Genomic DNA, 55,723 nt, shown 5'->3' on the forward strand with positions numbered 1-55,723 from the left:
CCTGCCGGGCCTGCGTTTCCGCGCGGATGAAGCGCAGCAGCGTGTCGGCGGTGCCGTCCTCGATCCAGCGCGTCGCCAGCGCGGCGGTGAGCGGGGAGCTCATGACATTCGCCGTGCGCAGCGCCGCCGCGAAGGGGTAGCCGGCCCGCGCCTCCGGGACCACCACATAGGCGGTGCGCAGCCCGGCGCCGATGCATTTGGCAAGGCCCGCCACATGCCAGGTGAGGTCGGGTGCGATGGCGGCGAGCGGGGCGGGGCCATGAGCGGGGATGAAGCCATAGGCGTCATCCTCGACGATCGGCACGCCGAAGCGCCGGGCAACCTGCGCGATGGCGGTGCGCCGCGCCTCGGGAATGGTGAGGGTGGTCGGGTTCTGCAGGGTCGGGTTGAGGTAGAGCGCCTTCGGGGCCTGCTCGCGGCAGGCTTGTGCGAAGGCATCGGGGTCGATGCCGTCGGCATCCATCGGCAGGCCGACGAGGCGCAGCCCGAGCTGGGCGGAAATCGCCCGCGCGCCGGGATAGGTGACGGCTTCGCACAGCACCGTGTCGCCGGGCTTGGCCAGCAGACCGAGAATGCCGAGCAGCGCCGGATGCGCGCCGGGTGTGACGAAGATGCGCTCCTGCGAGGGCACCAGCGCGCGCCGGCCCAGCCAGGCCGAGGCGGCATCCTTGTCCGCCCGCGTGCCGCCGAACCCCTGATAACGCAGCAGCGCCACGAGATCGCGCCCGACCTCGGCAAGACCTTCCTGCATCCGCGCGATCAGCGCCGGATCGTCCGGTTCGGGCGGCAGGTTCATCGACAGGTCGACGCTGGACGGCCGGGAGGGCGAGGCGGGGCGGGCCTTGGGGCGGGGCAGGCCGGTGACGAAGGTGCCCTGGCCGACACGGGACTCCACGAGGCCGCGCTTCTGCGCCTCGACATAGCCGCGCGCCACCGTGGTGAAGTCGATGTCGAGCTTTGCCGCGAGCTTGCGCTGCGGCGGCAGCCGATCGCCAATGGCGAGGCGGCCGGCGCGGATGTCGTCGGCGATCAGGTCGGCAATGGCCAGATAACGCGGCTTGTCGGAGCGGGAAAGGTCGGGAATCCAGTCGGCCATCGGTCAATCCGTCAGGCGCCTGCGGGCGCCGAATCCATGCGTTTATGAATTGACTGTATAATGTTGCATTCGGGGTATGTCACCTCTGGTCCGCGATTTGCTGCGTAGGTAGTTGTGCGTAACGTGCCGCCCTGCCTGCGCAGGAACCGAGCAGAATCCAGCCTTTTGAATAAGCGTCCGCCTCGTTTTTCGACACCCTGCCTCCGTGTCACCCGGCCATATTGTATGTATTTTTGTATGTAAATTGATTCTTTTGCTGATTCTTTATTCAAACCATCAATTGGCACATTGATTGCAATTCTTCGGCTGTGAGCCGGCGAGCGCCGGTCCCCTGTTCACCTGAGGAGAGCGACATGGCCACCATTACCGTTCCGGCCCACCAGAAGGGCGATGTTCTGGTCGACTATGAGGACAAGAAGTTCGAGGACGTCAAAGCCGCCCCCGGCGAGAAGGCGCTCGTCACCTTCCACACCGTGGCGTTCGAGGGCTCGATCGGCCTCGTCAACCTGCTTCAGGCCTCGCGCCTGATCCAGAAGGGTTTCGAGACCTCGGTGCTGCTCTATGGGCCGGGCGTCACGCTCGGCGTGCAGCGCGGCTTCCCCAAGCTCGGCGACGAGGCATTCCCCGGCCATCTCAACTTCAATGGCCGCATCGAGAAGATCATGAATGACGGCGGCAAGGTCTATGCCTGCCGCTTCGCCCTGCAGGCGCTCTACGGCCATGGCGAGGGCGCGCTGATCCCCGGCGTCATCCCGATTAGCCCGCTCGACGTGCTCGACATCATCCTCGTCCACCGGCGCGACAACGCCTTCATGCTCCACACCTGGACGCTCTGACCCGTCATCCCGGCCGAGAGCCGGGATCGAATACCGATGACAGTGCGATCCCGGATAGGCGGCCCCGCCGCCGTCCGGGATGACGGCCAAGGCCAGAGGAGGCCGCAATGGCAGACATGACAGCCCCGGCAAAGCGCATCGTCCGCGCCGCCGCGGTGCAGATCGCGCCGGACCTCGACAGCCTGGAGGGCACGCTCACCCGCGTGCTCGCCGCGCTGGAGGAGGCGGCGGGCAAGGGAGCGCGGCTTGTCGTGTTCCCCGAGACCTTCCTGCCCTGGTATCCCTATTTCTCCTTCGTTCTGCCCCCGGTGCTGACCGGGGCGGAGCATCTGCGGCTCTATGAGCAGGCGGTGGTCGTGCCCGGCCCGGTGACTGAGGCGGTGGCGGCATCCGCCCGCCGCCTCGGCGTCGTGGTCGTGCTCGGGGTGAATGAGCGCGACCATGGCTCGCTCTACAACACCCAGCTCATTTTCGACGCCGATGGCGGCGTGAAACTCAAGCGCCGTAAGATCACGCCGACTTTCCATGAGCGGATGATCTGGGGGCAGGGCGATGGTGCCGGCCTCAAGGTGGTCGACACGGCGGTGGGCCGCGTCGGCGCGCTGGCCTGCTGGGAGCATTACAACCCGCTCGCCCGCTACGCGCTGATGGCCCAGCACGAGGAAATCCACGTCGCGCAGTTCCCCGGCTCGCTGGTCGGGCCGATCTTCGCCGATCAGATCGAGGTGACGATCCGCCACCACGCGCTGGAATCGGGCTGCTTCGTGGTCAATTCCACGGGTTGGCTCACCGAAGACCAGATCGCCCGCATCTCGCCGGATGAGCGGCTGCGCAAGGCGCTCACCGGTGGCTGCATGACGGCGATCATCTCGCCCGAGGGCAGCCATGTCGTGCCGCCGCTCACCTCCGGCGAGGGCATCCTCATCGCCGATCTCGACATGAGCCTCATCACCAAGCGCAAGCGGATGATGGATTCGGTCGGCCATTACGCCCGGCCCGAACTGCTCAGCCTCAATCTCGACGACCGGCCCGCCGTGCCGCTGCACCGGCAGGCCGCGCCCTTCCTCGCCAGCACCGGGAGTGCGTTCGATGAAGCCGATGGATCCCGCGACCGATCTTCAGCCGATGCCGACGGAGCATCTGATCAACGAGTTGCAGTCCTACGGGGTGCGGCTGGTTGATCCGCGCGCCGGCGCCGAGTCGCGCCGGGGCGGGGCGGGGCCGTCCGACCACAAGGCGATGACCATTGACGGGATGACCGTCATGGTCCCCGTCCACACCGCGCCGGCCTTCGAGAGTCCTTATCTGGTCGAACGGCCGGACGCCTATGGCCGCTCGCGCATCAGCCGCGACGGGCTGGTGCTGGGCGAGGTGTCGTTCCCGCTCCAGCCGAAATTCTACGGCCTCTCCACCGCCGACGGCATTCCCTATTCCAAGATCGCCGTGCTGCATGGGCGCGACGTGCTGGCGACCACGGTGCTGCAAAGCTGCATCCGCTATCAGAGCCGCACCAAGACCTGCCAGTTCTGCGCCATCGGCCAGTCGCTGGCAGCGGGCCGCACCATCGAGCGCAAGACCCCGGCCCAGCTCGCCGAAGTCGCCAAGGCGGCGGTGGAGCTCGATGGCGTCAAGCATATGGTGATGACCACCGGCACCCCGCCGGGCAAGGACCGCGGCGCGGCGATCCTTACCGAGAGCGTCGCGGCGGTGAAGGCGGCGGTGGACCTGCCGATCCAGGTGCAGTGCGAGCCGCCTGATGACGACGCCTGGTTCGGCCGGATGTTCGCCGCCGGGGCGGATGCGCTTGGCATGCATCTGGAAGCGGTGAGCGAGCCGGTGCGGCAGACGATCATGCCCGGCAAGGCGCAGGTGTCGGTGGAGCGCTATTTCGAGGCTTTCGCCGCCGCCGTGCCAGTGTTCGGGCACGGGCAGGTCTCGACCTACATCCTCGCCGGGCTCGGCGACACGCGCGAGGAGATCCTCGCTGTCTGCGACCGGCTGACGAAGATCGGCGTCTATCCCTTCGTCGTGCCCTTCGTGCCGATTTCCGGCACGCCGCTGGAAAGCCACCCGACCCCGTCGCCCGCCTTCATGAATTCCATCCTCGGCCCGCTCTCGGGCATGCTGCTGGCAACCGGGCTGAAATCCATCGACGCCAAGGCCGGCTGCGCCAAATGCGGCGCGTGCTCGGCGCTCTCCACCTATGAGCGCCGGGGCGCCCTCGGTGGTGCGATGGGGGGCTGCGCATGATGTATGGGCCCTTCGACGCCTTCCGCGCCGCCGACTTCCAGGTGAAGTTCGCCACCGCCACCTGGGAGAAGCGCGGCGCCGCGCGCCTGCGCCATGAGGTGTTCTGCGGCGAGCAGGGCCTGTTCGGCGGCGATGACCGCGACGCGATCGACGCCGTCGCCATTCCCATCGTCGCCGTCTCCATGCTCGGCCTTGTGGCTGATGACGTGGTCGGCACTGTGCGCATCCATGAAGCCGAGCCCGGTGTGTGGTGGGGCTCGCGCCTTGCCGTTGCGGAAGACTATCGCAAGGTCGGGCCGCTCGGCGCGGCGCTGATCCGGCTCGCCGTCTCGTCCGCCCATGCGCGCGGCTGCACCCGCTTCCTCGCTCATGTGCAGAGCCAGAACGGCCTGCTGTTCCGCCGCCTGCACTGGAACATCGTCGAGGAGAAGGAGCTGCATGGCCGCCCGCATCTGCTCATGCAGGCGGACCTCGCTCATTACCCGCCAATCCTCGATGCCGAGACCGGCTTCCATGCGCTGGCGCGGGCTGGCAGCGTGCGGAGGGCGGCATGAGCGCGTGCGCGGGCCTGCCGCTCGGCCCGGACGCCTTTGCCGGCATCGTCGCCAAGTTGCGGGCGTCGGCCGGCATGGCGGCCAAGGCCGACATTGCGCTCGCCGCCGCGCGGCTGGGGATTGGCGGCACGAGTGACATACGCGTGGGCGACGATTGCGCCGCCATTCCCGACGGCGAGGGCTGGCTGCTTCTCGCCATCGAAGGCTTCATGAATGAGTTCGTCGCCGGCGATCCGTGGTTCGCCGGCTGGTGCGGGGTGATGGTCAACCTCTCCGACATCGCCGCCATGGGTGGGCGCCCGCTTGCCGTGGTCGATGCGGTGTGGGCAGCGGGCGAGGACGAGGCCGCGCCGGTGCTGGCGGGCCTGCGCGCGGCTTCCGAGCGCTTCGGCGTGCCGGTGGTCGGTGGTCACACCAATCTCAAGACCGATCGCGGCCAGCTTTCCGTTGCGATTCTCGGCCGGGCCAAGCGCCTGCTGACCTCCTTCGATGCGCAGCCGGGCGAGACGCTGATCGCCGCCATCGATTTGCGCGGGCGCTACCGCGAACCCTTCGCCAATTGGGAAGCCGCCACCGACGCCCCGGCCGAGCGGCTGCGCGGCGACCTTGCTTTGCTGCCGATGATCGCCGAGGCGGGCCTCTCCCGCGCCGCCAAGGACATCAGCCAAGGCGGCGTCGTCGGCACCAGCGCCATGCTGGCGGAAGCCTCGGGCGTGGGGATCGAGATCGACCTTGCCCGCGTGCCGGCGCCCGACGGCGTCGATCCCGCGCACTGGCTGATGAGTTTCCCGAGCTACGGTTACCTGCTCACCGCCAGTGACGATAATTTGCCGGCAATCATCCGAGCCTTCCACGCCCGCGGCATTTCTGCCGCCGCGATCGGGCGGGTCACCGCGGATCGCCGGGTGACCGTGGTGAATGGCCCGGCGCGCGAGACCATCTGGGACTTCGCCGCTCGCCCGCTCATCGGTTGCGGTCCCCTCGCACCCCGCGCGGAGGATGCGGCATGAGTGCCTCCCGCCCGCTGCGCATCGCCATCCTCGCCCATTCCACCAATCCGCGCGGCGGCGTCGTCCATGCGCTGGAGCTGGGCGATGCGCTGACCCGGCTCGGCCATGAGGCGGTGGTCCATGCCCCCGATGCCAAGGGCGCCGGCTTCTTCCGCCCGACGCTGTGCGGCACGGTGAGCGTGCCCGCCTCGCCCGTCGGGACGGATGTGACGGAGATGGTGCGCATCCGCATGGCGGATTATGTGCGCCATTTCGAGGCACCCGCCCATCGGCGCTTCGACGTGTTCCACGCGCAGGACGGCATTTCCGGCAATGCGCTGGCGACGCTTCACGAGCGTGGCCTCATCCCCGGTTTTGCCCGCACCGTCCACCATGTCGATGATTTCCGCGATCCGGCGCTGGCCGAGCTTCAACGCCGCGCCATCGTCGCGGCGGACCGGCATTTCGTGGTGAGCCATCTCTGGCAGGGCAAGCTCGCCGTCCTGTTCGGCCTCGCGCCCGATCTCGTCGGCAATGGCATTGACACCGCTCGCTTCACCCCCGCGCCGGATGGCCGGGAGGCGGGGCTCGCCCGCACGCTCGGCCTCGGCGCCGGCCCGATCATCCTCAGCGTCGGCGGCGTGGAGGAGCGCAAGAACACGCTCGCCATGCTGGAGGGCTTCATCCAGCTGCGCGCGCTGCACCCACGCGCGCAGTTCGTCATCGCCGGCGGGGCGAGCGTGCTCGATCACCACGCCTATCAGGCGGCGTTCGCCGCGCGCCTTGCCGCCTCCGGCCTGCCCGGCGACGCGGTGATCCGCACCGGCGCGCTGGCGCAGGCTGACATGCCCACTCTCTACCGCCTCGCCGATGTGCTGGCCTTCGCCTCGCTCAATGAAGGCTTCGGCCTCGTCGCCCTGGAGGCCATGGCCTGCGGCATCCCCACCGTCGTCTCGCGCCTCGCGCCCTTCACCGAGCATATCGGCGAGGAGGAGACGGTGTGGTGCGACCCGCTCAATCCCGCCTCCATCGCCAATGCGCTCGCCGCCGCGCTGGTGCCGGAACTCGCCGCCCGCCTTGCCACGCAGGGCCCGCGCGCGGCGGCGCGGCATGACTGGCTCACCGTCGCCCGCGCTCACCTTCCCGCCTACCGCGCTCTTGCCGCGGTGACGCCTGCGGAGATGCACCATGCCTGAGATGACCTTCACCATCCGTTGGCCCGATGGCACGCGCGAGCCGTGCTACTCGCCCTCGCTCATCATCAAGGACTATCTGACGCCGGGCGAGACCTATGCGCTCGACGATTTCCTAACCCGCTCCCGCACCGCGCTGATGATCGCCAGCGAGCGGGTGGAGGCGAAATACGGCTTCCCCTGTTCACGCGCCCTCGGGCAGCTCGCCCGGCTGGAAAGCGCCGGCCGCTCTTTTTCCACGCAATCGGAGGCCCGCGTCGCCGTCGAATCCTTCGACGCGTGAGCGCCGCCTCGCGGAGACACCCGCATGAATGAGAACCGCATCGAGCATCATCCGGTCGTCATCGTCGGCGGCGGCCAGGCGGGGCTGTCGGCCTCCTACCATCTGCGCCAGCGCGGCATCGTTCATCTGGTGCTGGAGAAGAACCGGGCGATGCACGCCTGGGAGAGCCAGCGCTGGGACAATTTCTGCCTGGTGACGCCGAACTGGCAATGCGACCTGCCTGGCCACCCCTATGACGGGCCGGAGCCGGACGGCTTCATGAAGAAGGACGAGATCCGCGCCTATCTCGCCGGCTTCCGCGCCAAGGTCGACCCGCCGATCCGCGAGGGGGTGAGCGTGCGCCGCGTCGCGCCGCGCGCGGAGGGCGGCTTCCTCATCTCAACCAGCGCCGGCGATTTCAGCGCCGACCATGTCATCGCCGCCTCGGGCGGCTATCACGAGCCGATCATTCCGCGCATGGCCGAGCGCCTGCCCGCCTCCATCGCCCAGATCCACTCGGCGGAGTACCGCAACGCCGACCAACTGCCGCCCGGCGCGGTGCTGGTGGTTGGCTCCGGCCAGTCGGGCGCGCAGATCGCCGAGGATCTCCACCTTGCCGGCCGCAAGGTGCATCTGGCGGTGGGGGACGCCCCGCGCTGCGCCCGCGTCTACCGCGGCCGCGACGTCGTCACCTGGCTCGCCGACATGGGCTATTACGACATGCCGGTGGAGAAGCACCCGCTGCGCGAGGGCGTGCGCGACAACACCAACCATTATGTCACCGGCCGCGATGGCGGGCGCGACATCGACCTGCGCAAATTCGCGCTGGAGGGCATGGAGCTGTACGGCGTCCTCCGCGATTTCGACGGCGGTTCGCTGCTGTTCGAGGAAAACCTCCGGCAGGCGCTGGATGATGCCGACCGCACCTATAACGGCATCAACGCCGCCATCGACAAGCACATCACTGATAACGCCATCACCGCCCCGCCGCCCAGTGTCTATACGCCGGTGTGGGACCCGCCGGCCGAGCGCGGCACGCTCGATCTCGCCGGCTCGGGGATCACTGCCATTGTCTGGTGCATCGGCTTCCGCCCGGATTTCCGCTGGCTGGACGCGCCCGTCTTCAACGGCGCCGGCCACCCGCAGCACCGGCGCGGGGTGACGGCGCGCGAGGGGCTGTACTTCCTTGGCCTGCCCTGGCTGCACACCTGGGGTTCCGGCCGCTTCGGCAGTGTCGGGCGCGACGCGGCGTTCCTGGTCGATCACATCGCCGCGCGGCTCGCCCGCGCCGGGCAGGACAGCGCGGCATGAACCGACCACTGGGGCCGCTGGAGCTCGACGAGGCCATCCCTGCCGCTGCGCCGGGACGCCTCGCGCGTCAGGTGACGGGCGAGGTCTCGCTCATCCTCGGCATGCCGCAGCTCTCGCTCGCGGGCCTTTCGGAGAGCTGGCTGCTCAAGGAGCTCGGCCATCGCCACTGGATGCTGCTGGCGGAGATGGCCGGGCGCGCCGTGCCGGACTTCCGTGACGGCGATGGGGCGCCGGTCTATGCCGCCTTCTGCGCATTGTCGGTCACCCAGGCCGCCTTCGATTCGCTGGGGGAGAATGACCGTCTGGTCATCCGCTCCAGCCTGCGGCGTATCTCCCGGACCCAATGCGCCAGCCGACACCGCCTGCTGCGGCAGGGCGTCTGTCTCGGCGAGGTCGAGCTGGTCTCGGTCTTCGTCCGGCGTAGCAGCGGCGGGAGCAACCATGCCGTCGCCCGCGTGGCGCTGGACGGCTTCCCGCCCGTGATCGACGCGCCGAGCGAGCTCGCCACCCGTGCGGCGGATCTGCGAGCGGCCCGGCTCGATACGCATTTCGGCTTCGATCTCGCGAGCCCGGAAGGGGAAGGCCGATTCGAGATCGACCCCTGCCCGGCGCAGGATTTCAACGGCGCGGGCTTTCTCTACTTCTCCAGCTTCGTCGGTTTTCTCGACCGGGCGGAGTGGCATTTCGACGGCCGTCGCGCGCCACGTGCCGTCACGCGCCGGCGCGAGGTGTTCTTTCACGGCAATGTCGATCCCGGCGAGCGGATCGTCGTGCGCTGGCTCGCGGCGCGGCGTGGGGAGGGCGTTCTGCTGCATCGCTGCCGGCTGGAACGGGCGAGCGACGGGGCGCGCCTGGCCGACGCCTTCACCGAGCGGGCGGTGTGAGCGGCCCGCGGGGAGTTTTCCACCGGCCGTCATCGGTCTGTGAGAAAAGCTGAAAAACCCCGTTGCAATCCGCCCGAGGCTGGGGCATAGAGACGGCCCGTTCGGGGGCGCCGGCAAGACCGGGGCTTCAGAACACGGAGCGAGCGGGTGTAGCTCAGGGGTAGAGCACAACCTTGCCAAGGTTGGGGTCGTGGGTTCGAATCCCATCGCCCGCTCCAAATTTTCCCAAAGAAAATCAAATGCTTAGCAAGCGCCCTTCGGGGCGCTTTTTGCTTACTGGGGCCAGTTTGGTCGGCCTGGTAAGCGCTCGGTCAGCTTGTCAGGCAAAGCCTTGGCGAGCTCCAGCGTAGCTGACGGCCCGTTCGAGGCAGCGCTGAGAAACCAGGCGGCCGGGCGCGATGGCTGGGCCGTCGATGATCACCTGCGGCAAGGGGCCTGGTCGACCGCCTTATGGCCGGCGAGAATGTCCGCCAAGGATCTGAACCCCCGAAGACGCGTGCTACAGATTGCGGTCAATCAGATGCTGCAGGTTTGTGGACAGGGCCATCGGCTACGCCGTGACCCGTCAGGAAGAGTCTCAATCCTCGGAGGACGAAGAGCATCTTATCAAGAAGCTCTTGTCGGCGGACGCCACCTCTCCGCGCGGGCGCACTCTGTTCGCTCCGATGCAGGACATCCACGGGAATGGTGGGGCAGCAGGCGGCGCCCCGCCGTCGGGAAGCTGATGTTCTTCAGCCAATGGACACCTACCGCATGTCGAACAGCTCCTGGTGAAAACGCTTCTGCACTGGGAAGCCTTCTCGTGCGAAATCTCGCCTCAGGGCTGCCCCGAAGTCGGCAGGGCCGCAGAACCAGAGGCTCGCCTCGCGCCAGTCTGCCACGGCGTCGCGAATGCGCGCGCCGGTCAACCGGCCGTCACGCGCGCTGACCAGCAGGTGCAGGCGCACATTGGCGGAACTCGCGTCTTCACTGAGCCTGGCGAGTGCCAACTCGTCCACGTCGCCGGTGGCGTGGAACAGGTTGATGCTCTGGCCCGGCGGCCAGTCAGGCGTCCCGTCGCGCATGGCCATGTGCTTCATGCGCGCGATGAACGGGGTGATGCCGATGCCGCCGCCGATCCATATCTGGTGGCGGCAATCGTCGTCGAAGGTGAAGCAGCCATAGGGGCCCTCGACTCGCACCTCCTGACCCATTTTGAGCCTTTCCTTGAGACGGTTGGTGTGGTCACCCAGTTCCTTGGTTATGAAGGTGATCCGCGGGTGGTCTGGATGCCAGTCCGATGCAATGGTGTAGGGATGCGCTCCTTCGGAGGCGTCCGACATGGCGAAGGCGAACTGGCCCGCCCGATGCCCCGGCCATCCGGCGGACATATCAATGATGGTTTCGAGCGCCTTCACGCCCGGATAATAGGTAAGCTCCGCAATCCGCCCACTGACCTGCCGTGCGGCGCCGACCTGACGCAGCAGCACCACGCCCGCGGCGAATGTCCCGCCGGCCATCAGCAGGGTCATTGCGGCGCCGAGTGGCGTGAGCCAATCGGCGAAGTTCAGGAGTATCACCGTGTGGAAGACGAGCAACAGATAAGCGATCGCAACCAGCCGGTGGGTTTTGTAGAACCAGCGATAGGGCACGACGCGAATCAGTGCCAACGCGATCAGCACCACGGCCGCGTAGAAGGCCCATTCGCCGACGCTCTCGGCGGTGCCGCGCAGGCTGGCGAAAAAAGCCTCGGTCGGGTCCGAGATAGGCGCACGTGGGGCGCGGGCGGGTCTCTCCAGAAGCCCCCAGTTCCCGGCCCATTTCGGTCCCTTCGCCCATAGCCAGTGAATCACGGCGACCACGAGGACGGTGACACCGAGCCATTTGTGGAGGCGGTACATCTTGTCGAGCCCGCCCATCCAGCGCTCGGGCCAGCGGGGGCGCAGCGCCAGCATCATCGCCACGCTCATGGCCGCAATGGCGAGGACGCCCGTGTATTGAACGGCCGCCGACCGCAGCGCGAAGAAGCCATTCGGCTGAAATACTCCAGGCTCCGCTGCGATCCACAGAACGGACATGAGAGCGATGATGCCGAAAAGGGTGAGCTTGATATGCCGCACGGGTCCGGCTCCCATTCGCGCCGCAGCGGATCGCCATCGACCCTGCCCCGGCAACTCCTTCGATTGAACGCTTGAAAACGAAGGATGGCGCATTGAGCCGGCGCCATAATTGGTCTTACGTTCGGACTATCCACCTCTGAGCTTGTCAGCTGCCCAGAGCAGCGCGCCGGCCAGTTCCTCCGCCGTGAGCGCGTCGGCGCCGGTGGCAATCACCAGATCGCCGAGCTGCTGTACCTTGCGGGTCTTGAGCTGTCGTGCCCTGTCCTCAAGCGCCTTCAGTTCCGCATCGACGTCACGTGGCTTGCGCATGGTCCTCTCCATCAGCAGTCGATGGAGCGATGATAGTTGAGCGGGTTACGGATGGCTGTAATGTTGCCGGGACAGACTGGGATGGCCTCGTCACTGCCGAGAGTTTTTCGAGGGAGGGCGCGCTAATACGTCGTTCCGATGTGCGCTTCGCCATGCTGATGTTCGGATCGCGAATGGCGATCTATCATCTTCACGTCAAGGTCATCGGCCGCAAAGCCGGCTCGAGTGCGGTGACGTCCGCTGCTGCGCGCCGAACTCCCGCCGCGCTGATCCGAGAGACACACAGCGTCTGTGCGGTCGGCACGGGCGGCGGCCGCGGCTTGCCGTTGATGGTCAGGGTGCTGCCGCACCGCGAGATGGACCCTGCCCCCGCCCGCAGGGGGCGGGGGCTTCTGCGCGTCAGCCGGCGTGGGTCGGCGCGGCGTCCGCCACCAGCGGCGCGGCGGTTGGTGTGGAGGGCGGCGTATCCCGGCGGATGCGGAACCACGTCACATAGAGCGCCGGCAGGAACAGCAGGGTGAGAACCGTGCCGACCACGATGCCGCCCATCATGGCGTAGGCCATCGGCCCCCAGAACACCTCGCGCGAGATCGGGATCAGCGCCAGCGTTGCGGCGGCGGCGGTGAGCAGGATGGGCCGCATCCGGTGCTCCGTCGCCTCGATCACCGCCTCCCAGGGCGCCACGCCGGTACTGCGCATCTCCTCGATCTGCACGACGAGGATGACCGAGTTCCGGATCAGGATGCCGATCAGGGCGAGCACGCCGAGCAGGGCGACGAAGCCGAGCGGGGCATTGCTGGCGAGCAGGGCGATGACCACGCCGATCAGCGCCAGCGGCGCCACCGAGAACACCAGGAACAGGCGGTGGAAGCTCTGGAGCTGGATCATCAGCAGAGTCGCCATGATGAAGAGCATGATCGGCGCCACGGCGGCGATCGGGCCCTGCGACTTGGCGCTTTCCTCCACCGCGCCGCCCACCTGCACGTGGTAGCCGACCGGCAGGCTCTTGCGGAACGCCTCGACCTGGGGGGCGAGGGCGTCGACGATGGTGGCGGGCTGCGTCGCGCCGGTGATACCCGCCTTGATGGTGATGGTCGGGATGCGGTCGCGCCGCCAGATGGTGGGCTGTTCGAGCTCGTAATGGAAGGTGGCGAGCGAGGACAGCGGCACCGCTTCCCCGCTGGTGCTGGGGAGTTGGAGGTTGAGCAGCGTGTCGATGGATCCGCGTTCCGTCGCCTGGGCGCGGCCGATCACGTCGATCAGATAGATGTCGTCGCGCACCTGCGTGGCGGAGGAGCCCTCCACGATGCTGTTGAGCGCGGTGGCGATGTCCTGCGAGGACACGCCGAGCTGGCGTGCCTTGTCCTGGAGCACCTCCACCTTCACCACCCGCGCGGGCTCGTTCCAGTTCATCGACATGTTCCGCAGCCGCGGATCGCTGCCCATGACGGCGCTGAACTTCTGCGCGAGGTCGCGCACTGTCTGGAGGTCCGGGCCTGAGATCCGGTACTGCACCGGCTTGCCGACGGGCGGGCCGATGTCGAGCAGCTTCACATAGGCGTCGGTGCCCGGAAACGTCTTCTGCAGATAGGCCTGCAGCTCGCCCTTGAGCTTGTCGCGGGCTTCGAGGCTCTTGGTCAGGATGACCATTTCGCCGAAGGCGATGTCGTCGGGCTGGACGTCGAAAGACAGGATGAAGCGCGGCGCGCCCCGGCCGACATAGGTCGACCAGTGCTCGATGGCAGGATTGCCCGCGAGCATCTCCTTCTCGAACTGCGCCATCTGCCGGTCGGTCTCCTGGATCGAGCTGTTCTGCGGCAGGTTCCAGTCGACGATCAGCTCGGGGCGGTCCGAGCTCGGGAAGAACTGCTGCTGCACCAGCGACATGCCGGCGACCGAGGCGACGAAGGCGAGGACGGTGAGGATGATCGTCACCCAGCGCCATCTCAGGCAGAGCCGCAGCAGGTTTGCGAAGCCCCGGGTGAACCAGCCCTTGTGCTCGGCATGCTTCTTCATCGTGGCCGGCAGGATGGTCACGCCGAGCAGCGGGGTGAACAGCACGGCCACGACCCAGGAGACGATGAGCGAGACGGCGATGACGACGAACAGCGTGAAGGTGAATTCACCGGCGGCGCTGCTGTTGAGGCCGACGGGAATGAAACTCGCCACTGTCACCAGCGTGCCGGTGAGCATGGGGAAGGCGGTGGAGGTATAGACATGGGTGGCGGCCTTGCGCAGGCTGTCGCCCACCTCCAGCCGCGCCACCATCATCTCCACCGCGATCATCGCGTCGTCGACCAGAAGGCCGAGGGCGATGATGAGCGCGCCGAGCGAGATGCGCTGGAGCGAGATGCCCGAATAGGCCATCACGAGGAAGGTGATGGCCAGCACCAGCGGGATGGAGATGGCGACAACAAGACCGGCCCGGAAGCCCAGGCTGATGAAGGAGATCGCCAGCACGATGACGATGGCCTCGAACAGTGCCCGCGTGAAGCCGGAAACCGCTTCGTCGACGACGGCCGGCTGGTCGGAGACGCGCTCGACGGTGACGCCGATCGGCAGGTCGCTGACGACGCGCGCCATGGTCTCATCGAGCGCGGTGCCGAAGGCCAGCAGGTTGCTGCCGGTTTTCATGCCGACGGCGAGGCCGATGGCCGGCTGGCCGTTGAAGCGGAACAGCGTGCTCGGCGGGTCGGCATAGCCGCGCGTGATGGTGGCGACGTCGGTGAGCGGGAAGAACCGGTCATTCACCCGCAGATTGATCGCCCGCAGGCTTTCCTCCGAGGTGAAGCGGCCGCCGACGCGGATGGCGATGCGCTCGGGCCCGGCCTGGATCACGCCGGACTGGGTGACGTTGTTCTGCTCCTGCAACGTCGTCAGGATCGCCGACTGGTCGATGCCGAGCGCGGCGGTCTTGCGGGTGGAGAATTCGAGATAGATCGCCTCGTCCTGCGCGCCGACAATGTCGACCTTGCCGACATTCGGCACGGTCAGCACCTTGGTGCGGGCGTCCTCGACGAGATCGCGCAGCTCGCGCTGGCTCAGCCCGTCGCTGGTGAAGGCGAAGATGTTGCCATAGACGTCGCCGAAGCTGTCGTTGAAGAACGGCCCGACCACGCCGGAGGGAAAATTGCCCTCGACATCGGCCACCATGTTGCGCACGCGCATCCAGATCGCCGGCACATCCTTGGCCTTGGTAGTCGGCAGCAGATCGACGAAGATGATCGTCTGGCCGGCCGTCGTCAGGCTTCGGGTGTGCTCGAGCGATTCGAGTTCCTGCAGCTTCTTCTCGATGCGGTCGGTCACCTGCTCGGTGACCTCCTGCGCGGAGGCACCCGGCCAGCTCGCCTGGATGATCATCGTCTTGATGGTGAAGTCGGGATCTTCCTCCCGGCCGAGGCTGAGATAGGCGAAGGTTCCCGCCAGGGCGAAGACGATCATGAAGTACCAGACGAGCGAACGGTGTTCGAGCGCCCAGTCCGAAAGGTTGAAGGTCTTCACCGGGTCGTCTCCTGGCTGAGCCTGATCTTCTGTCCGTCGGCGAGCTGGTGCACGCCGGCCAGGACCACTTCGTCACCGTCGGTAAGGCCGGTCAGCACCCGGAAATGTCCGGTCGCCGCGTCGGGCTGGAGCTGCACGGGGCGCCGCGCGACGCTCTGGCTGGTTCTGTCGACCACCCAGACATAGGTCGCGCCGTCCTGCGTCAGCACGGCGCGCGCGGGCACGCTGATGCCGGCGCTTGCTGCCTCGTCGGGCCAGGCGGTGACGACGGAGCCGAAGCGGAAGGCGTCCGGCGGTGTGTCGAGGGCGATCTTCACCCGGTAGCTGCGGGTATTGGAGTCCGCCTGCGGGGCGATTTCGCGCAGCACGCCATGCGCCTTGACCGAGGGGTCGAGCTGCAGGGCAATGGTCCAGGGCTGGCCAAGCTTGAGCGCGCCGTGCCGGGCCTCCGACACGTCGATCACCACGTCGCGGTCGGCGAGGCGGGCGACACGCACCACGGCCTGGCCGGCGGTGACCACCTGGCCGACTTCCGCCGAGGTGGCGGTGACGATGCCGTCGAACTCGGCCAGCAGCTTGGCGTAGCCGAGCTGCTCGCGGGCCTTGTCGAGGCTCGCCTGCGTCTGGGCCTGATTGGCCTGCGCCGTCTTCAGCTCCTGCTCGGCGAGATCGAAATCGGCGGCACTGCCGGCATTGGTGGCGGCGAGCGTCTTCTTGCGCTGCTCATTGACGGTCGCGTTCTCGAGCGTGGCCTGCGCGTTGCGCAGGTCGGCCTCGGCGCTGGTCACCGCCATCTTCAGCGCGAGCGGGTCGAGCTCGCCGATCAGCTGGCCCTTGGTGACGAGATCGCCGGTGTCCACGTCGCGCGCGATGATGCGGCCCAGCGTGCGGAACGCCAGATCGGTCTCGACGCGCGGCTGCACCGTGCCGGCAGAGCCGGCGCCGGTGAAGGCCTCGGTCTTCACCACCATGGATTTCACCGGGCGGACCGCGGTTTCCTGCGCGGGGGGCGGGGAATCGCACCCGGCGAGCACGGCGAGGGCGCCGATCAGCGTGGCTCCCTGCATCCAGCGGGTGAGGGTCATGGCACGTTCTCCCAGGTAACCGGCTGGCCGTCGCGCAGGAACTGGCCACCTTGCGTGACCACGAGTTCGGCCGGCTTCACGCCGTCTGCGATCACCACCTCGCCGGTGCGGTAAAGGGCGACCTTGACCCGCCGCAGCGCCACCAGCTTGGTCTGGGGATCGATGATCCACACCGCCGGCTGGCCGCGCTCGGAGGTCAGGGCGCTCCATGGCACGACGACGCCGCTGCGCGGCGCGGCGCGGAACTCGCCCTTCACCGGCGTGCCGAGCGACCATTGCGCGCTGTCGGGCAGCGTCACCTTCACCCGGATCGTCCCGGTGCTGGTGTCGAGCGCCGGCGAGACCTCGCGCACGCGGGTGCGGACCCGCTCGGTGGAGTCGATCGGCGCGACATCGACATCCGGGATCGGCGGGCCGTCGAGGAACATGGCCTCGAACACGTTGAACTCGGCGTCGCGCGGCCCGTCATGGGCGAGCGTCAGCGCGGCCTGCGCGGCGGAGACGACCTGCCCGACCTCGATGTTGCGGGCGGTGATGATGCCGTCGGCATCCGCCTTCAGTTCGGTATAGGCGAGCTCGTCCTCGGAGGTGGCAAGGTTGGCCTTGGCGGTCTCCTCCGAGCCCTGCGCCGTTACCAGATCCTCCTTCGCCTGATCGAAGGTGGCCTGCGAGATCGCCTTCGACTGGAGCAGGGTCTGGTAGCGGTCGAAGGCCAGTTTCTTCTGGACGCGGGTGGCCTGCGCCGATTGCAGCTTGGCGCGGGAGATTTCCACCTCCGCCCGCTGCTCGGTGTTGTCGATGCGGGCGAGCACGTCGCCCTTGCGCACATGGTTGCCGACATCCGTCAGCAATTCGGTGACGCGGCCGCTGGTGCGGAAGGACAGGTCCGACTGGATCCGCGCCGCGATCGACCCGGTGATGTCGATCGAGGGCTGGTAGTCGGTGACGGCGGCCGCCACCGCGCGCACGTCCCGTGGGGCCTCAACCACGGCGCCGGACACGGGATCGCCGGCGCGCGCCGCCCCGACGGGGGGCAGGAGCGCGGCGCAGATCAGGACGAGCGGAAACGGTCGCATGGACGCTCCATAGGTAATTACGCGTTGCCTTATTTCATTGACTTTCACGTCAGTCAATGAAAAGATTCCGGGTATGGCAGGCAGGAGGCGTGGGATGGCGATCCAGAAGCGGCCGAAGCTCTCGCGGGCGGAGCAGAAGGCGCGGCGTCCGGGGGAAATTCTCGAGGCGGCGTTCGACGAGTTCGCGGAGAAGGGCTTCGCGGCCACCCGCGTCGAGGACGTGGCCGCGCGCATCGGCGTGACCAAGGGCACGGTCTATGTCTACTTCCCGACCAAGGAGATCCTGTTCGAGGAGGCCTTCCGCCATGTCGCGGCGGTGTTCGCCGATCTGCGCCGGGAGATCGAGCGGCTCGATGGTGGCTATGCCGACCGCCTGCAGAACGTGCTCCGTCTCGGCTACCGCAAGCTGGCCGATGACCGGCGCGTGCGCGACCTGCTGCGGCTTTCCCTCGCCGAAGGCATCCGCTTCCCGGAGATGGTGCTGCGCCACCATGACGAATTCATCGCACCGCTGGTCACCGCCATCCGCACCGTGGTCGAGGACGGGGTGCGCGCCGGCGAGCTGGAAGGGGCGGCCGTGGCGACGATGCCGGACGTGATCGGCAGCTCCATCCTGCATCTGAGCCTGTGGCGCTCCCTGTTCATGGACCAGCGCCCGCTGGATGAGGCGGCCTTCATCGAGGCGCATCTGGAGCTGGTGCGGCGCGCCCTGCGCCCCGTCGCGGGCGCGGCCTGATCGTCGAGGGCGCGTCACCGCGATCATGTCCAGCGCCTGTCCGGCCGCGCCGGTCACGGCGCCTGCCACCGTTCCGATACTGGCGGGCCCGGCTTGCGCGAAGATGCCGTAGGCCATCAAACGCCTGCGCCCGCCGCGCGGGACGGCGCAGCGGGCGCAGGCGGTCATCTCATGAGGGAGGCCGCGCTCAGGTCGTGGCGGCGCCGGGGCGCGATCAGCGCATCAGGCCGGCAGCGCGCAGCGCGTCCTCGATGGTCTTCTGCACGCTGGACCGCTCGGGCTGGGGGCGCCCGCGCGGGGCGGCCGGGGCTCGGACGGCCGGCGGCGCGGCCTGCCGTGTCGCTGGAGAATTGGCGCTCGCCGGAGAAATGGCCTTCGTCGTCCGGCGCGGGGGCGTGGTCCGCGCATCGGCGTCACGCGCCGGGCAGATCCCCCAGAAGTTCGCGATCTCGCGGGTCGAGGAGACGCCGACATCCAGCATATAGGGGCCGGCAACGCCGAGATCCTCGCCGACCGGCGTGCCATGACCCATGCTCGCCAGCGTGTTCACCTCGATCAGGATGTCGCCTTCGGCATTTCTCCAGCGGCGGCGCACGCGCGGGCCGAGGGTCTCGCTCTGCGTCGGCGCCGTGTCGAGGCCATGGACGCTGCGCCATTGCGCGGCGATGTCCTCGGCATTGGACGGCGCCACCGTGTGGTCGGCCGCGCCCTGCCAGATGGTGATGCGCGGCCACGGCCCATGATGGGCGGAGGCGGCGCGCAGCAGCGCCCACAGCTCCTCGTCGGAGGCGAGGCGCTGCCCGCGCATGCAGTCGAAGGCTTCGGGAACCGAGCTGGCCCGGCCATAGGCCAGCCCGGCGATGATCGCCCCGCCGGCGAACAGCTCGGGATAGGTGGCGAGCATGGCCGAGGCCATGGCGCCACCGGCCGACAGTCCGGTGATGAAGATGCGCGCGGGGTCGATGCCATGGGCTACGACCATCGCCTCGATCATCTGCCGGATCGACAGCGCCTCGCCGGCATCGCGCCGCGTATCGCCGGGGCGGAACCAGTTGAAGCACAGATTGGGGTTGTTGCCGGAGTGCTGCTCGGGAAAGAGCAATGCGAAGCCCGCCTCGTCGGCAAGCTGCGACCAGCCGGCATGGTGGTCATAACCCGCCGCATTCTGGGTACAGCCATGCAGCACGACCACCAGCGGGGCCTGATCGGCAAGCGCGGCAGGCACATGAAAGCGGCCCGCGAGACGGCCGGGATTGCTGCCGAAATCGGTGAGGGTCGCGAGATGACCGGCGGGAGCCTGCCCGCTGGACGGAAAGCCCTGGAGGGCGCGAAGCCCGCCAAAGGGGGAGAACGCATCGGAAAGGGTCCGCACGGAAAAATCCTTGTTACGGCCCCCTGACGATCGAGTGCCACGAAGCCAACGCGCGGGCAATCAAATTGTTGCACTGCACAATAAGAGGTGAACGGCGAGCGATAGTCTAATCCGATCGCCTGTCGTCGAGCTGCCGGCCTATGGGAGGGCCGGCAGCGTGGGGGCTCAGGTGCGGAGGCCGCGTGGGTTCAGCTCCTCATCGTCGCGCTGGCGCCCGCCAATGGCGGCGGCGGCGCAGGCGATGAAGGCGCCGATCATCAGCGACAGCGTGCCGAGCAGGGCGAAGGTCGCGCCGGCCTTGCGGGCGGTCTCGGCCGCCTGCTGCGCCTGGGCTTTCGCCTCATTGACGCGGGCGAGCACGGAATCGACCCGCGCCGTCGCGTCGGCCGGGGAAAGGCCGGTGCGGGCGGCGACGAGTTGCCCGAGATAGGCCTTGTCCTCGGGCGAGACCTGGCCGGCGACCGCGCCGGCGGCAAGAATGCGCGTCGCCTGCGCGGCGGCGGCGCCATTGCCCTGCGCGTCATTGGTGGCGAGCTGGGCGGCATCGCTCGGGCGGAACAGCGCGTCGACGAAATAGGAACTCATCTGCGAGCCGTCATCCGAGCCCGCATTGGCGCTTGCCCCGGCCGAGGCGCCGAGAGCCGCGCCGGAGGCGACGGTGGAGGCCGCCTGCATGCCGGTGCCGATCGCCCCGGTGAGCGCCGAGCCGAGCAGGGTAACCACCAGCAGCGTCGCCAGCGCCCAGCTCATGAAGCCATGCACGGTGTCGCGGAAGAAGCTCTCCTGCGTGGCGATGCCGGTCCATTTGGAGCGTAGCCGGCCGGCGAGATAGCCGCCGACACCGGAGGACAGCCATTGCACCACCACCAGCCAGATGGCGGTGGAGACCGCGAAGGTGGTGACGCTGGCGCTTTCATTGGCCCAGGGCGAGACCATGGTGAGGCCGAGCCCCGAGCCGAGCAGCATCAGCACGAAGGTGAGGGCGGCAGCGGCAAGGGCGCCGGCGACGATCGGCCCCCAGCTCACGGCCGAGGCGGAGGCCGAGACGGAAGATGCGGTGGGAGCGGATACGGCGACGCCCGTCGCCGGATAGGTCGATGCCATGGAAGATCTCCTGGGAAAAGCGCGCGCCCGGGGGCGGAGGGCGTGCCGACCACTGGGCAGGATGTCGCGTCTCACACGGGGCGTGAGGGGCTCGCCGTCAATCCGTCGTCGCAAGCAAAAGTTCCGATAAATCGGCGGAGGACGCGCCACCGAACGGCCGGTTTATTTTCGTTCGGCAAATATCTGGGCGAGAAATATTTCCGCTGTCCTGTTTTCGCCTTGCCGTAATGACCATCAGGGATTACATCAATAAAGTCGATGAACCGATTTGGCTGGCGCGGTATCCTTGGGTTCCGCATGTGCCGCAGGATTGTCGATGTGAATGCATCGCGCCGTTCGGCGTTCGATGCCGCCCTGCCTGAGTTCGACATGATCCTGGACTGGCCGCGCACGGTGCGGCCCGTTCCCCGATCCCTGCCGTTCGCGCGGAGCGGATTCTCGATCTCGGCCGGTGAGCGACGCCTTCGCCCTCTCCTGACGGTGGCCTTCGGCCGGTGTCAGGGCGCCGGCGTCGATCGCTCCGCCCTCTTCTTCAAGGACCACCTGACTATGAGCATTCAACCCACCCCGCAGCCCGGCACCCGCCCGACGCAGAGTGAGCCGACGACGCATATGTTCACCGTCGGCCAGGCCGTGCGGCTCAAGGGCGGCTACGGCATCCCCAGCTCGCGCATCGACGAGATCTACCGCGTCATCGGCACGCTGCCGCCGACCGGCAACTCGCTGCAGTACCGCCTGCGCCATGAGCGCCAGCATTATGAGCGTGTCGCGACCGAGAACAGCCTGGAAATGGTGCGCGTCGAGGAGCCGACCGAGGCGACCGCGCTGCGCGACCGGACGTTCGCGCGCTGAGCGTGCGCCGGCCATCGGCGCGTGAGGGCGTGATGCGGATCGTCATCGAGTTCTATCGCACCCGCGCGCAGGACGACGCCCATGCGCTGCTCGGCCGCGAGAGCGCGGAGGTGACCGATCTCGCCGCCGCGATCGCACTGGCTGGCGACCTGGCGCGCACCTTCGCGGAGACGCCCGCGCTCATGCCGCAACGGCCGGACGCGCTGGTCATCCGCGATGCCGGCGGGGCCACCCTGCATGAACTTGCCTTTGATGATGCCCTGTTGCCGCCAACCGAAAGGCGCTCGCCATGACGCTGGCCTTCCCCAATCCAAGCCGCAGCTTCGATGCGTCGCGCAACGTCGTCCGGTTCACCGGCTATGACGGCATGTTCGAGGTGTCTTTCCTCGTGGAGATCGCCGCGCTGGTGAGTTCCACCGCCGACCGCGTGCCCGAGCGCATCGAGGCGGCCTGCCTGTCCGGTTTCGACCGGCTGCGCGGTTCTGTCTACGCTGCCGCCTCCAAGGCCTATGCCGACGGGCGCCGCTCCCCCTATGTTCTGACTGCCGCCGATGTCCGGTAGGCGGATCCACGCCTCCGGGAACCCTTCATGCACATACGCTACGGCTACGAGATCACCCTGACCTGCCAGCAGCCGACGGCGCTGGTCTGCCTGCTCTCCGTCCATGAGGACCGCGCCGACGACATCCGGGCGCCGGAGACCTTCTTCACCGCGCCCGACGTGCCCAGCACGACCTATCGCGACCTGTTCGGCAATCGCTGCCGGCGGCTGGTGGCGCCCTCCGGCGATCTGATGATCTGGGGCGACGCCACCATCGAGGATGATGGCCGGCTCGACCCGCTGCTGCCGGACGCGCGCGAGATGGCGGTGCCGGAGCTACCGGATGCCTGCCTCGTCTATCTGCTCGGCAGCCGCTATTGCGAGACCGACCGGCTGAGCCAGATCGCCTGGGACATGTTCGGCACGGTGGCGCCGGGCTGGGGCCGGGTGCAGGCGGTGTGCGATTTCGTCCACAACCACATCCGCTTCGACTACCAGCAGGCGCGCTCCACCCGCTCGGCCTTCGAGGCCTTTCATGAGCGCGTCGGCGTGTGCCGCGACTTCGCCCATCTCGCGGTCGCGCTGTGCCGCTGCCTCAACATTCCCGCGCGCTATGTGAACGGCCATCTCGGCGATATCGGCGTGCCGGTGGTCGATCCGATGGACTTCAGCGCCTGGATCGAGGTGTTCCTGGACGGCCAGTGGCACACCTTCGACCCGCGCAACAATGTGCGACGCATCGGCCGCATCGTGATCGCCCGCGGGCGCGACGCCGCCGACATTCCGCTGATCAATTCCTTCGGCCCGCATCTGCTGAAATCGTTCCGGGTGTGGACCTATGAGGTGCCCGGCCCGGTCTAACTGATCGTCCGAAAGGGCGTGTTTCTGTCATAGTAAAACGTCTCTAGGGAATTTAGAAAATCATTTCCCTTGAAATAATACCCCGCCGCGCACATATTAATCATGTCGATAAACGGCGAACTGAACGTCACTTCGCGCGGAAAATAGTTTCGCGCCACTATGTTCATTTTCCTGAAAATGCGATTTCGACGGCCCGCAATGTCTGCGGGCAAGCCAGAATACAAGATGAAAGAGCTTCCCATGGCCACGGGAACCGTGAAATGGTTTAACGCCCAGAAGGGCTTCGGATTCATCGCGCCGGATGACGGCGGCAGTGATGCATTCGTTCACATCAGCGCCCTGGAGCGTGCCGGTCTCAGCGATCTTCGCGAGGGCCAGAAGGTTGGCTTCGTGCTCGTGCCGGATCAGCGCAGCGGCAAGATGACGGCCGACAAGCTTGAATCGCTGAGCTGAGAACGGACCCCGGCGACCCGCTTCGGCGGTCGCCGATCCGTCAGGATACGGGGCCCACAGGGCCTCCGCAGGGCGCGTCGCGCCTTCAGCCCCGCGCCTCTCCGAGGTCGCGGGGATTTGTGTGACGGCGCCTTGTGCGGCAGCGACAATCATCAGGTGGAGGCCATCCCATGGCTAAAGGACAGCTACGCGGCACCCGTGAAGCGAAGAAGCCGAAGAAGGTGAAGCCGCCCGTCGCGGCCCCGACCCTGCTGAAGGGCGCGCCCGTCACCCTCGGCGCCAAGAAGAAGGTCTGAGGCACGCTCATGCTCAGCCGGACACGGGAAACCACGGTCACCTTCCGGCATCCCTTCACGCTGAGCGCCTTTGACCGTCCCCAGCCGGCGGGAACCTACCGCGTCGTCATCGACGAGGAAGAGATTCCCGACATCACGTTCCTCGCCTTCCGCCGGGCGGCGACGATGCTGCACACGCCGGCGGTCGCAGGCTCCGGCAGCGTCCAGGTTTTCACCGTCAACGCCGATGAACTGGCCAAGGCGCTCGACGCCGACCAGATTCGCTAGAGCATTTTCGAGCGAAGTGGATTCCGGTTCGCGTGAAGAAAATGCGTCCGAACAATAATTTAGAGCTATTGCGGTGAACCGGATTTCACCGCAATAGCTCGTGGCGCGTCCCCAGGAGGACATCCGCATGGACTATCTCGGTGGAATGCGCGGCGACGGCCTGCTCCTGTGCGGTTCGGGAGCGGCGGTGCCGGCGACCTATGATTTCGACGGCTATCTCTCCAACTCCGGTCAGGTGACGAGCTGCGGCGAGATCCGTCTTGCCGCCGCCGCGCTGCGGCAGGTGTTCGGCCGCGCCGATCTGCGCCTGCGCACCGCCGGCGGGCGCCTGCTGCGCCTGCGCTTTTCCGAGAAGCGCCTGCCCAGCGGCGAGGCTGCCGCCCATGTCGATATCATCGGCGACCTGCCGGCCGCCGCCGAATGGCGCCGGCGCTGAAAGCCCTATAATCCGCGCGCCTCAGGCGCCGCTGAGCCGTTTCAGGTCGGCGTGGACGCGGGGATTGCCGGCCCATATCGGGCCGGGATGGGCGAGATCGCCGGCGAAGCTCGCTTCGCCCCCCGCCTCGCGGATCAGCGCCGCGCCGGCCCAGCAATCCCAGCAATAGAGCATCGGGTCGTAATAGCCGGCGATGCGGTTGGCCGCGACATAGGCCAGCATCAGCGCGCCCGAACCGATGCGGAACAGCACCCCGCCCTCGCGGTACAGCCCCTCGACGAATTCCCCGACCTCTTCCGGCGTCGCCTTCTGCGTGGCGCCGAAGCCGATGGTGGTGGAGGCGAGCGTCCAGTCCGGGTTCATGACGAGGCGCCGCCCGTTGAGATAGGCGCCGGCGCCCTCCATCGCCCAGTACAGCTCCCGCAGCATCGGCGCGTAGATCGCCCCGCCGACCGGGCGGCCTTCATGGGCGAGGCCGATCGAGACGCACCAGTTCGGCTGGCCGACGAGGAAGGGCATGGTGCCGTCGATCGGATCGACCACCCAGACATAGCCCGATGAGCCCTGCGTCGCCGCCTCCTCCTCGCCGACGATGCCGTCCTGCGGGAAGTGCCGGCCGATAGCGGCGCGCAGCCAGGTCTCCACCGTTCGGTCGGCCTCACTGACCAGATCCTGCGACGAGGATTTCAGCTCGGGATGCAGCACCTCGGGCCGCAGGAAGAAACGCCGCGCCTTGCTGCCGGCGGTGCGGGCGAGCTTCTGCGCCAGTGCGACGCGGGCGGCGAGGGCGTCCGCCGGCTGCCCGTCCTGCGCCGCGCTCTGCGTCCTGTCCTCGGCAGCCACCATGCGTCTCTCCCCTTCCTGGCGTCTTGTCTGGCCCTGCAATTCGCGGGCTATGTTGACGCCATGCTATTGCATAATCCAGATTACAAATGTATCGAATTTCGCACGACGCGACGGACGCGTCCCATCCAGGTTCCTGATCGGCTCGCCTCGCGAGCCTTGCCGAACGGCTTTCCCCGGCCTCGCGCGGGCGGTTCCGGGAGTTCGGCGATCATGAGGAACCGGGCGGGAAGCGACCCGAGCCAACAAGACGAGACGGCCCAGCCGTCCCTGCGGCCCGCTGCCCGGCGGCGCCACGCCATCTCAGGAGGAAAGACATGAAGCGTGCATTGAGAATCTGCGCCAGTGTGGTGGCGCTCGCCGCCGCCACGGCGGCGATGCCGGTCGCGGCCATGGCCGACTGGCTTGAAGAGGCCGCCAAGCCTCTCAAGGGAACCGAGGTCAACGGCATCTTCCTCGACCGTCCCGGTTACCGCGCCATCATCAAGCTGCTGCCGGAGTTCGAGAAGAAGACCGGCATCAAGGTCAATTACGAGATCGTTCCCTATGAGAACGCCCGCGAGAAGGAAGTGCTGAACTTCACCTCGCGCGGTGATCTCACCATGGCGCTGGTCGACCTCGTCTGGATCGGCGAGTTCGCCGAGAATGGCTGGTTGGTGCCGGTCGACGACCTTGCCAAGGACAAGGCGATCACCGATCCGAACCTGAACCTCAAGGGCTTCTTCCCGCTGCTGCTCGACGCCTTCGGCAGCTGGGGCGGCACGGTCTACGGCCTGCCCTTCGACAATTATTCCGGCCTGCTGTTCTACAATTCCTGCAAGCTCAAGGAAGCGGGCTTCGACAAGCCGCCGGCGACCTGGGCCGAGCTGAAGGATGTCTATGGGCCCAAGCTCACCGACGCCTCGAAGAACCAGTACGCCTACGCCCTGCAGTCCCGCCGCGGCGAGACCCAGTCGGCCGACGCCTTCATGCGCTTCCTCTGGCCCTTCGGCGGCTCGCTGCTGAACAAGGAGTTCAAGTCGAACCTGCTCAGCCAGGGCAGCCAGGACGGCCTGAAGTTCCGTCAGGAACTGCTCAAGTACCAGCCGCCCGGCGTCGTCAGCTTCGATCACGCGGAAGCGGTCAACGCGCTGGCGCAGGGCCAGGTGGCGATGATCACCGAATGGTCGGCCTTCTACTCGACCCTCGTCGACCCCGCGACCTCCAAGCTCGGCGACTGCCTCGCCGTGGCGCCGGAGCCCGCCGGTCCCGCCGGCCGCCTGCCCGCGCTGGGCGGCTTCTCGCTCGCCGTCGCCGCGCAGGCGACCCCCGAGCAGCAGAAGGCGACCTGGCTGTTCATCCAGTGGGCGACCTCCGAAGCCATCGCCAAGGCCTATGTCGAGGCCGGTGGCGTGTCGGGCCGCATGGCGGTCTATGAGGATCCGGCGATCAAGGCGAAGTACAAGTTCGTCGCGCCGATGGTCGCCTCCTGGCAGGCCGGCGTGCCGGAATATCGCCCGCGCTTCCCGGCCTGGCCGGCGATCTCCGAGATCGTCGCCGAATGGGGCTCCAAGATGGAGCTGGGCGAAGTCTCGGTGGAGGCCGGCTCCAAGGAGATCGGCACCCGCATGGAAGCCATCCTGCAGAAGGAAGGCTACTACGACGGGAAGAAGAAGCTCCTCCAGTGAGGTCTTGAGCACGGTGCGGCTGTCGGGTTCCTCCCCGGCCGCGCTCGGCTCCTGCGGGCGGGCGCTGGAACCCGCGATCCGGCGCCCGCTCCCTTTTTCCTGATACTGTCCGGGGATTCTCCCATGACCACGCTTCACGCCCGCGCGCTGGACGAGATCGGCGCCTGCCTCGACCAGGTGAGCGGCGCCGACATCGATGCCGCAGTCACGGCGCTGGCCGGGGCTCATCGCATCGCGCTCTATGGCGTCGGGCGCGAGGGGCTGCAGATCAAGGGCCTCGCCATGCGCCTGTTCCATCTCGGCCTGAAAGCCGCGGTGGTCGGCGACATGACCACGCCGCCGGTGGGGGAGGGCGACCTGCTCGTCGTCTCCGCCGGGCCGGGCGATTTCTCTACCGTTGCCGCGCTGATGGGCGTCGCCCGTGACGCCGGCGCGCGCACGCTGCTGGTCACCGCCGAGCCCACCGGGGCGGCCGCCGCGCGCGCCGACACGGTGCTCGTGGTGCCCGCCCAGACCATGGCGCGCGACCAGGGCGCGGCCGCCACCTCGGTGCTGCCCATGGGCTCGCTCTATGAGGGCGCGCTCTATGTGCTGTTCGAGATCCTGATCCTGAAGCTGCGCGACCGGCTCGCCATCACGCCGGCCGCCATGCGGGCGAACCACACCAATCTGGAATGAGGCCGGCGGGCCTCATTCTCCGCAACGGTCACCGCGACACGCCAGCGGCCCGCGCCGCCGACGCTTACGGGAAGTGAACAGATGAGCGCAACCCAGACCAAGCCCAATCGCGGTTACGGCCGCTGGACGCCGCTGTGGTTCCTCGCCCCGGCCGTCCTGACCCTCTTCGCTATCGGCATCTACCCGACGCTGTTCGCGCTGGTCACCTCGTTCCGGCGCTACAACATCGCCCGCCCGCGCGAGGGCTTTCCCTTCGTCGGGCTTGAGAACTACGTGGCGGTGCTGACCGATAGCACCTTCTGGTCCTCGCTCGGCCTCACCGCGCAATTCTACCTGACCGCGCTGCCGATCCAGGTCGTGCTCGGCCTCATCGTCGCGCTGCTGCTGCACAAGCCGGGCATGGGGCTCCTGAAGTCGCTCGCCCGCGTCACCCTCGTCGTGCCGCTCGCCACCACCTATGCGGTGGTCGGCCTCATCGGCCGGCTGATCTTCAACCGCGATTTCGGCGTGGCCAACCAGTTCCTGTCGGTGCTCGGCTTCGGTCCGGTCGACTGGCTGTCGACGCCGAACGGGGCCTTCGCCGCCATCATCATCATGGATGTGTGGCAGTGGACGCCGTTCTGCGCGCTGATCTTCCTCGCCGGCCTGTCCATGGTGCCCGGCGAGATCGAGGAGGCGGCGCGGCTCGAGACCTCCTCAAAGCTCGCTTTGCTGCGCCATGTGCAGCTTCCCTATCTGCTGCCCGGCCTCACCGCCGTGATGATCCTGCGCTCGGCCGACGTGCTGAAGCTGTTCGACATGGTGTTCGTGATGACGCGCGGCGGGCCGGGCTCGGCCACCGACCTGATCTCGATCTACATCCAGCGCGTCGGCTTCCGCATCTTCGATCTCGGCACGGCCTCGGCGCAGGCGATCCTGCTGCTGATTCTCACGATCATCATTAGCCGGCTCTACATCCGCGTGCTGTACCGGGAGGTCAATTGATGCGCATCTCGACCGGCAAGATTCTCCACGCGCTCGGCCTCGCCGCTGTCGTCATCTTCTCGCTGTTCCCGTTCTTCTGGATGGTGGCGGCGAGCTTCAAGAGCCAGGCGGACATCCTCGCCTCGCCGCCGGTGTGGTTCTTCACGCCCACGCTGGACAATTACGCAGAGATCTTTTCCGACACCAAAGTGTCCGGCGCGATCATCAATTCGCTGATCGTCGCGGCTTTCGCCACGCTGCTCTCGGTGGTGCTGGGCACGCCCGCCGCCTTCGCGCTGGCGCGCTATGATTTCCGCGGCAAGTCGGATTTGTGGTTCTGGTTCATCTCCAACCGCATGACGAGCCCGATCGTGCTGGCGCTGCCGGTCTATCTGCTCGCCATGTACATGAACCTGCTCGACACCCATCTGGTGCTGGTGCTGGTCTATCTCACCTTCAACATCCCGATCGTGGTGTGGATCGTCACCGACCAGTTCAAGTCGATCCCGCCGGATCTCGAACAGGCCGCGCGGCTCGACGGCGCCGACCAGTTCACCATCTTCCGCAAGATCTATTTGCCGCTCGGCGCGCCCGGCATCGCGGTGTCCGCCATCTTCTCCTTCATCTTCTCGTGGAACGAGCTGCTCTACGCGCTGGTGCTGACCCGCCGCGCCGCGCAGACCGCGCCGGTCGTCGCGACCTCCTTCATGTCCGGCTATGAGCTGCCCTGGGGCAAGATCATGGCGACCGGCACGGTGATCGTGCTGCCCGTCACCATCTTCGCCCTCATCGTCTCCCGCCACATGGTGCGCGGCCTCACCATGGGAGCGACCAAATGAGCGCAGCCCACACCCCCATCCCGTTCGGTATCAACCTGTCCTTCTGCGTGAAGCGCTGGGTGACGCCGGAATTGTGGACGCAGATCGTCAGCGAGCGGCTGGGGCTGAACCTCGTCCAGCTCTCCTTCGACCTGATCGACCCGATGTGGCCCGACGCTATCCTCGACCGCCACGCCGCCGAGCTGCGCACGCGCACGGCGCAGGCGGGCGTGACCATTCACAGCGCCTTCATCGGCCTTGCCCACTACACCTACAACCAGCTGCTCCACCCCGATCCGGCTGTGCGCGACTATGCGGAAGAATGGTTCGCCCGCGCCTACCGCGTCGCGGCCATGGCCGGCATCACCCGCGTCGGCGGCCCGCTCGGCGCCATCGCCTCGCGCGTCGATGGCGTGGAGCCGGACGCGCTGGACGCGGCCGACTATGCGGACCTCATCGCCCGCATGCATCGCCTCGGCGAGCGCGCACGCAGCGAGGGACTGAGCGAGCTCTATGTCGAGCCGACCCCGATGCGCCGGGAATGGCCGTGGACCATCGCGCAGGCCAAGCAGATGATGGTGGATGTCGCTGGCAGCGCTGTCCCGTGGCGCTACTGCGTCGATTGGGGCCATGGCACGCATGAGCCCCTCTATGGGCCAGACCATGGCGCGATGGAGCCGTGGTTCCGCGAGCTGAAGTCCTTCATCACCGCCGTCCATATCCAGCAGACCGACTTCCAGCTCGACCGCCATTGGGATTTCACCGAGCCCGGCCGCGTCGATCCTGTGGATGCGGCGGCGCTGCTGCGTCGCACCGGCATCGCCCCCGCGCCGGTATTCCTCGAAGTATTCTATCCCTTCGAGAAGGACGACCTGTCGATCCTGTCCGCGCTGGAGATCACCTCCGCCCGGTTGCGGCAGGCCTTCGCCTAGGGGGATGGCATGAACATGGTCGGGCGCGAACGCAAGCTGGTGGAAGCTCAGGAGATCGAGGCGGCGCAGATCCGCGCCCGCGTCGCCTGGCTGTACTTCGTCGGCGGCCTGACCCAGCAGGAGATCGCCGACCAGCTTGGCCTCACGCGCCTGCGCACCAACAAGATTCTCGGCCAGGTCCGCTCCGACGGCTCGGTGCAGATCGAAATCCGTCTGCCCATGGCCGACTGCATCGACGCCGAGCGCAAGCTGATGGCGCGCTATGGGCTGGAGGCCGCGAGCGTCGTGCCGGCGCTGCCGGATGAGGGCGAGCAGCAGCGCGTCATCGGCGAGGCCGCCGGCGCCGAGCTCGACCGTCTGCTGGAGAACGGCATGGGCCTCGGCGTCGGCTGGGGCAAGACGCTGGCCGCCGGGCTGAAGCGCGTCACCGCTCGCCCGCTGTCGCAATGCTATGTCACCTCCGTCATGGGCGGGCTCACCCGCGGCTCGGGATCGAGCACTTTCGAGGTGGCGACCGGCTATGCCCGCACCATCTCGGCCGAGTGCTACTACCTCGCCGCCCCGCTCTATTTCCCCACGCCGGAGAGCCGCACCATGCTGCTCTCCCATCACGGCATCAGCGAAACCATGCGCCGCGCCCGCGCGGTGGATGTGGCGCTGCTGTCCTGCGGCGACATGACGACCCGCTCGCTGCTGGTGCAGACGCAGACCGTCTCGGAAAATCTCGAGGGCCTGCGCGCCGCTGGCGCGGTGGGCGATCTGCTCGGCGTGTTCCTCGATGCCGATGGCCGCCCGGTCGACCACCCGCTCAATGAGCGCGTGCTGTCGCTGGCGCCGCATGAAGTGGCCTCGGCGCGCTACTCGATCCTCGCCTCGGGCGGCCTCTACAAGGTGCCGATCGTGCGGGCGATCCTGCGCGCCGGCTATGTGAAACGACTGGTGACCGACGAGCGCTGCGCCGCCGCGCTGCTGGAGAGCTGACGACGGGCGGCGCGCGCCCGCGCCCGCCCCGATCTGGAGTTTTGAGCCGATGACCTTCCTGCGACTGGACAACATCAAGAAGAATTATGGCGACGTCTCCGTCATCAAGGGCGTCAGCTTCTCGGCGGCGAAGGGCGAGTTCGTGGTGTTCGTCGGCCCCTCGGGCTGCGGTAAGTCCACGCTGCTGCGCATGATCGCTGGCCTTGAGGATGTCAGCGAGGGCCAGCTGCATATTGACGGGCGCGACGTGACCTATGAGGAGCCCGCCAAGCGCGAGGTCTCCATGGTGTTCCAATCCTACGCGCTCTACCCGCATATGAGCGTGTTCGAGAACATGGCCTTCGGCCTGCGCATGGCCAAGAAGCCGGAGGCCGAGATCAAGGCGCAGGTGGCCGAGGCCGCCCGTATCCTCCAGCTCGAACACCTGCTCGACCGCAAGCCGCGCGCGCTCTCCGGTGGCCAGCGCCAGCGCGTCGCCATTGGCCGCTCCATCGTGCGGCACCCCAAGCTCTTCCTGTTCGACGAGCCGCTGTCCAACCTCGACGCCGAGCTGCGCTCGCAGATGCGCGTGGAGATCGCCAAGCTGCACCGCAGCCTCGGCGCCACCATGGTCTATGTCACCCACGACCAGATCGAGGCGATGACGCTCGCCGACCGCATCGTCGTATTGCGCGCCGGCCTCGTCGAGCAGATCGGCTCGCCGACCGAGCTCTATGACAAGCCGGCCAACACCTTTGTCGCCGGCTTCATCGGCTCGCCCAAGATGAACTTCATCACCGCCAAGGTCCGCGCAACCGGCCCGTCCTCGCTGGTGCTGGAAGGCGCGGCCTTCGTCGGCGGCACGCTGACGGTGGAGACGCCTTCGGCCGGCAAGGCGAAGGTGGGCGACACCCTCACCGTCGGCCTGCGCCCCGAACATCTCACCGTCGAGCCCGCTCAGCCGGTGCTGGCCCTCACCCTGGATTTCGCCGAGAGCCTTGGCGGCTCGACGCAGCTCTACGCCCGTGGCGAGGGCGAGCCGATCATCGTGCTCACCGCCGGCCGCCCCGCCCTCCAGCCGGGCGACGCGCTGAAGCTCGGCATCGACCCCCGCCACATCTATCTCTTCGACGCCGCCGGCCTCGCGCTCTGAGCCGACCCGTCCCCTGACAGGACCATTCCCGTGAAAGCACTCGTTCTGGAAAAGAAGGGCGAACTCGCGCTGAGGGACATCGACCTCCCCCTCGAGGTCGGCCCCGATGACGTGAAGATCGCCATCCACACCGTCGGCGTCTGCGGCAGCGACGTGCACTACTACACCCATGGCGCCATCGGCTCCTTCGTGGTGCGCGAGCCCATGGTGCTCGGCCATGAGGCTGCCGGCACCATCACGGCGGTCGGCGCCAATGTGAAGAACCTCAAGGTCGGCGACCGGGTCTGCATGGAACCGGGCGTGCCGAACATGAACTCGCGCGCCACCAAGCTCGGCATCTACAATGTCGACCCGGATGTGCGCTTCTGGGCGACGCCGCCGATCCATGGCGTGCTCACCCCCGAAGTCGTCCACCCCGCCGCCTTCACCTACAAGCTGCCGGAGAACGTCTCCTTCGCGGAAGGGGCGATGGTCGAGCCCTTCGCGGTCGGCCTGCAGGCGGCAACGCGCGCGCGCATTACCCCCGGCGATGTCGCGGTGGTGATCGGCTGTGGTCCCATCGGCATCATGACCGCGCTCGCCGCGCTCGCCGGCGGCTGCTCGCGCGTCTACATCTCCGACCTCTCCGCCCCCAAGCTCGCCATTGCCGGCCAGTATCCGGGCGTCCACCCGGTCAATATCACCGAGCGGGCGCTGAAGGACGTGGTGGCTGAGGAGACCGAGGGCTGGGGCGCCGATGTGGTGTTCGAGGCCAGCGGCTCGCCCCGCGCCTATGACGGGCTGTTCGACGTGGTGCGGCCGGGCGGCACGCTGGTGCTGATCGGCATGCCGGTGGAGACGGTGAAGTTCGACGTCGCCGCCGCCATCATCAAGGAAGCGCGGCTCGAAACCGTGTTCCGCTACGCCAACAATTTCGACCGCGCGGTGAACCTCATCGCCTCCGGCAAGGTCGATCTGAAGCCGCTGATCTCCGAGACCTTCGACTTCGCCGCGAGCATCGAGGCCTTCGACCGCGCCGCCAAGGGCCTGCCGACCGACGTGAAGCTGCAGATCCGCATGCCGTGAAGGGTGCGGCGCCGGTGGCTCCCTCTCCCCGTCGGGGAGAGGGTTGGGGTGAGGGGCCCTCGGCCCAACGCTCCGCAGCCGTGCCGGCCCTCACCGACCGGCTGCGCCGGCCACCTCTCCCCGACGGGGAGAGGACAAGATCAGACCACCACAGAACAGAACCACCGGAGTTTCACATGGCCTTACGGCTTCAGGGCAAGGTTGCCGCCATCACCGGCGCGGCATCGGGCATCGGGCTGGAATGCGCCCACGCCATGATCGAGGAAGGCGCGACCGTCGCCCTGGTCGACCGCGCCGCCGATGCGCTGGAATCGATCTGCGCCGAACTCGGCCCCAGGGCCGTGCCGGTGGTGGTCGATCTGCTCGACCCGGCGAGCGTCGCGACCATGCTGCCGCAGATCCTCGACCGTTGCGGCCCGCTCGACATCTTCCACGCCAATGCCGGCGCCTATATCGGCGGCGAGGTGGTGGAGGGCGATCCCGATGTGTGGGACCGCGTGCTCAACCTCAACGTCAACGCCGCCTTCCGCACCGTCCACGCCGTGCTGCCGCACATGGTGGAGCGCGGCACCGGCGACATCATCTTCACCTCGTCCATCGCCGGGGTGGTTCCCGTGGTGTGGGAGCCGGTCTATACCGCCTCGAAATTCGCCGTGCAGGCCTTCGTCCACACTGTGCGCCGGCAGGTCGCCAAGCATGGCGTGCGGGTGGGGGCGGTGCTGCCCGGCCCGGTGGTGACCGCCCTCATCAAGGACTGGCCGCAGGCCAAGCTCGACGAGGCGTTGGCCGCCGGCGCGCTGATGGAGCCGAAAGAAGTGGCCGATTCGGTCATCTTCATGCTGACCCGTCCGCGTAACGTGACCATTCGCGATCTGGTGATTCTGCCGAACGGAACGGATCTGTGACCATGGAAGGATGTTTCGCGGGGATCGATGTCGGCACGGGCAGCGTCCGCGCCGGCATTTTCGATGCGGCGGGCACGCTCATCGCCTCGGCCAAGCGCGACATCCGCATGTGGAAGGAGCCCGGCGACATCGTCGAGCAGTCCAGCGCCGACATTTGGGCGGGCGTCTGCGCCAGCGTGCGCGAGGCGGTGGCGAAAGCCGGCATCGCGCCCGCCGACATCAAGGGCATCGGCTTCGACGCCACCTGCTCGCTGGTGGTGCTGGGCGAAGGCGGGGCGTCACTGCCTGTCGGGCGCCATGGCGACGCGGCCCGCGACATCATCGTGTGGATGGACCACCGCGCCACCGGGCAGGCCGACCGCATCAACAAGCTCGGCAGCCCGGTGCTGGATTATGTCGGCGGCATCATCTCGCCGGAGATGGAGACGCCCAAGCTCCTCTGGCTTGCCGAGGAACTGCCCGCGACCTTCAACGCCGCCTGGCAGTTCCTGGATCTGGCCGATTTCCTCACCTGGAAGGCGACCGACAGCCTCGCCCGCTCGGTCTGCACCGTCACCTGCAAATGGACCTATCTGGCGCATGAGCGCCGCTGGGACGCCGACTATTTCCGCAAAGTGGGCCTCGGCGCGCTGGCCAATGACGGTTTCGCCCGCATCGGCACCGACATCGTTGCCGCCGGCACGCCGCTCGGCACCGGGCTGACCGCACGGGCGGCCGACGAACTCGGCCTCGCGCCGGGCACGGCGGTGGCGGCGGGCCTCATCGACGCCCATGCCGGCGGCATCGGCACGGTCGGCGCGCGCGGCGGCGCGGGGGATGCGCTGAACCGCATGGCCTATGTGTTCGGCACCTCCGCCTGTACCCTGCTCACCACCGCCGACCCCGCCTTCGTGCCGGGCGTGTGGGGGCCCTATTTCTCGGCCATGGTGCCGGACCTCTGGCTGAATGAGGGCGGCCAGTCCGCCGCCGGCGCGGCCATTGACCGTCTCGTGCGGATGCACCCGGCGGCGCCGCAGGCGGAGACGCTGGCGCGGGCCGAGGGCAAGAATCTCAGCATGTGGCTGGCCGCGCAGGCGGAAGCGGCGGGCGGGGCGGCGGCGATCGCCAGGCTCGCGGGCACGCTGCATGTGGTGCCGGAATTCCTCGGCAACCGCGCGCCCTTCGCCGACCATCTGGCGCGCGGCATTGTCGCCGGCCTCGGCATGGATGAGAGCGTGGAGAGCCTTGTCGGCCTCTACATGGCGGGCCTCGCCGGCATCGGCTATGGCCTGCGTCAGATCCTCGACGCGCAGCACGCCAAGGGCGCGCGCACCGATCTCATCGTCATCAGCGGCGGCGCCGGGCAGAGCCCGCTGGTGCGGCAAGTGCTGGCCGATGCCGGCGGCACCCGCATCGCCGCGACCACCTCGCCCGAGCCGGTGCTGCTCGGTTCCGCCGTGCTCGGTGCGGTGGCGGCGGGCCGCTATGCGAGCTTCGCTGCCGCCATGTCGGCCATGTCGGAGATAGAGGTGGTCTATGAGCCCGATCCCGCCTTGCGCGCCTGGCATGACCGGCGCTTCACGGCGTTCGAGGCGTTCCAGGCCGCCTATCGGGCGGCGCGGGGCTGATCAGCCTCACGCGACCGGGTAACCGGTCGCGCAGAGCGCGGCGAGCGCGTCCACCGACAGCGTGTCGAGGCCGAGTGCCGGCAGCAAATTGTTGTCGGCGGCGAGATCACGCCCGGCGGCGGCCGAGAGCAGCGCCACGCCCGCCGCGTGCAAGGTCGCCGGCCGGCCGGTGAGCTGGCCGAGCAGCACGGTCGGCACAAGGCCGAAGGGCACGTCCTCGAAAATATAGCGGCTATCGAAGCTGGTCGGCCCGAAGCCGCCGCGCCCTTCCGCGTGCATCTGCTGGTTCATCTCCGACACGCTGGCCATGGGCACGTGGAAGGAGAGCGAGAAATGCTCGCGCACCGTGCGCACCGACAGGCCGAAGCTCTCGGCGATGGCGAGGCGTTCGGCGTCCAGCGCCTCGATGACGCGCCCGACGGCCGGCGTCACATGCTCGCCCTGGCCCCAGACCTCGCCCTTTTCCATGCGGGTGAGGTTGAGCAGGGCGATGCCGAGATGGTTCTGCGGGTTGAGGTTGCTGAGCGCGATGGCGAGCAGCCCGTCGCGGCGCACGAAGCGGTCGCCGAACAGGGTGGTGCAGAGCGCGTGGCCCTCCTCGATCGCCTCCTTCGGCAGGGTGGCGACGTCGATCTTCTGGCGGACGGTGTTCACTTTCACGGTGTCGGGCGACTGCACCCGCGCGGTGAGCAGCGTGGTGCCCCAGACGATGATCGGTGCGCTCACCCCTCGCGTCGCCAGCGCCCGCGCGAGGTACAGCGCGCCGAAGGAGGAGTGCGAGGAGATGATGATGGGCTGTCCCGGCCGGATGTGCGGGATCACCGCGTCGAGCGCGGCGCGGTGGCCGTAACCGGGGAGCGCGAGGAACAGCACGTCGCTGGTGGCGACGGCCTCCCCGGCGCTGGCGGCGGTCGCGACCGGGCCCTCATAGTCCAGCGCGCCGAACGCCTTCAGCGGCGCCCCGGCGGCGAGCGCCTGCGTCGCCCGGCCGGAGGGCGACCACAGCACGGGCTCATGGCTGGCGGCGGCGAGGAAGCCGGCGACGCCAAAGGCGATGGAGCCGGCGCCGAGGATCGAGACACGCATGGGAATTTCCTTCGTCGGGAGTGGTCGAGGCGCGCGGGCGCACGCGCGACGCCGGGAAACCGGCGGGCAAGGGGAGCAGATAGGGCGCTCAGATATATTTGGTCGGCAGCGCCGTGGTGAACTTCATCTCTTCCATGGCGATGGAGGAGGAGAGGTCGGAGAACTCCACCCGGCTGATCAGGTTCTTGTAGACCTGGTCGTAGACGTCGATGTTCGGCACGACGACGCGCAGCAGATAGTCCGTCTCGCCGGTGAGGCGGTAGGCTTCCATGATCTCGGGAATGTCGCGAATCTCCTTGCGGAAGGCGTCGAGCCAGGCCGTGGTGTGACGGGGCACCTTGACCGAGATGAAGATGGTCATCGGCACATTGGCCTTGCGCTGGTCGATCAGCACGACCCGGTTGCGGATGAGGCCCATCTCCTCCATCCGCTTGATCCGCCGCCAGCACGGCGTGTGCGACAGCCCCACCGCCTCGGCGATCTCGACCACTGACTTGCCGGCGTCCTGTTGCAGGATGTCGATTATCTTGCGGTCGATCTGGTCGAACACGTCTATCCCCCTGCCGCCCTTTTATTCCGTTGTAGTTCAGCAGAGCGTTGTTCGTCGAAAACGTCAATATACGTGAAGGTCGTAGTGCGAACGCGAAGGATATTCGCGCGCGGCCGCCGCTCTACATCCCCCGCGGAGGATTCTTGGCGCAAAAATGGGCGTTTGGTGATCGCGGCGTAGCCATTTCGCAAAGGGCGTGACATCATCCTAAAACACAGCTAAATATTAGGATAACATCCTAATTTGCAACTATCTAACGTAAAACAACGCAATGCATTCCCGCGCGGCACCCTTATCATACCCTCCCACGATGTGTGGAAGTATGGGTCTGATGATGAAGCGGATTGGCCTGATCGGCGGCATGAGCTGGGAAAGCACGGCCGTCTATTACCGGCGGCTCAACGAGCAGGTGCGCGAGGCGCTGGGCGGGCTGAGCTCGGCCGATATCGTGCTGCGCTCGGTGAATTTCAGCGACATCGTCGCGCTGCAGAAGGCCGGCGACTGGGACGCCGCTGCGCAGGCGCTCGGCCAGGTGGCGCGCGAGCTGGAGCAGGCGGGGGCGGAGATGGTGTTGATCTGCACCAACACGATGCATCTGCTCGCCGACCAGGTGCAGGCGAGCGTCGGCATTCCGCTGATCCATATCGCCGATGTCACCGGCGCGGCGGTGCGCGCCGCCGAGTGCCGCCGCCCGCTCCTGCTGGCGACGCAGTACACGATGGAAAAGGACTTCTACCGCCACCGCATGGAGGAGCGCTTCGGCCTCGACGTGCTGGTGCCCGAGGCCGAGGAGCGCCGGCAGGTGCATGAGGTCATCTTCTCGGAATTGTGCTGCGGCATCATTCGCCCGGACTCCAAGCAGCGCTATCTCGACATTGTCGAGAAGGGGCGCGCGGCCGGGGCGGACAGCGTCATCCTCGGCTGCACCGAGATCGGCCTTCTGGTGAGCGCGGACGACTTCGCGTTCCCCACCTTCGATTCCACCCTGATCCACGCCGATGCCGCCGTGCGGCTGTCGCTGGGGGAGGGCGGGGCCATGGCGCCTGCCGATCTGGCCCCACTCGTGCATTGACGCCCGGCCGCCGCGCGAGCTCCGGGTCGCGAAAGGTCCACCGACAACCGCCAGAGGATGCCATGAACCGATTTGACCTGACCCGCCGCTCGACGCTGAAGCTTCTGGGAGCCGGCGCCGGCCTCGTCGCCGCGCCCTACGTCATCCGCCCCGCCCGCGCCCAGAGCAAGGTCGTGAACATCACGACCTATGACAAGTTCGTGCCGCAGTCCTTCATCGACCAGTTCCAGAAGGACACCGGCATCGAGGTCCGCGTCCGCCTGACCGACGACCAGGGCAAGCAGTACAATCTGCTCACCGCCGAGGGCAGCGCGCCGACCACCGACATCGTCACCGTCACCGGTCACCGCCTGTCGCAGTTCCTGTCGTCCAAGCTGATCGTGCCGCTCGATGTCGGCCGCATCGGCAATTTCGGCAACCTCGCGAGCGCCTATAAGGGCGCCCCGCAGCTGACCATCGACGGTAAGGTCTATGGCGTGCCGCTGCTCGCCGGCTTCGAGGGCCTCGCGCGCAACACGCAGTACACCAAGCCGACCCAGACCTGGGGCTACATGTTCGAGAGCGAGTTCAAGGGGCTCACCTCCTACATCATCTCCGACTTCCTCTCGATCGTGATGAAGTATCAGGGCAATGACGGTGACTACGTCACCTATGAGGGCAAGCCGGAGATCGCCCAGGCGGCGACCGACAAGGCGCGCGACTTCCTGATCGCCAACAAGGACAAGGTCCGCAAGTACTACGACGCGGGCTCCGAGGTGCAGCAGATGTTCCTCAACGAGGACATCTATCTTGCCCAGACCTGGTCGGGCCCCGCCGCCAAGCTGATCATGGAAGGCCACCCGATCGCGCTGTCGATCCCGAAGGAGGGCACCTATGGCTTCCTCTACTCCTTCAACATCGTCAACAACGCGCCGAACGCGGACGCCGCCTACACCTTCCTGAACGCCATCCTCGCCTCGCCCGAGATCGGCGCGGCGATGACCCGCCAGTCGGGCTTCAATTCGGCCTTTGGCGGCGTCGACAAGCTGCTCACCGACCGCGAGCGCGCGGCTCTGGCCCTGCCGCAGGAAGAGGTCGAGCGCATCCAGTTCTTCAGCTCGGTCAACCGCAAGATGAAGAACGACATGATCGACAAGGCCACCGCCGAGATCAAGGCGGCCTGATCAGTCCCATTGGCCTGATCGTCCACCTCACTGCACTCACAAGACTGCACGCACGAGACAGGCCGGGTCGCCCTTTGGCGGGCGATCCGGCACACTGGAGCCGATGACGACGCCATGGTCGAGAGCAGCATGACGGATACACGAACCGACCGCCGCGAGGCCGGTCCGCGCTACCGCGGCTGGATCGGCCGGCTCATCCGCTCGCCGCTCTATGGCGCCACGCTCGGCGCGCTCGCGGCCAGCCCGCGGGCCCGGCTGATCCTGCTGATCGTCGTGCCGCTGGCCTGGATCGTCACCTTCAACATCGGCCCGATCTACCAGATGGGCCGCATCAGCCTGATGCAGACCTACCCGGCCCCGGAGAGCGGGGCGATCCTAACGCTCGACAATTACAGGCTTTTCTTCCGCGAGCCGCTCTATTTCATGCCGTTCATCCGCAGCCTGGTCTTCGCGGCGGTGGTGACGGCGGTGACGCTGCTCGTGGTCTACCCGGTCGCCTATTACGTGGCGAAGGTCATCCGCCCGCAGAACCGCAAGCGCGCGCTGCTGCTGCTGCTGGTGCCGTTCTGGGCGGGCGAGATTATCCGCACCTTCTCGGTCATCATGCTGCTCGCCAATCGCGGCGCGCTGAACTACGCGCTGCGCGAACTGGGGATGATCGACCGGCCCATCCCCATGCTCTACACCTATTTCTCGCTCAGCTTCGGCGTGGTCTACCTCATCGCCCTCTACATGCTGCTGCCGCTCTACTCGGCCATCGAAAAGATCCCCCCGCAACTCATTGACGCTGCTGCCGATCTCGGCGCCGGGCCGTTCGAGCGCTTCAAGAGGGTGATCCTGCCGCTGTCCAAGGACGGCATCGTCTCCGGCTGCAGTCTCGTCTATCTCATCTCCATCGGCGTCTTCACCGCGCCGCTGCTGCTGGGCGGCCCGAACACCGTCATCTTCCCCGAGATCATCGCCGCGCTGTTCCACGCCTCGAACGACAAATGGCCGGCGGGCTCGGCCTTCTCCATCCTGATGCTCATCGTCTCGCTCTCCACCGTCGGCCTGTTCATGAAGGTCGTTGGCGGGCGGTCGGTGCGGCTGTCCTGAGGGCGCGCACATGACCAGCTTCGCCAGCCGCTATTTCACCGACCTGCCGAAGACGGCGCTGTCGGCCTCCTACTGGATCTTCGTGATCTACCTGCTGCTGCCGCTCAGCCTGATGATGGCGATGAGCTTCAAGGAGGCGAGCTTCATCGCCTTCCCGATCCAGAACTGGACGCTCGACTGGTACGCCAAGGTGCTGCAGGATCAGCAGTTTCTCGGCGCGGTCGGCTACTCCATCTTCATCGCGCTGGCGACGACAGTGATCGCGCTCGTCATCGGCGTGTGGATCGCGCTGCTGGTCGCGGCGGACGGCATCTGGGGCCGGGCGATGATCTTCGCGCTGGCCTGCCTGCCGGCGGTGGTGCCGGGCCTCATCAACGCGATCTCGATGCGCATCTTCATCCGCGTGCTGGATATACCCACCGGCACCGGCGCCATCATCCTCGGCCACACCGTCCACGCGGTGCCCTTCGTGGTGGTGATGGTGCTCACCCGCCTGCGCTCCATGCCGCACAGCCTGACGGATGCGGCGCGCGATCTCGGGGCCGACAATTTCGTCGCCTTCCTGCGGGTGACGGTGCCCTATCTCGCCCCGGCGCTGGCCGGCAGCGCCATCTTCTGCGTGCTGAGCAGCATTGACGACTTCGTGCGCACCTTCTTCCTCGGCGGCTACCAGCCGACCCTGCCCATGCTGATCTTCGCCAAGGTGCAGGGCGGCATGTCGCCGGAAATCAACGCCATGGCGACGATCGTGCTGATCGTCACCGCCGCCGTCGGCCTCTACGCCGAACATTTCACCCGTCGTTCCAAGGCCTGACCGATGCAGCCTGTCGTCCAGTTCCGCAACGTCAACAAGCTCTATGGCGCGACGCCTGCGGTCGCCGATCTCGATTTGTCGATCGCGCCCGGCCAGTTCGTCACCCTGCTCGGCCCCTCCGGCTGCGGCAAGTCGACGACGCTGCGCATGCTCGGCGGCTTCGAGCTGCCGACCTCCGGCGAGATCCTGCTCGACGGGCGGGACATCACCCGCCTGCCGCCCAACAAGCGCAATGTGAACATCGTCTTCCAGGACTACGCGCTGTTCCCGCACCTCACCGTCGGGCGCAATGTCGCCTTCGGGCTGGAGCTGAAGGGGCTGTCTTCCGACGTCATTCACCGGCGCACCATGGAATTGCTGGCGCTGGTGCAGCTCGGCGATTTCGCCGACCGGATGCCCTCGCAGCTCTCGGGCGGCCAGCGCCAGCGCGTCGCGCTGATGCGTGCGCTCGCCCCGGACCCGGACGTGCTGCTGCTCGACGAGCCGCTGAGCGCGCTCGACGCCAAGCTGCGCGAGCAGATGCAGATCGAGCTGAAATCCATCCAGCAGCGCACCGGCAAGACCTTCCTGTTCGTGACGCACGACCAGGAAGAGGCGCTCACCATGTCGGACGTGGTGGTGGTGATGAATGGCGGGCGGATCGAGCAGATGGGCGACCCGCACACGCTCTACGCTTCGCCGCGCAGCCGCTTCGTGGCCAATTTCATCGGCCAGAGCAATCTGTTCGAGGCGCAGGTGATGGGCCTCGAGGGCGAGATGGCGGCGCTGTCCTGGAACGGCCAGACCGTGCGCGCCCGGCGCAACGGCACCAGCCCGGCCATCGGCGCGCGCGTCGCCTTCATCGTGCGGCCGGAATCGATCTACTGCCTCGGCCAGACGCCGGGCGATGCCTTCGCCGTGCCCGGCCGTGTGGTCCGCCGCATCTTCAAGGGCAGCCACACCACGGTGGAGATCGAGCTGGCGGGCCGCCAGAGCGTGACCGCCGAGCTCGACCCGGAGGCGCTGGCCCGACTTGCCGGCGACGAGGTGCTCGTCGGCTGGCGCTGGGAAAACGCGGTGCTGCTGGCGGACTGAACCCGGCCCGCCACCGACCTAACGCACACATGCCCGCGCGCCGGCCGCATGGGGCTTGAGACCGCTTGGAAAGGAACGACCATGACCAGTCAGGGGATCGAGGCGCTCGATGAGCTCAACCGCCGTGTGCGGCATGACCTCGCCTGCCTCAACTATCCGCCGGCCAACTGGTCGGTGCCGGTGCCCTCGCCGGATGGCCGCCCGGTCAGCGATGTCGTCATCATCGGCGGCGGCATGTGCGGGCTGGTGGCGTGGTTCGCGCTCACCCGAGCCGGGGTGCGCAATATCCGCATCATCGACAAGGCGCCGAAGGGCAAGGAAGGCCCATGGGTGACCTATGCCCGCATGGAGACGTTGCGCTCGCCGAAGATCCTGCTCGGCCCGGCGCTCGGCATGGCCTCGCTCACTTTCCGCATGTGGTTCACCGCCCGCTTCGGCGAGAGCGCGTGGGAGGAGCTGTTCCGCATCCCCCGGCCGATGTGGATGGACTATCTCAACTGGTATCGCGACGTGCTCGCCATTCCCGTCGAGAACGACATGCCGGTCTCGCGCATCCTGCCGCGCGAGGATGGGCTGATGGAGCTGGAGATCGCCGGCGGGGCTGGCATCCTGACCCGCAAGGTGGTGATGGCCACCGGCCGCGACGGGCTGGGCGAGCCGACGATCCCCTATTTCGTCGCCCCGATCGAACGGCACCGGCTCTGGGCCCATTCGGCCGATCCGGTGGATTTCGCCAGGCTCGCCGGCAAGCGCGTGGTGGTGATCGGCGTCGGCGCCTCGGCGGTGGACAATGCGGCGGAGGCGCTGGAGGCGGGAGCCGCCGAGGTGCGCCTGCTCGCCCGGCGCCCGACCATGCCGACCGTCAACAAGCTGATGGGCATCGGTTCCTATGGCGTCACTGCCGGCTTCCCGCGCATCGCGCCGGAATGGCGCTGGCGGATGATGGATTATTCCACCAAGCAGCAGACCCCGGCGCCGCACAATTCCACCCTGCGGGTGAGCCGCCACCCCAACGCCTTTTTCCATTTCGACTGCGGCATCGGCTCGGTGCGCGAGGAGAACGGCGAGGTGGTCATCACCACGGTGAAGGGACGCGAGTTCCGTACCGATTTCGTCATCCTCGGCACCGGCTTCTCCATCGATCCGGTGGCGCGCGAGGAGCTCGCCGACTACCGCGACGCCATCGCCTGCTGGGAGGACCGCTTCACCCCGCCGCCGGAGGAAGCCAATCGCGATCTCGGCCGCTTCCCGTGGCTGGCCGACGACTTCTCCTTCACCGAGAAGGTGCCGGGCACCGCGCCCTGGCTCGCCAACATCCACTGCTTCAATTACGGGGCGACGATGAGCCTCGGCAAGGTCTCGGGCGACATCCCCGCCATCAGCGAGGGCGCGCACTGGCTGGCGCAGGGCATCGCCGGCGCCCTGTTCATCCGCGACATCGACGCCCACTGGCAGGCGCTGCTCGCCTACGCCAAGCCCGAACTCGACGGCTCGGAATGGACCGATGCCGACGCTCCCGTCGATGCCTCCATCGGCGCGCCCGTCGCCCAGCAGAAGACCGCGTGAGGACCATGCGCAAGACCGTTTATTACTTCCACGCTCTGTCCTCGCCCTGGGCCTATCTCGGCTGGCCGCAGTTCAAGGCGCTGATCGAGAAGCATGATCTCGACGTGGTGGTGCGCCCGACCCGCATCGTGCCGGAAAATGGCGGCGTGCCGCTGCGCTCGCGCCCGCAGCCGCGGCAGGATTATCACGCGGTGGAGCTCGATCGCTGGCGCAAGCGGCTGAACATGCCGCTGGTTCTGAAGCCGGCTCACTACCCGACCAATAACGAGTTCTCCGCCCGCATGGTCATTGCCGCCGACCGGCTCGGCCTGCCGGCGCTGGAGCTGAGCCACGCCTTGCTGCGCGCGCTGTGGAGCGAGGAGAAGGACGTGACCGACCCGGCCGTACGCATCGCGGTGGCCAATGCCCTCGGCCTCGATGGCGAAAAGCTGCAGGCGATGGAGGACGAGCCCGCCATCATGCAGGCCTGGCTCGACAGCCATGAGGAAGCGACGCGGCGCGGCGTGTTCGGCACCCCGACCTGGATCTACAAGGACGTGCTCTATTGGGGCCAGGACCGCCTGAGCTTCCTCGATGAAGCGCTGTCGGAGGATTGAGCGATGAGTGACACCGCCCCCGCGACCGTGCCTGCCGCACCGCTGCCGGACGTCATCGACACCGTCCTCGGCCTCGATGCCTCGTCGCCGACGCTGGCGCTGCGGGAGGAGCGCGCCAAGCTCAAGCATCTGACTCAGACCAGCTACCTCGCCGCGTTGCGACCCGCCGAACCGCGCAACTTCTCCTATGCCCGCCGCGCCGCGCTCGCCGCGCGCATGGCGGCGGCGTGGAAGGCATTGGAGCTCAACGCCCATTACACCGCCGCGCTGGCGGCGGAGGGTGGCGATGCTGAGGATGTCCGCATCGCCGATCCCGCCTTCCGGCCGGAGGATGCGACCAGCCCGCTCGCCGTGCTGCTGCGCCATGTCGATCTGGTCACGCTGAGTCCGAAGGCGGCGACCCGCGCCCATGTCGAGGCGCTGAAGGCCGCCGGGCTCGATGATCGCGACATCGTTGCCCTCGCCGGCCTCATCGCCTTCGTGAATTATCAGGTGCTGCTCGTCGCCGGCCTGAAGATGCTGCGGGATCACTGACCATGAGCGCCCCCACCGACACGACCGACGCCCCGCGCGAGACCGTCCACGCCTTCACCACGCAGCCGCTGGACTGGCGCCCTTATGTCGGCATGGTCGACTATGACAGAGCAACGGACGCCCAGCGCGAGGCGCTGAGCATGACGCCCTCCAATAAGGGCATCTCGCCCTATGTGCTGGTGCTCGCCCATGAGCCGGAGGCGCTGCGCGAGCGCACGCCTTTGTTCAACGACATCATGTACAGCGAGGGCGGCCTGTCGCGCGGCGGGCGCGAGCTCGGCGCGCTCGGCGCCTCCGTGGTCAATCGCTGCGTCTATTGCGCCGCCGTCCATGCCGCCCGCTACATCCAGCTCGAGAAGAAGCCGGAGGTGGTGGAGGAGATCTATGCGAAGGAGACCAAGGCGGACCTGCCGGCCCCCGAGCAGGCGCTGTTCGACTTCGCGGTGGACCTGACCGCCAACCCCGGCGATGTCGGCGGCTACCATCTCTATCACCTGCGCAATAGCGGGCTGTCGGATCTGGAAATCCTCGACCTCATCCATTCCGTTGCCATTTTCGGCTGGGCCAACCGGCTGATGCACACGCTCGGCGAACCGCTGCGAAAGGCCTGAGTGGACCCGAACTCCCCTCCCGCCAGCCCTAATGTCCGGCCGTTCACGGTCGGCCATGGCGACGTGCTGCGCATCGCCGTGCCGATGATGGCGGCGTACCTCTCGACGCCGCTGGTCGGGCTCGTCGCCACCATGGTGGTCGGCCAGCTCGGCGAGGAGGCGTTGATCGGCGGCGTGGCGCTGGCCGCGGTGATCTTCGACGTCATCTTCGTCTCGTTTAATTTCCTGCGCGCCGCCACCGCCGGATTCACCGCCCAGTCGCTCGGCGCCGGCGACCGGGTGGCCGAGCAGCGCATGCTGCTGAGCGGGCTCTTGATCGCGCTTGCCGGCGGGCTGCTCATCCTCGCGGTCCATGCCCCGCTCGGCCGGCTGAGCCTCGCCGTGCTCGGGGCGGAGGGCGAGGTGGCGCAGGCGGCGAGCGTCTATTTCGGCTGGCGCATCTGGTCGGCGCCCTTCGCGCTGGTGAATTTCGTCATTTTCGGCTGGGTCATCGGCCTCGGGCGGTCGATCAGCGCCATGGTGCTGCAAACCCTGCTGAACGGGCTCAACCTCGCCTTGAGCCTGTGGTGGGTGCTCGGCCTCGGCTGGGGGCTGGCAGGCCTCGCCCTCGCCAGTCTGGCGGCGGAGGCGGCGACGACGCTGGCCGGGCTGGTGCTGATCGCCGTCCGTACCGACCGGCGGCTGTGGACCCTGCCGAGCCTGCCGGAGCTGAAGCGGCTGTTCTCGGTCAATTCCGACATGATGATCCGCTCCTTCGCGCTGCTTCTCGGGCTCTCCTTCTTCACCCGGCAGAGCGGCACGCTGGGCATCGACATCCTCGCCGCCAACACCATCCTGCTGCGCTTCTATTTCTTCGGCGTCGCCTTTCTCGATGGCGTCGCCACCGCCGCCGAGCAGCTCGCCGGGCGGGCGGTGGGCGCGCGCTACCGGCCGGCCTTCGACCGGGTGATCGCGCTCACCACGCTGTGGGGCTTCGTCTTCGCCGTGCTGGTGTCGCTCGGCTTCCTCGCATTGTCCGGCACGGTGATCGCGCTCGCCGCCCCCGGTCCCGAGGTGGCGCGCCTCGCTTATCTCTATCTGCCCTATGCGGTGGCGCTGCCGATCATCGGCGTCGTCGCCTTCCAGATGGACGGGGTCTATATCGGCGCCACCTGGTCGCGCGAGATGCGCAACCTCATGCTGGCCTCGCTGGTGCTCTATGTTGCCGCCTGCGCCGTGCTTCAGCCGCTCCTCGGCAATCACGGCCTGTGGATCGCGCTCGGCCTGTTCCAGTGCGCGCGCAGCGTGGCGTTCCGCTGGATGCTGCCGCGCCTCGCCACCCGCACCATGGGCCCGGCATCGGCCTGAGTGGCGTCCGCCGCCTCAGTCGATGAGCTCGATCTCCACCCGGTCGCGGCCATTCGACTTGGCGCGGAACAGGGCGAGGTCGGCGGCCTTGATGAGGTCTTCCGGGCTCACCCCGTCGATCGGCACCATGGCGGCGGCGCCGATGCTGATGGTGACATGGCCGTCCTGCGCGGGAATGTCGAGCGCGTGGATGCGGGCCATGATCTGATCGGCCACCTCCTGCGCCCTCGCGAGCTCGGTATTGAGCAGAACCACGACGAACTCCTCGCCGCCGAACCGCGCGGCGAGATCGCCCGAGCGCCCGACCCCCTCCTGGATGGCATCGGCGACCTTGCGCAGCACGTCGTCGCCGGCCAGATGGCCATGGCTGTCATTGTAGCGCTTGAAATTGTCGACATCGATCATCAGCAGGGCGATCGGGGCGTGGATGCGCAGCGCCCGGCGCCATTCGGCGAGCATGTACTCGTCGAAATAGCGGCGGTTGCCGAGCCCGGTCAGCCCGTCGATGCGGGTGAGGCGCTCCAGCTCCAGATTGGCCTGCATCAGCTGGCGCTGGCTCTCGCGCAGCGCGGTATAGGCCGCGTCGCGCTGAACATGATCGAGATAGGCGCGGGTGTGGTAGCGAATGCGGGCGATCAGCTCGATACGGTCCGGCAGCTTGACCAGATAGTCGTTCGCCCCGGCCTGGAAGGCGGCGCTCTTCACCGCCGGCTCGTCCTTGGCCGAGAGCACGATCACCGGCACGGCGTGGGTCGTCGGCGTGTCGCGGTAGCGACGCACGAGGTCGAGCCCGTCCATGCCGGGCATGACGAGATCCTGCAGGATGACGGTTGGCTTCACCTCCTCGGCGATGCGCAGCGCCTCCAGCGGGTCGGTGCAGTAGTGGAAATCGAGGTCCGGCTCGGTCGACAGCGCGCGGCGCACGGCCTCGCAGATCAGCACCTGGTCGTCCACCAGCAGCACCATGGACAGGTACTTCTCCGCCCCCGGCGGCAGATGAGCCCCGTGCGGATCAGGGTCCGTGTCACGTATCATGGAACAACCTCGTCTGACGGGCGGCCGATTGCCTCGGTGAGGCGATCGGCGATAAGAGCGAGCGGCAATATGTCAGCGGCCGCGCCCAGCGCTGCGGCGGCCTTGGGCATGCCATAGACGGCGGAGCTCGCCTGATCCTGGGCAATGGTGAGATGGCCCGCCTTGCGCAAAGTGAGCAGGCCCTGGGCGCCATCGCGCCCCATGCCGGTGAGCAGCACGCCCAGCAGCGGTCCTCGCCAGTGCCGGGCAGCGCTCTCGAAGAATACATCGACCGAGGGCCGGTAGGGATAGCTCACCGGCTCGGCAGTGTAGGCGAGATCACCGGCGGCAGTCAGCACCATATGGTCGGCGGTGGCGGCGATGAGCAGCGTGCCGGCTTCCGGCCGATCACCGCTCGCCGCCGGGCGTACCGGCAGGCGCGCCTGCTGGGCGAGCCAGCTCGCGAGCCCCGGCACGAATTTCGGGTCGACATGCTGCACCAGCACCAGCGCGGCGGGAAAGCCGGCGGGAAGCCGGGAGAGCACCGCGGCCACCGCCGCCGGTCCGCCCGCCGAGGCACCGATGGCGACGAGCGTGCGCGGGCCGCGTGTTTCCGGCGCCGCCGGGGCCGGGCGCGGCGTCCGTCCGTCGCCGACCAGCTTGCCGATGGTGGCGATCTTGGCGAGCAGCGTGGCGGCCGGCGCCACCGGGTCGTCGCCGCGCGCGGTCGGGATGTCGACGGCGTCGAGCGCGCCATGGCCCATCGCCTCATAGACGCCCGACACATTGGCATCGATGCTGGCGGTGACCAGCAGGATCGGGCAGGGCGTCGCTGCCATGATGCGGCGGGTCGCTTCCACGCCGTCCATGTGCGGCATGGTGATGTCCATCAGCACGAGATCGGGTAGGTCGCGCGCGCAGGCGGCCACCGCCTCGCGCCCGTCGGCGGCGATCCAGGCGACCTGATGCTCCGGCGCGGCGACGATGATCCGGCGCAGCAGCTCGGCGGCCATTGGCAGGTCATTGACGATCCCGATCCTCATGCCCCTGCTCCCGCTCATCCGACGGCTGGCCCGATGAGATCGGTCACCGCCTGGATCAGCGTCTCGTCATGGAAGCTGCCCTTGGTCAGATAATAGTCCGCGCCGGCGTCGAGACCACGGCGCCGGTCCTCCTCGCGGTCCTTGTAGGAGACGATCATCACCGGCAGGTTGCGCAGGCGCGGGTCGCGGCGCATCAGCGTCACCAGCTCGATCCCGTCCATGCGCGGCATGTCGACATCGGTCACCACGAGGTCGAAGCCCTCCGAGCGCACGACGTTCCAGCCATCCATGCCATCGACGGCCACCTCCACCTCATAGCCGTGATGCTCGAGCAGCTTGCGCTCCAGCTCGCGCACGGTGAGCGAATCGTCGACCACCAGCACGCGCTTGCGCCGCTGCGCGGGGCGCTGCCGCGCGGGCCGGCAATGCCGCGCAGGCTGCCTGCGGCGGCCAGCTTGTCGGCCGAGCGCAGCAGGTCGTCCATGTCGACGATCAGCACCGGCGCGCCGTCCTCCATCAGCGCGGCGGCAGCGATGTCCTTGATCTTGCCGAGGCGCGGGTCGAGCGGGCGCACAACCAGCTCGCGCTCGCCGCGAAAGGCGTCGACCACCAGCCCATAGGCGCCGGCGCCGTTGCCGATCACCACCACGGCGAGTTCGTTCCCGCCCGCCTCCGCGTCGCCCAGACCCAGCAGCTCATGGGCGGTGACCAAGCCGATGCGCTGCCCGTCCACGCCGATATGCGGGCGCCCCTCCAGAAGCTGCACCGCCTCGCGCGGCACCCGCAGCGTGCGGGTAAGCCCGGCCAGCGGCAGAGCGTAGGGCTCGCCGGCGATGTCGACCAGCAGGGTGCGGATGACCGAAAGGGTGAGCGGCAGTTCCAGCAGGAAAGTGGTGCCCGCACCCGGCTGCGTGGTCACGCGCACCTTGCCGCGCACCTGCCGCACCATGGTCTGCACCGCGTCCAGCCCGACGCCGCGCCCGGAGACGTCGCTCACCACCTCCTTCATCGAGAAGCCCGGCAGGAACAGGAAGTCCAGCAGTTCCCCCTCGCTCAGCCCCGCCGCCGCGTCGGCGCCGATCAGCCGGCGGGTGACCACGGCGTGGCGCAGGGCGGAGAGGTCGATGCCGTGGCCGTCATCGGCGATAAGGATCTGCAGCAGCCCGGCATGGTGGCGGGCTTCGAGGCGGATAATGCCTTCCTCCGGCTTGCCGGTGGCGCGGCGCTGCTCGGGTGTTTCCAGCCCATGGTCGATGGCGTTGCGCAGCAGATGGCCGAGCGGGGCGTCGAGCTGGTCGAGAATGTCGCGGTCGATCCCGGTCGAGCCGCCGATGATCTCCAGCCGCGCGCTCTTGCCGAGCGCATGGGCGAGGTCGCGCACGGTGCGGGCATAGGCCCGCACACCATCCTCGAAGGGCCGCATCCGGCTCGCCAGCGTCTCGTTATAGAGCCGGTTGGCGAGGTCGGTGCTGCGCCGGTCGAGCGCGTCGAGTTCGGCCAGCCGCGCTTCCAGCGCCTGCCGGCCATCCTCCAGCGCACCGCGCGCCAGCATCAGCGCCTGCGCGGTCGGGCCGTCCTCCGTGCCGGGCGGCAGGGTGGCGCGCACGCTGTCGAGCGCGCGGGCGAGGGCGGTGTGCTCGCGGCGCAGACGGGTGAGGCTGTCGGCGAAGGGTCGCAGCCGCCGCGCCTCGATCAGCGATTCGCCGGCGAGGCCGAGCAGGCGCGTCATGCTCGTGGCGGTGATGCGGATCATCCGCTCGCCGCTCTCGCTGACGGGCTCGGGCGGAGGTGGCGGGACCGGGCGCGCCGGTTCTGGCGCCGGCGCCTCCGGGGGAGAAAGGGCTGGCGCACCGTCATCCTGCGCGGTCGCCTGCGCCAGCGCGGCGAGGAAGCCGTCGATCTGGGCCGCCGCCGGGCCGTCCTCGGCGCCCTCCGTCGCCGGGTCGGCGACCAGCGCCAGCAGGTCCACGCCGCGCAGCAGCGCGTCGATAGGAGCACGGCTCAGCCGCAGCTTGCCGTGCTGGGCGGCGACGAGGCACTCCTCCATGGCGTGCGCCACCCGCACCGCCGGCATCAGTTCGACAATGCGCGCCGAGCCCTTGAGCGAATGCGCCGCCCGCATCGCCGCTTCCAGATGCGGCGCGGAGGTCGGCTCGCGCTCCAGCGTCAGCAGGGCCTGCGTCAGTGCCTGCGACTGCGTCTCCAGCTCGGCGCGGAACAGGTCGAGCATGGAGAACTGGCTGAGATCGGGCGTGCCGGAGGCGCTCATGCCAGCCCCCGCCCGAGCGCGTCGAGCAGCGCGGGGCCGTTGAGCCGCCCCACCGCGTGGCCCTGCCAGTCGATCAACGCATCGGTGAAGCGCGCGCCCGCCCGCTCGACGGTGGCGGGGAGCGGGCGCAGCTCGGCGTCCGTGCAGCGATGCAGGCCATGCACCTCGTCGGCCTCGAAGGCGACGCGGCGGCGTTCGGCATCGCCAATCACCACGAGCCGGGCAAAGCCGGTGGCGCGCCCGCCATCGTCTGCCTCCGCGGTGCCGAGGAGTTCGCCGAGCGCGACCTTCACCAGCAATTCGCCGCGCACATTGACGATACCGCGCACCAGCCGGTCGCGCCGGTGCGGCAGGCTGTGGCTGCGCCGGGGCTCGGTGATCTCGGTCACCAGCCCGGCCGGCAGGGCGAGCCATTCGCGGCCGAGGCGGAAGATCAGCACTTTCCGCGCGCTCGCCTGCGCCGCCTCGGTCTCGCGGCGCGGCGCGGCGATGTGGCGGGCCCATTCGGCGCGGTAGCCCGGCGGCAGCGGGCGGGCGAGCAGGCCGCCGGCGCCGACGCTTTCGCCCGTCCGGGGGGCGTCGGGCTTGATGTCATCCTCGGGCGCCGCCATCAGCCGTCACCGCCCGCGCCGAGCCGCTCCAGCCGCGCGCGCAGCCGGGCGGCGCCCGCCTCGTCGCCCTTGCGGCGCAGAAGCAAAGCGAGATGGGCAAGTGCCTCGCGGTGGTCCGGCGCAAGATACAGCGCCTTGCGGTACTGCTCGGCGGCGCCGGCGGCGTCGTCGCCGGCGTCGCAGGCAAGGCCGAGCAGATAGAACACGCCGGCCGAGGGGCCGAAAGCGGCGATGTGCCGGTGCGCGGCCGCCTTGGCCTCGGCCAGGCGCCCGGCATTGGCCGCGGCCTCGATCGCGGCAAGGCTGGCCGCCGCTTTGTCGCCGCCGGCGGACGGCGCCGCCGGGGCCGGCGAGACCGGCACGCGCGGCGCGGCGAGGCGGTGCGGTGCGGTGGCCGGCGCGCGCGCGGCCGGGCGGGCGACGGGGCGCCCCTCCGGCCTGGGTGACGGACGGCGCGCGGGGGCCGCCGGGCGCGGGGCAGGGCGCGGCGTCGGCGCCACGCGGGTGAAGGCAAAGGCCATCGGGCTGCGCAGCGAGGCATAGCCGTTGAGCAGCGGCAGGCCGGATTCCGCCGGCCCCACCAGCAGCAGCCCGTCCGGCGCCAGCCGCGCGCCGAGCCGCTCCAGCGCCCGGATCTGGTCGGCGCGGTCGAAATAGATCAGCAGGTTGCGGCAGAAGATGACGTCATAGGCCGTCTCGCCCAACAGCAGGCCGGGATCGAACAGATTGCCGGTGCGCAGCCGCACCGGCGCGCGCACGGCCGCGTGGGGACGGTAGCCCCCGTCCACCGCCTCGAAATAACGCTCGCGGAAGGCGAGGTCGCGGCCGCGAAACGAATTGCGCCCATAGATGGCGCGCCGCGCCTCGACGATGTTGCGGGTGGAGACGTCCACCGCGTCGATCACGAAGCCGTCGGCGGGGATGCCGGCATCGAGCAGCGCCATGGCCATGGAATAGGCTTCCTCGCCGGTCGAGCAGGGCAGGCTGAGCAGCCGCAGCGGGCCGGTATGCGTCGCCCGCCCGGCGACGTGCTGCGTCATCGCCGCAAAGGCGCGGGGATCGCGGAAGAACCAGGTCTCTGGCACGACGATGGCGTTGACCAGCTCCTGAAGCTCGGTCGGGTCGGCGGCGGCATGGCGGGCATAGGCGGTCTCGTCGGCAATGCCGGTGGCCGCGAGGCGCTGGCGCACGGCATAGGCGATCGTCTGCGCGCCGAGCGTTCCGGCATCGAGCCCGATCGTGTTGTGCAGCAGGCGCTCAATGGGGCCGTGCTCCGTCCTGTGGCTCGCCGCCGCGCTCATGGCCAAGCCCTCTTCATGGCCGCACCTCTCCGCTCGCCGGTTCTACCTGGCGGAACAGGATGGCGCGGATGTCATCGCTCAGCAAAGCCGGCGCCTTGACCCATTGCAGCAGCCCGTCCGCATCGGCGGCGACCGGGCCGAGATAGGCGGGCATGCCCGCCTCGACGCCCGTCGGCACGAAATCGGACGGCGCGCGCTTCACCGTGGCGATCACCTCCTCGGCGGCGAGCGCCAGAAGGGCGGCGCCCTCGCCCGCTTCCGGGTAGCGCAGCAGGATGATGCGCGAGCTCATCACCTCCGCCACCGGCTGGCCGGTGGCGAGGAGCGCGAGGTCGAGCAGCGGCACGGGCTGGCCGTGATAGCTGATAAGGCCGGCGATCCCCGACGGCGCGCCGGGCAGCGCCTTGGCGGCGACGAGCGGCAGCACCTCCTCGACCTGCCGCGCATCGAGCACGTAGCGGTCCTTGCCGATGCGGAATGTGAGGAACAGCACTGTCGCCCCCGGGCTCAGGCCCTGAGCCTGAACCGCGCGATCGAACTGCGCAAGCCGCCGGACACCTGGCTCAGCTCGTCAATGGCGAGCGTCGACTGGTGCAGCGATTCCACCGTCTGCTGCGCCGCCTCGCTGAGCTGGCCGAGCGCGTCGCTGATCTGCTCGGCGCCGGTGGCCTGCGCCTGCATGCCCTCATTGGCGATCTCGAAGCGCGGCACGAGGCCCTGCACCTGCTGGATGATCGCCGTGAGCTGGCCCCCGACCTCCTGCACCTCGGTCATGCCGCGCCGCACTTCCTCGGAGAACTTGTCCATGCCCATCACGCCGGCGGCGACCGCCGACTGGATGTCCCGCACCATCTGCTCGATGTCATAGGTCGAGGTCGCCGTCTGGTCGGCGAGGCGGCGGATCTCGGTCGCCACCACGGCGAAGCCGCGCCCGTACTGCCCGGCCTTCTCCGCCTCGATGGCGGCGTTGAGCGAGAGCAGGTTGGTCTGGTCGGCCACCTTGGTGATGGTGGTCACCATCTGGTTGATGTTGCCGGCCTTCTCACTGAGCACGGCCAGCTTGCCGTTGATGGCGCCCGCCGCCTCCATCACATGGCGCATCGTCGCTTCCATGCGGGCAAGGCCGGCCTGGCCACCGCCGGCCAGCGTCGCCGTCTCCTCGGCGACATGCGACACCTCGGTCATGGTGCGCACCAGCTCGTTCGAGGTGGCGGAAATCTCCTTGGCGGTGGCGCCGATCTCGGTGGTGGTGGCGGCGATCTCGCTGGAGGTCGCCTGCTGCTCCTTGGAGGTGGCGGCGAGTTCGGTGATCGAGGTGTTGACCTGGATGCTCGACTTCTGCACCTGCCCGATCAGCGCAGTGAGCTCGTCCGCCATGGCGTTGAAGCCATCGGCCAACGTGGCGAACTCGTCGCGCCGCGTCAGCGCGAGCCGGGTACTGAAATCGCCGGTGCGCATCACGCCGACCGCTCCCACCAGCGTGCCGAGCGGCACGGTGATGGCGCGGAACAGCAGCCAGCCGCTCAGCAGCGACAGCGCGGCGGCCAGGATGAAGCCGAGATAGAGCCCGATCTCGGCGTTGCGGATCACCGCGACGATATGGTCGGTGGAGGCTTCCTCCGCGGCCTGATTGAGCGCCACCGCCTCGTCCAGCGCCTTGTCGATGGAGGCGAGGCGCGGCATCAGATCGGTGCGGATCGCGGCGTGCAGCGCGTCGGCCGGAAGGGTGAGCGCGGCATCCTCCGCCGGCCAGAAGCCATTCGCTTCGGCCTTGAGCGCCTCGTAATTGCGCCGGTCCTCCGAGGAATCCAGCGTCGCCTCATAGGCCGCGAGACCCTGCGTGATCGTGGTCCGGTTCGCCTTGAGCTGCTCCAGCACCGCCGCTCGACCGTTGCTGTCGGTCTCCAGCGCGACGGAGGTCAGAAGCCCCTGCGCGCGGGCCCAGGCCTCGCGCATCTTGAGGCTGGCGATCAGGGCGGGGACGGTGCTGGTCTCGATGGTCAGCGCTTCCTGCTCGGCCTGG

The 55,723-nt window shown here is 68.2% G+C and carries 56 protein-coding genes, 1 tRNA gene and 1 pseudogene (2 of these 58 only partly in view); 39 read left to right on the forward strand and 19 right to left on the reverse strand.

Going from position 1 to position 55,723, the window contains the following annotated elements; genetic code table 11:
* On the reverse strand, positions 1-1,096 hold the 5' portion of the coding sequence (locus tag OU996_RS05150; protein WP_267584572.1) for a PLP-dependent aminotransferase family protein. 290 nt of this gene lie to the left of the window's left edge; the window shows 1,096 of its 1,386 coding nt (coding positions 1-1,096); it begins with the start codon at positions 1,094-1,096; its stop codon lies off the left edge, out of view.
* Between the two features lie 353 nt (positions 1,097-1,449).
* On the opposite strand from OU996_RS05150, the gene OU996_RS05155 reads away from it, so the two are divergent.
* From OU996_RS05155 to OU996_RS05200, 10 genes are all read left to right on the forward strand, one after another.
* On the forward strand, positions 1,450-1,932 hold the full coding sequence (locus OU996_RS05155) for an MSMEG_0572/Sll0783 family nitrogen starvation response protein (RefSeq protein ID WP_267584573.1): 483 nt from the start codon (positions 1,450-1,452) through the stop codon (positions 1,930-1,932).
* Between the two features lie 107 nt (positions 1,933-2,039).
* A complete protein-coding gene (locus tag OU996_RS05160) occupies positions 2,040-3,113 on the forward strand; it encodes a Nit6803 family nitrilase (protein ID WP_267584574.1) in 1,074 nt (357 codons plus the stop codon).
* On the forward strand, positions 3,031-4,182 hold the full coding sequence (locus OU996_RS05165; protein WP_267585602.1) for an MSMEG_0568 family radical SAM protein: 1,152 nt from the start codon (positions 3,031-3,033) through the stop codon (positions 4,180-4,182). The genes OU996_RS05160 and OU996_RS05165 overlap by 83 nt, the downstream gene beginning before the upstream one ends.
* Positions 4,179-4,736, forward strand: a complete 558-nt coding sequence (locus OU996_RS05170; protein ID WP_267584575.1) for an MSMEG_0567/Sll0786 family nitrogen starvation N-acetyltransferase — start codon at positions 4,179-4,181, stop codon at positions 4,734-4,736. The genes OU996_RS05165 and OU996_RS05170 overlap by 4 nt, the downstream gene beginning before the upstream one ends.
* Positions 4,733-5,746, forward strand: coding sequence for a sll0787 family AIR synthase-like protein (locus OU996_RS05175; RefSeq protein WP_267584576.1), 1,014 nt, complete (start codon positions 4,733-4,735; stop codon positions 5,744-5,746). The genes OU996_RS05170 and OU996_RS05175 overlap by 4 nt, the downstream gene beginning before the upstream one ends.
* Positions 5,743-6,921, forward strand: a complete 1,179-nt coding sequence (locus OU996_RS05180; RefSeq protein WP_267584577.1) for an MSMEG_0565 family glycosyltransferase — start codon at positions 5,743-5,745, stop codon at positions 6,919-6,921. Before OU996_RS05175 ends, OU996_RS05180 begins: the two co-directional genes overlap by 4 nt.
* Complete coding sequence (locus tag OU996_RS05185) at positions 6,914-7,201, forward strand: MSMEG_0570 family nitrogen starvation response protein (protein WP_267584578.1); 288 nt, start codon at positions 6,914-6,916, stop codon at positions 7,199-7,201. Before OU996_RS05180 ends, OU996_RS05185 begins: the two co-directional genes overlap by 8 nt.
* Before the next feature lie 24 nt (positions 7,202-7,225).
* On the forward strand, positions 7,226-8,491 hold the full coding sequence (locus OU996_RS05190) for an MSMEG_0569 family flavin-dependent oxidoreductase (protein WP_267584579.1): 1,266 nt from the start codon (positions 7,226-7,228) through the stop codon (positions 8,489-8,491).
* Positions 8,488-9,375, forward strand: coding sequence for a Pnap_2097 family protein (locus OU996_RS05195; RefSeq protein WP_267584580.1), 888 nt, complete (start codon positions 8,488-8,490; stop codon positions 9,373-9,375). The genes OU996_RS05190 and OU996_RS05195 overlap by 4 nt, the downstream gene beginning before the upstream one ends.
* Positions 9,376-9,518: 143 nt before the next feature.
* Positions 9,519-9,593: transfer RNA gene (locus OU996_RS05200), tRNA-Gly, on the forward strand.
* 528 nt (positions 9,594-10,121) lie between these two features.
* Here OU996_RS05200 and OU996_RS05205 read toward each other — a convergent pair.
* The 5 genes and pseudogenes from OU996_RS05205 to OU996_RS05225 form a co-directional block, all read right to left on the reverse strand.
* Positions 10,122-11,474, reverse strand: coding sequence for a ferric reductase-like transmembrane domain-containing protein (locus OU996_RS05205; protein ID WP_267584581.1), 1,353 nt, complete (start codon positions 11,472-11,474; stop codon positions 10,122-10,124).
* Between the two features lie 129 nt (positions 11,475-11,603).
* A pseudogene (locus OU996_RS05210) lies at positions 11,604-11,783 on the reverse strand (conjugal transfer protein TraD); the annotation flags it as partial.
* Positions 11,784-12,182: 399 nt separating this feature from the next.
* Positions 12,183-15,284 (reverse strand): efflux RND transporter permease subunit, encoded by a 3,102-nt coding sequence (locus OU996_RS05215; RefSeq protein ID WP_267584582.1) that lies wholly within the window; start codon positions 15,282-15,284, stop codon positions 12,183-12,185.
* Complete coding sequence (locus OU996_RS05220; protein WP_267584583.1) at positions 15,281-16,369, reverse strand: efflux RND transporter periplasmic adaptor subunit; 1,089 nt, start codon at positions 16,367-16,369, stop codon at positions 15,281-15,283. The genes OU996_RS05215 and OU996_RS05220 overlap by 4 nt, the downstream gene beginning before the upstream one ends.
* Positions 16,366-17,445, reverse strand: coding sequence for an efflux RND transporter periplasmic adaptor subunit (locus tag OU996_RS05225; protein ID WP_267584584.1), 1,080 nt, complete (start codon positions 17,443-17,445; stop codon positions 16,366-16,368). Before OU996_RS05225 ends, OU996_RS05220 begins: the two co-directional genes overlap by 4 nt.
* A 94-nt stretch (positions 17,446-17,539) precedes the next feature.
* Between OU996_RS05225 and OU996_RS05230 the strand changes: the two genes are divergently transcribed.
* A complete protein-coding gene (locus tag OU996_RS05230) occupies positions 17,540-18,181 on the forward strand; it encodes a TetR/AcrR family transcriptional regulator (protein WP_267584585.1) in 642 nt (213 codons plus the stop codon).
* Positions 18,182-18,395: 214 nt separating this feature from the next.
* Here the strand turns inward: OU996_RS05230 and OU996_RS05235 are convergent, their stop codons facing one another.
* On the reverse strand, positions 18,396-19,553 hold the full coding sequence (locus OU996_RS05235) for an alpha/beta hydrolase family esterase (protein ID WP_267584586.1): 1,158 nt from the start codon (positions 19,551-19,553) through the stop codon (positions 18,396-18,398).
* A 165-nt stretch (positions 19,554-19,718) separates the two neighbouring features.
* Positions 19,719-20,657 (reverse strand): hypothetical protein, encoded by a 939-nt coding sequence (locus OU996_RS05240; RefSeq protein ID WP_267584587.1) that lies wholly within the window; start codon positions 20,655-20,657, stop codon positions 19,719-19,721.
* A gap of 258 nt (positions 20,658-20,915) precedes the next feature.
* On the opposite strand from OU996_RS05240, the gene OU996_RS05245 reads away from it, so the two are divergent.
* The 8 genes from OU996_RS05245 (at position 20,916) to OU996_RS05280 (ending at position 24,363) form a co-directional block, all read left to right on the forward strand.
* Positions 20,916-21,509, forward strand: a complete 594-nt coding sequence (locus OU996_RS05245) for a hypothetical protein (protein WP_267584588.1) — start codon at positions 20,916-20,918, stop codon at positions 21,507-21,509.
* Positions 21,510-21,541: 32 nt separating this feature from the next.
* Positions 21,542-21,802, forward strand: a complete 261-nt coding sequence (locus OU996_RS05250) for a hypothetical protein (RefSeq protein ID WP_267584589.1) — start codon at positions 21,542-21,544, stop codon at positions 21,800-21,802.
* Positions 21,799-22,071 carry a DUF1488 family protein gene (locus OU996_RS05255; protein ID WP_267584590.1) on the forward strand — a complete coding sequence of 91 codons (273 nt, stop codon included), beginning with the start codon at positions 21,799-21,801 and terminating at the stop codon, positions 22,069-22,071. The genes OU996_RS05250 and OU996_RS05255 overlap by 4 nt, the downstream gene beginning before the upstream one ends.
* A gap of 27 nt (positions 22,072-22,098) precedes the next feature.
* Entirely contained in the window at positions 22,099-22,911 is an 813-nt protein-coding gene (locus OU996_RS05260) for a transglutaminase-like domain-containing protein (RefSeq protein WP_267584591.1), read from the forward strand.
* A 240-nt stretch (positions 22,912-23,151) separates the two neighbouring features.
* Positions 23,152-23,364, forward strand: a complete 213-nt coding sequence (locus tag OU996_RS05265) for a cold-shock protein (protein WP_267585603.1) — start codon at positions 23,152-23,154, stop codon at positions 23,362-23,364.
* Between the two features lie 170 nt (positions 23,365-23,534).
* The gene (locus OU996_RS05270) at positions 23,535-23,660 is read left to right on the forward strand and encodes a hypothetical protein (protein WP_267584592.1); all 126 of its coding nucleotides are present in this window, start codon (positions 23,535-23,537) and stop codon (positions 23,658-23,660) included.
* 9 nt (positions 23,661-23,669) lie between these two features.
* Positions 23,670-23,927: a hypothetical protein gene (locus OU996_RS05275; RefSeq protein ID WP_267584593.1), complete on the forward strand. Its 258-nt coding sequence runs from the start codon at positions 23,670-23,672 to the stop codon at positions 23,925-23,927.
* A 127-nt stretch (positions 23,928-24,054) separates the two neighbouring features.
* Positions 24,055-24,363 (forward strand): hypothetical protein, encoded by a 309-nt coding sequence (locus tag OU996_RS05280; RefSeq protein ID WP_267584594.1) that lies wholly within the window; start codon positions 24,055-24,057, stop codon positions 24,361-24,363.
* A 21-nt stretch (positions 24,364-24,384) separates the two neighbouring features.
* Here OU996_RS05280 and OU996_RS05285 read toward each other — a convergent pair whose 3' ends face one another.
* Positions 24,385-25,209, reverse strand: coding sequence for an inositol monophosphatase family protein (locus tag OU996_RS05285; RefSeq protein ID WP_267584595.1), 825 nt, complete (start codon positions 25,207-25,209; stop codon positions 24,385-24,387).
* Between the two features lie 314 nt (positions 25,210-25,523).
* Here OU996_RS05285 and OU996_RS05290 point away from each other — a divergent pair, with 314 nt between their 5' ends.
* The 10 genes from OU996_RS05290 to OU996_RS05335 all read left to right on the forward strand — a co-directional run bounded on the left by OU996_RS05290 (position 25,524) and on the right by OU996_RS05335 (position 35,954).
* Positions 25,524-26,873 carry an ABC transporter substrate-binding protein gene (locus OU996_RS05290; RefSeq protein ID WP_267584596.1) on the forward strand — a complete coding sequence of 450 codons (1,350 nt, stop codon included), beginning with the start codon at positions 25,524-25,526 and terminating at the stop codon, positions 26,871-26,873.
* Positions 26,874-26,996: 123 nt separating this feature from the next.
* Positions 26,997-27,551, forward strand: coding sequence for an SIS domain-containing protein (locus OU996_RS05295; protein WP_267584597.1), 555 nt, complete (start codon positions 26,997-26,999; stop codon positions 27,549-27,551).
* An 81-nt stretch (positions 27,552-27,632) separates the two neighbouring features.
* Positions 27,633-28,535, forward strand: a complete 903-nt coding sequence (locus tag OU996_RS05300) for a carbohydrate ABC transporter permease (protein WP_267584598.1) — start codon at positions 27,633-27,635, stop codon at positions 28,533-28,535.
* Complete coding sequence (locus OU996_RS05305) at positions 28,535-29,353, forward strand: carbohydrate ABC transporter permease (protein ID WP_267584599.1); 819 nt, start codon at positions 28,535-28,537, stop codon at positions 29,351-29,353. Before OU996_RS05300 ends, OU996_RS05305 begins: the two co-directional genes overlap by 1 nt.
* Positions 29,350-30,264, forward strand: a complete 915-nt coding sequence (locus OU996_RS05310) for a TIM barrel protein (RefSeq protein WP_267584600.1) — start codon at positions 29,350-29,352, stop codon at positions 30,262-30,264. Before OU996_RS05305 ends, OU996_RS05310 begins: the two co-directional genes overlap by 4 nt.
* Before the next feature lie 9 nt (positions 30,265-30,273).
* Complete coding sequence (locus OU996_RS05315) at positions 30,274-31,245, forward strand: sugar-binding transcriptional regulator (RefSeq protein WP_267584601.1); 972 nt, start codon at positions 30,274-30,276, stop codon at positions 31,243-31,245.
* Positions 31,246-31,294: 49 nt separating this feature from the next.
* Positions 31,295-32,377 (forward strand): ABC transporter ATP-binding protein, encoded by a 1,083-nt coding sequence (locus OU996_RS05320; RefSeq protein ID WP_267584602.1) that lies wholly within the window; start codon positions 31,295-31,297, stop codon positions 32,375-32,377.
* Between the two features lie 30 nt (positions 32,378-32,407).
* A complete protein-coding gene (locus OU996_RS05325; RefSeq protein ID WP_267584603.1) occupies positions 32,408-33,442 on the forward strand; it encodes an NAD(P)-dependent alcohol dehydrogenase in 1,035 nt (344 codons plus the stop codon).
* A gap of 176 nt (positions 33,443-33,618) precedes the next feature.
* Positions 33,619-34,347 carry an SDR family oxidoreductase gene (locus tag OU996_RS05330; RefSeq protein ID WP_267584604.1) on the forward strand — a complete coding sequence of 243 codons (729 nt, stop codon included), beginning with the start codon at positions 33,619-33,621 and terminating at the stop codon, positions 34,345-34,347.
* Positions 34,348-34,349: 2 nt separating this feature from the next.
* Complete coding sequence (locus OU996_RS05335) at positions 34,350-35,954, forward strand: FGGY-family carbohydrate kinase (protein ID WP_267584605.1); 1,605 nt, start codon at positions 34,350-34,352, stop codon at positions 35,952-35,954.
* A gap of 6 nt (positions 35,955-35,960) precedes the next feature.
* Here OU996_RS05335 and OU996_RS05340 read toward each other — a convergent pair whose 3' ends face one another.
* Together OU996_RS05340 and OU996_RS05345 are read right to left on the reverse strand one after the other, a co-directional pair.
* On the reverse strand, positions 35,961-37,040 hold the full coding sequence (locus tag OU996_RS05340; protein ID WP_267584606.1) for an NAD/NADP-dependent octopine/nopaline dehydrogenase family protein: 1,080 nt from the start codon (positions 37,038-37,040) through the stop codon (positions 35,961-35,963).
* An 88-nt stretch (positions 37,041-37,128) separates the two neighbouring features.
* Complete coding sequence (locus OU996_RS05345; RefSeq protein WP_267584607.1) at positions 37,129-37,590, reverse strand: Lrp/AsnC family transcriptional regulator; 462 nt, start codon at positions 37,588-37,590, stop codon at positions 37,129-37,131.
* Between the two features lie 334 nt (positions 37,591-37,924).
* Between OU996_RS05345 and OU996_RS05350 the strand changes: the two genes are divergently transcribed.
* From OU996_RS05350 to OU996_RS05395, 10 genes are all read left to right on the forward strand, one after another.
* Positions 37,925-38,662, forward strand: coding sequence for an aspartate/glutamate racemase family protein (locus tag OU996_RS05350; RefSeq protein ID WP_267585604.1), 738 nt, complete (start codon positions 37,925-37,927; stop codon positions 38,660-38,662).
* Positions 38,663-38,724: 62 nt separating this feature from the next.
* Positions 38,725-39,825 carry an extracellular solute-binding protein gene (locus OU996_RS05355; protein WP_267584608.1) on the forward strand — a complete coding sequence of 367 codons (1,101 nt, stop codon included), beginning with the start codon at positions 38,725-38,727 and terminating at the stop codon, positions 39,823-39,825.
* Positions 39,826-39,954: 129 nt separating this feature from the next.
* A complete protein-coding gene (locus tag OU996_RS05360; RefSeq protein WP_267584609.1) occupies positions 39,955-40,920 on the forward strand; it encodes an ABC transporter permease in 966 nt (321 codons plus the stop codon).
* A gap of 10 nt (positions 40,921-40,930) precedes the next feature.
* Positions 40,931-41,734 carry an ABC transporter permease gene (locus OU996_RS05365; RefSeq protein ID WP_267584610.1) on the forward strand — a complete coding sequence of 268 codons (804 nt, stop codon included), beginning with the start codon at positions 40,931-40,933 and terminating at the stop codon, positions 41,732-41,734.
* 3 nt (positions 41,735-41,737) lie between these two features.
* Complete coding sequence (locus tag OU996_RS05370) at positions 41,738-42,808, forward strand: ABC transporter ATP-binding protein (RefSeq protein WP_267584611.1); 1,071 nt, start codon at positions 41,738-41,740, stop codon at positions 42,806-42,808.
* Between the two features lie 81 nt (positions 42,809-42,889).
* Positions 42,890-44,374, forward strand: coding sequence for an NAD(P)-binding domain-containing protein (locus tag OU996_RS05375; RefSeq protein ID WP_267584612.1), 1,485 nt, complete (start codon positions 42,890-42,892; stop codon positions 44,372-44,374).
* 5 nt (positions 44,375-44,379) lie between these two features.
* On the forward strand, positions 44,380-44,970 hold the full coding sequence (locus tag OU996_RS05380; protein ID WP_267584613.1) for a 2-hydroxychromene-2-carboxylate isomerase: 591 nt from the start codon (positions 44,380-44,382) through the stop codon (positions 44,968-44,970).
* A gap of 3 nt (positions 44,971-44,973) precedes the next feature.
* A complete protein-coding gene (locus tag OU996_RS05385; RefSeq protein WP_267584614.1) occupies positions 44,974-45,504 on the forward strand; it encodes a CMD domain-containing protein in 531 nt (176 codons plus the stop codon).
* 2 nt (positions 45,505-45,506) lie between these two features.
* A complete protein-coding gene (locus OU996_RS05390) occupies positions 45,507-46,115 on the forward strand; it encodes a peroxidase-related enzyme (RefSeq protein ID WP_267584615.1) in 609 nt (202 codons plus the stop codon).
* On the forward strand, positions 46,116-47,462 hold the full coding sequence (locus tag OU996_RS05395) for an MATE family efflux transporter (protein WP_267584616.1): 1,347 nt from the start codon (positions 46,116-46,118) through the stop codon (positions 47,460-47,462).
* Positions 47,463-47,477: 15 nt separating this feature from the next.
* On the opposite strand, the gene OU996_RS05400 is transcribed toward OU996_RS05395, so the two are convergent.
* The 8 genes in view from OU996_RS05400 to OU996_RS05435 are tightly spaced (at most 14 nt apart) and all read right to left on the reverse strand, a layout consistent with a single transcriptional unit that may run on beyond the window.
* Entirely contained in the window at positions 47,478-48,497 is a 1,020-nt protein-coding gene (locus OU996_RS05400) for a diguanylate cyclase (protein WP_324290736.1), read from the reverse strand.
* Positions 48,494-49,519 (reverse strand): chemotaxis-specific protein-glutamate methyltransferase CheB, encoded by a 1,026-nt coding sequence (gene cheB, locus OU996_RS05405; RefSeq protein WP_267584617.1) that lies wholly within the window; start codon positions 49,517-49,519, stop codon positions 48,494-48,496. Before cheB ends, OU996_RS05400 begins: the two co-directional genes overlap by 4 nt.
* A 14-nt stretch (positions 49,520-49,533) precedes the next feature.
* A complete protein-coding gene (locus tag OU996_RS05410) occupies positions 49,534-49,875 on the reverse strand; it encodes a response regulator (RefSeq protein WP_267585606.1) in 342 nt (113 codons plus the stop codon).
* The gene (locus OU996_RS05415; protein WP_267584618.1) at positions 49,761-51,788 is read right to left on the reverse strand and encodes a chemotaxis protein CheA; all 2,028 of its coding nucleotides are present in this window, start codon (positions 51,786-51,788) and stop codon (positions 49,761-49,763) included. The genes OU996_RS05410 and OU996_RS05415 overlap by 115 nt, the downstream gene beginning before the upstream one ends.
* Positions 51,785-52,399: a chemotaxis protein CheW gene (locus OU996_RS05420; RefSeq protein WP_267584619.1), complete on the reverse strand. Its 615-nt coding sequence runs from the start codon at positions 52,397-52,399 to the stop codon at positions 51,785-51,787. The genes OU996_RS05415 and OU996_RS05420 overlap by 4 nt, the downstream gene beginning before the upstream one ends.
* A complete protein-coding gene (locus OU996_RS05425) occupies positions 52,399-53,700 on the reverse strand; it encodes a CheR family methyltransferase (RefSeq protein WP_267584620.1) in 1,302 nt (433 codons plus the stop codon). The genes OU996_RS05420 and OU996_RS05425 overlap by 1 nt, the downstream gene beginning before the upstream one ends.
* A gap of 13 nt (positions 53,701-53,713) precedes the next feature.
* Positions 53,714-54,193 carry a chemotaxis protein CheW gene (locus OU996_RS05430; protein WP_267584621.1) on the reverse strand — a complete coding sequence of 160 codons (480 nt, stop codon included), beginning with the start codon at positions 54,191-54,193 and terminating at the stop codon, positions 53,714-53,716.
* Positions 54,194-54,207: 14 nt separating this feature from the next.
* Positions 54,208-55,723 carry the 3' portion of a methyl-accepting chemotaxis protein gene (locus tag OU996_RS05435; RefSeq protein WP_267584622.1) on the reverse strand. Its footprint extends 98 nt past the window's final position, so 1,516 of the gene's 1,614 nt are visible here — the last part of the coding sequence; its start codon lies beyond the right edge, outside the window; the stop codon is at positions 54,208-54,210.

This window comes from Ancylobacter sp. SL191 (assembly GCF_026625645.1).
Lineage (GTDB): Bacteria > Pseudomonadota > Alphaproteobacteria > Rhizobiales > Xanthobacteraceae > Ancylobacter.

Excerpts from the sequence above, each read along its gene's own strand:
- OU996_RS05155 (WP_267584573.1), top strand. The coding sequence starts at position 1,450 with ATGGCCACCATTACCGTTCCGGCCCACCAGAAGGGCGATGTTCTGGTC.
- OU996_RS05160 (WP_267584574.1), top strand. The coding sequence starts at position 2,040 with ATGGCAGACATGACAGCCCCGGCAAAGCGCATCGTCCGCGCCGCCGCG.
- OU996_RS05165 (WP_267585602.1), top strand. The coding sequence starts at position 3,031 with ATGGATCCCGCGACCGATCTTCAGCCGATGCCGACGGAGCATCTGATC.
- OU996_RS05170 (WP_267584575.1), top strand. The coding sequence starts at position 4,179 with ATGATGTATGGGCCCTTCGACGCCTTCCGCGCCGCCGACTTCCAGGTG.
- OU996_RS05175 (WP_267584576.1), top strand. The coding sequence starts at position 4,733 with ATGAGCGCGTGCGCGGGCCTGCCGCTCGGCCCGGACGCCTTTGCCGGC.
- OU996_RS05180 (WP_267584577.1), top strand. The coding sequence starts at position 5,743 with ATGAGTGCCTCCCGCCCGCTGCGCATCGCCATCCTCGCCCATTCCACC.
- OU996_RS05185 (WP_267584578.1), top strand. The coding sequence starts at position 6,914 with ATGCCTGAGATGACCTTCACCATCCGTTGGCCCGATGGCACGCGCGAG.
- OU996_RS05190 (WP_267584579.1), top strand. The coding sequence starts at position 7,226 with ATGAATGAGAACCGCATCGAGCATCATCCGGTCGTCATCGTCGGCGGC.
- OU996_RS05195 (WP_267584580.1), top strand. The coding sequence starts at position 8,488 with ATGAACCGACCACTGGGGCCGCTGGAGCTCGACGAGGCCATCCCTGCC.
- OU996_RS05220 (WP_267584583.1), bottom strand. The coding sequence starts at position 16,369 with ATGACCCTCACCCGCTGGATGCAGGGAGCCACGCTGATCGGCGCCCTC.
- OU996_RS05225 (WP_267584584.1), bottom strand. The coding sequence starts at position 17,445 with ATGCGACCGTTTCCGCTCGTCCTGATCTGCGCCGCGCTCCTGCCCCCC.
- OU996_RS05230 (WP_267584585.1), top strand. The coding sequence starts at position 17,540 with ATGGCGATCCAGAAGCGGCCGAAGCTCTCGCGGGCGGAGCAGAAGGCG.
- OU996_RS05240 (WP_267584587.1), bottom strand. The coding sequence starts at position 20,657 with ATGGCATCGACCTATCCGGCGACGGGCGTCGCCGTATCCGCTCCCACC.
- OU996_RS05245 (WP_267584588.1), top strand. The coding sequence starts at position 20,916 with ATGAACCGATTTGGCTGGCGCGGTATCCTTGGGTTCCGCATGTGCCGC.
- OU996_RS05250 (WP_267584589.1), top strand. The coding sequence starts at position 21,542 with ATGCGGATCGTCATCGAGTTCTATCGCACCCGCGCGCAGGACGACGCC.
- OU996_RS05255 (WP_267584590.1), top strand. The coding sequence starts at position 21,799 with ATGACGCTGGCCTTCCCCAATCCAAGCCGCAGCTTCGATGCGTCGCGC.
- OU996_RS05260 (WP_267584591.1), top strand. The coding sequence starts at position 22,099 with ATGCACATACGCTACGGCTACGAGATCACCCTGACCTGCCAGCAGCCG.
- OU996_RS05265 (WP_267585603.1), top strand. The coding sequence starts at position 23,152 with ATGGCCACGGGAACCGTGAAATGGTTTAACGCCCAGAAGGGCTTCGGA.
- OU996_RS05270 (WP_267584592.1), top strand. The coding sequence starts at position 23,535 with ATGGCTAAAGGACAGCTACGCGGCACCCGTGAAGCGAAGAAGCCGAAG.
- OU996_RS05275 (WP_267584593.1), top strand. The coding sequence starts at position 23,670 with ATGCTCAGCCGGACACGGGAAACCACGGTCACCTTCCGGCATCCCTTC.
- OU996_RS05280 (WP_267584594.1), top strand. The coding sequence starts at position 24,055 with ATGGACTATCTCGGTGGAATGCGCGGCGACGGCCTGCTCCTGTGCGGT.
- OU996_RS05285 (WP_267584595.1), bottom strand. The coding sequence starts at position 25,209 with ATGGTGGCTGCCGAGGACAGGACGCAGAGCGCGGCGCAGGACGGGCAG.
- OU996_RS05290 (WP_267584596.1), top strand. The coding sequence starts at position 25,524 with ATGAAGCGTGCATTGAGAATCTGCGCCAGTGTGGTGGCGCTCGCCGCC.
- OU996_RS05295 (WP_267584597.1), top strand. The coding sequence starts at position 26,997 with ATGACCACGCTTCACGCCCGCGCGCTGGACGAGATCGGCGCCTGCCTC.
- OU996_RS05300 (WP_267584598.1), top strand. The coding sequence starts at position 27,633 with ATGAGCGCAACCCAGACCAAGCCCAATCGCGGTTACGGCCGCTGGACG.
- OU996_RS05305 (WP_267584599.1), top strand. The coding sequence starts at position 28,535 with ATGCGCATCTCGACCGGCAAGATTCTCCACGCGCTCGGCCTCGCCGCT.
- OU996_RS05310 (WP_267584600.1), top strand. The coding sequence starts at position 29,350 with ATGAGCGCAGCCCACACCCCCATCCCGTTCGGTATCAACCTGTCCTTC.
- OU996_RS05315 (WP_267584601.1), top strand. The coding sequence starts at position 30,274 with ATGAACATGGTCGGGCGCGAACGCAAGCTGGTGGAAGCTCAGGAGATC.
- OU996_RS05320 (WP_267584602.1), top strand. The coding sequence starts at position 31,295 with ATGACCTTCCTGCGACTGGACAACATCAAGAAGAATTATGGCGACGTC.
- OU996_RS05330 (WP_267584604.1), top strand. The coding sequence starts at position 33,619 with ATGGCCTTACGGCTTCAGGGCAAGGTTGCCGCCATCACCGGCGCGGCA.
- OU996_RS05335 (WP_267584605.1), top strand. The coding sequence starts at position 34,350 with ATGGAAGGATGTTTCGCGGGGATCGATGTCGGCACGGGCAGCGTCCGC.
- OU996_RS05340 (WP_267584606.1), bottom strand. The coding sequence starts at position 37,040 with ATGCGTGTCTCGATCCTCGGCGCCGGCTCCATCGCCTTTGGCGTCGCC.
- OU996_RS05350 (WP_267585604.1), top strand. The coding sequence starts at position 37,925 with ATGAAGCGGATTGGCCTGATCGGCGGCATGAGCTGGGAAAGCACGGCC.
- OU996_RS05355 (WP_267584608.1), top strand. The coding sequence starts at position 38,725 with ATGAACCGATTTGACCTGACCCGCCGCTCGACGCTGAAGCTTCTGGGA.
- OU996_RS05360 (WP_267584609.1), top strand. The coding sequence starts at position 39,955 with ATGACGGATACACGAACCGACCGCCGCGAGGCCGGTCCGCGCTACCGC.
- OU996_RS05365 (WP_267584610.1), top strand. The coding sequence starts at position 40,931 with ATGACCAGCTTCGCCAGCCGCTATTTCACCGACCTGCCGAAGACGGCG.
- OU996_RS05370 (WP_267584611.1), top strand. The coding sequence starts at position 41,738 with ATGCAGCCTGTCGTCCAGTTCCGCAACGTCAACAAGCTCTATGGCGCG.
- OU996_RS05375 (WP_267584612.1), top strand. The coding sequence starts at position 42,890 with ATGACCAGTCAGGGGATCGAGGCGCTCGATGAGCTCAACCGCCGTGTG.
- OU996_RS05380 (WP_267584613.1), top strand. The coding sequence starts at position 44,380 with ATGCGCAAGACCGTTTATTACTTCCACGCTCTGTCCTCGCCCTGGGCC.
- OU996_RS05385 (WP_267584614.1), top strand. The coding sequence starts at position 44,974 with ATGAGTGACACCGCCCCCGCGACCGTGCCTGCCGCACCGCTGCCGGAC.
- OU996_RS05390 (WP_267584615.1), top strand. The coding sequence starts at position 45,507 with ATGAGCGCCCCCACCGACACGACCGACGCCCCGCGCGAGACCGTCCAC.
- OU996_RS05400 (WP_324290736.1), bottom strand. The coding sequence starts at position 48,497 with ATGATACGTGACACGGACCCTGATCCGCACGGGGCTCATCTGCCGCCG.
- cheB (WP_267584617.1), bottom strand. The coding sequence starts at position 49,519 with ATGAGGATCGGGATCGTCAATGACCTGCCAATGGCCGCCGAGCTGCTG.
- OU996_RS05415 (WP_267584618.1), bottom strand. The coding sequence starts at position 51,788 with ATGAGCGCCTCCGGCACGCCCGATCTCAGCCAGTTCTCCATGCTCGAC.
- OU996_RS05420 (WP_267584619.1), bottom strand. The coding sequence starts at position 52,399 with ATGGCGGCGCCCGAGGATGACATCAAGCCCGACGCCCCCCGGACGGGC.
- OU996_RS05425 (WP_267584620.1), bottom strand. The coding sequence starts at position 53,700 with ATGAGCGCGGCGGCGAGCCACAGGACGGAGCACGGCCCCATTGAGCGC.